General features: G+C 62.7%; 51 protein-coding genes and 2 pseudogenes (2 of these 53 running past the window's edge). 23 read left to right on the forward strand and 30 right to left on the reverse strand.

Translation table 11 applies throughout. The features are described 5' to 3' along the window. Together HU736_RS03305 and HU736_RS03310 are read right to left on the reverse strand one after the other, a co-directional pair. On the reverse strand, window positions 1-843 hold the 5' portion of the coding sequence (locus HU736_RS03305; protein ID WP_103437121.1) for a methyl-accepting chemotaxis protein. It extends 783 nt beyond the left edge of the window; only the first 843 of its 1,626 coding nucleotides appear in the window; its start codon is at window positions 841-843; its stop codon lies beyond the left edge, outside the window. A 233-nt stretch (window positions 844-1,076) separates the two neighbouring features. Further along, window positions 1,077-2,279, reverse strand: a complete 1,203-nt coding sequence (locus HU736_RS03310; protein ID WP_186698425.1) for an NAD(P)/FAD-dependent oxidoreductase — start codon at window positions 2,277-2,279, stop codon at window positions 1,077-1,079. 197 nt (window positions 2,280-2,476) lie between these two features. On the opposite strand from HU736_RS03310, the gene HU736_RS03315 reads away from it, so the two are divergent. Next, window positions 2,477-3,019: an RrF2 family transcriptional regulator gene (locus HU736_RS03315; protein WP_186698422.1), complete on the forward strand. Its 543-nt coding sequence runs from the start codon at window positions 2,477-2,479 to the stop codon at window positions 3,017-3,019. Between the two features lie 9 nt (window positions 3,020-3,028). Here the strand turns inward: HU736_RS03315 and HU736_RS03320 are convergent, their stop codons facing one another. Together HU736_RS03320 and argC are read right to left on the reverse strand one after the other, a co-directional pair. Further along, window positions 3,029-3,715, reverse strand: a complete 687-nt coding sequence (locus HU736_RS03320; RefSeq protein WP_186698420.1) for a GNAT family N-acetyltransferase — start codon at window positions 3,713-3,715, stop codon at window positions 3,029-3,031. A 78-nt stretch (window positions 3,716-3,793) separates the two neighbouring features. After that, on the reverse strand, window positions 3,794-4,735 hold the full coding sequence (argC, locus tag HU736_RS03325) for an N-acetyl-gamma-glutamyl-phosphate reductase (RefSeq protein ID WP_186698418.1): 942 nt from the start codon (window positions 4,733-4,735) through the stop codon (window positions 3,794-3,796). Window positions 4,736-4,874: 139 nt separating this feature from the next. Between argC and HU736_RS03330 the strand changes: the two genes are divergently transcribed. Next, entirely contained in the window at window positions 4,875-5,756 is an 882-nt protein-coding gene (locus HU736_RS03330; RefSeq protein WP_103437126.1) for a LysR family transcriptional regulator, read from the forward strand. Between the two features lie 410 nt (window positions 5,757-6,166). On the opposite strand, the gene HU736_RS03335 is transcribed toward HU736_RS03330, so the two are convergent. The 3 genes and pseudogenes from HU736_RS03335 to pmrG form a co-directional block, all read right to left on the reverse strand. Continuing rightward, the gene (locus tag HU736_RS03335; RefSeq protein ID WP_101318893.1) at window positions 6,167-6,841 is read right to left on the reverse strand and encodes a response regulator transcription factor; all 675 of its coding nucleotides are present in this window, start codon (window positions 6,839-6,841) and stop codon (window positions 6,167-6,169) included. Continuing rightward, window positions 6,838-7,104, reverse strand: a pseudogene (locus tag HU736_RS21730) (hypothetical protein); the annotation flags it as partial. The pseudogene HU736_RS21730 and the gene HU736_RS03335, both read right to left, overlap by 4 nt. Before the next feature lie 114 nt (window positions 7,105-7,218). After that, window positions 7,219-7,779: a lipopolysaccharide core heptose(II)-phosphate phosphatase PmrG gene (pmrG, locus tag HU736_RS03345; RefSeq protein ID WP_367615279.1), complete on the reverse strand. Its 561-nt coding sequence runs from the start codon at window positions 7,777-7,779 to the stop codon at window positions 7,219-7,221. 176 nt (window positions 7,780-7,955) lie between these two features. On the opposite strand from pmrG, the gene HU736_RS03350 reads away from it, so the two are divergent. Then, complete coding sequence (locus HU736_RS03350) at window positions 7,956-8,891, forward strand: 5'-nucleotidase (RefSeq protein ID WP_186698414.1); 936 nt, start codon at window positions 7,956-7,958, stop codon at window positions 8,889-8,891. Window positions 8,892-8,894: 3 nt separating this feature from the next. Here the strand turns inward: HU736_RS03350 and HU736_RS03355 are convergent, their stop codons facing one another. From HU736_RS03355 to HU736_RS03365, 3 genes are all read right to left on the reverse strand, one after another. Beyond that, window positions 8,895-9,545 (reverse strand): TIGR04211 family SH3 domain-containing protein, encoded by a 651-nt coding sequence (locus HU736_RS03355; RefSeq protein ID WP_103437129.1) that lies wholly within the window; start codon window positions 9,543-9,545, stop codon window positions 8,895-8,897. 223 nt (window positions 9,546-9,768) lie between these two features. Next, window positions 9,769-11,142: a nucleotide 5'-monophosphate nucleosidase PpnN gene (ppnN, locus tag HU736_RS03360; protein ID WP_103437130.1), complete on the reverse strand. Its 1,374-nt coding sequence runs from the start codon at window positions 11,140-11,142 to the stop codon at window positions 9,769-9,771. Window positions 11,143-11,242: 100 nt separating this feature from the next. After that, window positions 11,243-12,304: a YeiH family protein gene (locus HU736_RS03365; protein ID WP_186698412.1), complete on the reverse strand. Its 1,062-nt coding sequence runs from the start codon at window positions 12,302-12,304 to the stop codon at window positions 11,243-11,245. Window positions 12,305-12,419: 115 nt separating this feature from the next. Between HU736_RS03365 and HU736_RS03370 the strand changes: the two genes are divergently transcribed. Then, entirely contained in the window at window positions 12,420-13,337 is a 918-nt protein-coding gene (locus HU736_RS03370; protein ID WP_186698410.1) for a LysR substrate-binding domain-containing protein, read from the forward strand. Here HU736_RS03370 and HU736_RS03375 read toward each other — a convergent pair. Further along, window positions 13,331-17,167, reverse strand: coding sequence for a bifunctional nitrate reductase/sulfite reductase flavoprotein subunit alpha (locus HU736_RS03375; protein WP_186698407.1), 3,837 nt, complete (start codon window positions 17,165-17,167; stop codon window positions 13,331-13,333). The two genes, HU736_RS03370 and HU736_RS03375, sit on opposite strands and share 7 nt — an antisense overlap. 378 nt (window positions 17,168-17,545) lie before the next feature. Then, entirely contained in the window at window positions 17,546-19,168 is a 1,623-nt protein-coding gene (locus HU736_RS03380; protein WP_225912965.1) for a PAS domain-containing sensor histidine kinase, read from the reverse strand. A 282-nt stretch (window positions 19,169-19,450) separates the two neighbouring features. Here HU736_RS03380 and HU736_RS03385 point away from each other — a divergent pair, with 282 nt between their 5' ends. From HU736_RS03385 to HU736_RS03395, 3 genes and pseudogenes are all read left to right on the forward strand, one after another. Next, window positions 19,451-19,675, forward strand: a complete 225-nt coding sequence (locus tag HU736_RS03385) for a DUF2188 domain-containing protein (RefSeq protein ID WP_186698403.1) — start codon at window positions 19,451-19,453, stop codon at window positions 19,673-19,675. Then, the gene (locus tag HU736_RS03390) at window positions 19,675-20,091 is read left to right on the forward strand and encodes an HhH-GDP family DNA glycosylase (protein WP_186698401.1); all 417 of its coding nucleotides are present in this window, start codon (window positions 19,675-19,677) and stop codon (window positions 20,089-20,091) included. The genes HU736_RS03385 and HU736_RS03390 overlap by 1 nt, the downstream gene beginning before the upstream one ends. Before the next feature lie 131 nt (window positions 20,092-20,222). After that, window positions 20,223-20,417, forward strand: a pseudogene (locus HU736_RS03395) (ATP-binding protein); the annotation flags it as partial. Here HU736_RS03395 and HU736_RS03400 read toward each other — a convergent pair. Further along, a complete protein-coding gene (locus HU736_RS03400) occupies window positions 20,385-21,077 on the reverse strand; it encodes a DUF421 domain-containing protein (RefSeq protein ID WP_186698398.1) in 693 nt (230 codons plus the stop codon). The pseudogene HU736_RS03395 and the gene HU736_RS03400 sit on opposite strands and share 33 nt — an antisense overlap. Before the next feature lie 230 nt (window positions 21,078-21,307). Here HU736_RS03400 and HU736_RS03405 point away from each other — a divergent pair, with 230 nt between their 5' ends. Continuing rightward, window positions 21,308-21,595 carry a DUF6555 family protein gene (locus tag HU736_RS03405; RefSeq protein ID WP_186698395.1) on the forward strand — a complete coding sequence of 96 codons (288 nt, stop codon included), beginning with the start codon at window positions 21,308-21,310 and terminating at the stop codon, window positions 21,593-21,595. After that, window positions 21,592-21,984, forward strand: coding sequence for a response regulator (locus HU736_RS03410; protein ID WP_103437140.1), 393 nt, complete (start codon window positions 21,592-21,594; stop codon window positions 21,982-21,984). Before HU736_RS03405 ends, HU736_RS03410 begins: the two co-directional genes overlap by 4 nt. A 51-nt stretch (window positions 21,985-22,035) precedes the next feature. On the opposite strand, the gene HU736_RS03415 is transcribed toward HU736_RS03410, so the two are convergent. From HU736_RS03415 to HU736_RS03440, 6 genes are all read right to left on the reverse strand, one after another. Continuing rightward, window positions 22,036-22,830, reverse strand: a complete 795-nt coding sequence (locus HU736_RS03415) for an OBAP family protein (protein WP_186698393.1) — start codon at window positions 22,828-22,830, stop codon at window positions 22,036-22,038. A gap of 75 nt (window positions 22,831-22,905) precedes the next feature. Further along, window positions 22,906-23,085, reverse strand: coding sequence for a hypothetical protein (locus HU736_RS03420; RefSeq protein ID WP_181107198.1), 180 nt, complete (start codon window positions 23,083-23,085; stop codon window positions 22,906-22,908). A gap of 68 nt (window positions 23,086-23,153) precedes the next feature. Further along, window positions 23,154-24,548 (reverse strand): LLM class flavin-dependent oxidoreductase, encoded by a 1,395-nt coding sequence (locus HU736_RS03425; protein WP_186698390.1) that lies wholly within the window; start codon window positions 24,546-24,548, stop codon window positions 23,154-23,156. A 92-nt stretch (window positions 24,549-24,640) separates the two neighbouring features. After that, complete coding sequence (locus HU736_RS03430) at window positions 24,641-25,237, reverse strand: TetR/AcrR family transcriptional regulator (RefSeq protein WP_186698388.1); 597 nt, start codon at window positions 25,235-25,237, stop codon at window positions 24,641-24,643. Window positions 25,238-25,249: 12 nt separating this feature from the next. Continuing rightward, a complete protein-coding gene (locus HU736_RS03435; protein ID WP_186698386.1) occupies window positions 25,250-26,098 on the reverse strand; it encodes a 3-hydroxybutyryl-CoA dehydrogenase in 849 nt (282 codons plus the stop codon). Window positions 26,099-26,109: 11 nt separating this feature from the next. Then, a complete protein-coding gene (locus HU736_RS03440) occupies window positions 26,110-27,294 on the reverse strand; it encodes an acetyl-CoA C-acyltransferase family protein (protein WP_186698384.1) in 1,185 nt (394 codons plus the stop codon). A 169-nt stretch (window positions 27,295-27,463) separates the two neighbouring features. On the opposite strand from HU736_RS03440, the gene HU736_RS03445 reads away from it, so the two are divergent. Beyond that, complete coding sequence (locus tag HU736_RS03445) at window positions 27,464-28,477, forward strand: AraC family transcriptional regulator (protein WP_186698382.1); 1,014 nt, start codon at window positions 27,464-27,466, stop codon at window positions 28,475-28,477. 7 nt (window positions 28,478-28,484) lie between these two features. Here the strand turns inward: HU736_RS03445 and HU736_RS03450 are convergent, their stop codons facing one another. Continuing rightward, complete coding sequence (locus tag HU736_RS03450; protein WP_103437148.1) at window positions 28,485-28,922, reverse strand: carboxymuconolactone decarboxylase family protein; 438 nt, start codon at window positions 28,920-28,922, stop codon at window positions 28,485-28,487. A gap of 213 nt (window positions 28,923-29,135) precedes the next feature. On the opposite strand from HU736_RS03450, the gene HU736_RS03455 reads away from it, so the two are divergent. Continuing rightward, window positions 29,136-29,594 (forward strand): nucleoside deaminase, encoded by a 459-nt coding sequence (locus HU736_RS03455; protein ID WP_103437149.1) that lies wholly within the window; start codon window positions 29,136-29,138, stop codon window positions 29,592-29,594. Beyond that, a complete protein-coding gene (locus HU736_RS03460; protein ID WP_186698380.1) occupies window positions 29,591-30,787 on the forward strand; it encodes a CynX/NimT family MFS transporter in 1,197 nt (398 codons plus the stop codon). Before HU736_RS03455 ends, HU736_RS03460 begins: the two co-directional genes overlap by 4 nt. On the opposite strand, the gene pdxR is transcribed toward HU736_RS03460, so the two are convergent. The 6 genes from pdxR to HU736_RS03490 form a co-directional block, all read right to left on the reverse strand. Next, window positions 30,780-32,213, reverse strand: a complete 1,434-nt coding sequence (gene pdxR, locus HU736_RS03465) for a MocR-like pyridoxine biosynthesis transcription factor PdxR (RefSeq protein ID WP_186698378.1) — start codon at window positions 32,211-32,213, stop codon at window positions 30,780-30,782. The two genes, HU736_RS03460 and pdxR, sit on opposite strands and share 8 nt — an antisense overlap. Before the next feature lie 41 nt (window positions 32,214-32,254). Continuing rightward, a complete protein-coding gene (locus HU736_RS03470) occupies window positions 32,255-33,037 on the reverse strand; it encodes an EAL domain-containing protein (protein ID WP_181003796.1) in 783 nt (260 codons plus the stop codon). 244 nt (window positions 33,038-33,281) lie between these two features. Beyond that, window positions 33,282-34,508 carry a glycolate oxidase subunit GlcF gene (glcF, locus tag HU736_RS03475; RefSeq protein WP_186698376.1) on the reverse strand — a complete coding sequence of 409 codons (1,227 nt, stop codon included), beginning with the start codon at window positions 34,506-34,508 and terminating at the stop codon, window positions 33,282-33,284. A gap of 9 nt (window positions 34,509-34,517) precedes the next feature. Beyond that, window positions 34,518-35,570, reverse strand: a complete 1,053-nt coding sequence (glcE, locus tag HU736_RS03480) for a glycolate oxidase subunit GlcE (RefSeq protein ID WP_186698374.1) — start codon at window positions 35,568-35,570, stop codon at window positions 34,518-34,520. Further along, a complete protein-coding gene (gene glcD / locus HU736_RS03485) occupies window positions 35,570-37,069 on the reverse strand; it encodes a glycolate oxidase subunit GlcD (protein ID WP_186698372.1) in 1,500 nt (499 codons plus the stop codon). Before glcD ends, glcE begins: the two co-directional genes overlap by 1 nt. A gap of 24 nt (window positions 37,070-37,093) precedes the next feature. Further along, window positions 37,094-38,326: a M20/M25/M40 family metallo-hydrolase gene (locus tag HU736_RS03490; protein WP_186698370.1), complete on the reverse strand. Its 1,233-nt coding sequence runs from the start codon at window positions 38,324-38,326 to the stop codon at window positions 37,094-37,096. 102 nt (window positions 38,327-38,428) lie between these two features. Here HU736_RS03490 and HU736_RS03495 point away from each other — a divergent pair, with 102 nt between their 5' ends. Continuing rightward, window positions 38,429-39,328: a LysR family transcriptional regulator gene (locus HU736_RS03495; protein ID WP_186698535.1), complete on the forward strand. Its 900-nt coding sequence runs from the start codon at window positions 38,429-38,431 to the stop codon at window positions 39,326-39,328. Between the two features lie 28 nt (window positions 39,329-39,356). Here HU736_RS03495 and HU736_RS03500 read toward each other — a convergent pair whose 3' ends face one another. After that, window positions 39,357-40,373: a zinc-binding alcohol dehydrogenase family protein gene (locus tag HU736_RS03500; RefSeq protein WP_186698368.1), complete on the reverse strand. Its 1,017-nt coding sequence runs from the start codon at window positions 40,371-40,373 to the stop codon at window positions 39,357-39,359. Between the two features lie 190 nt (window positions 40,374-40,563). After that, window positions 40,564-40,866, reverse strand: coding sequence for a DUF2388 domain-containing protein (locus tag HU736_RS03505; protein ID WP_101318955.1), 303 nt, complete (start codon window positions 40,864-40,866; stop codon window positions 40,564-40,566). A 167-nt stretch (window positions 40,867-41,033) separates the two neighbouring features. Between HU736_RS03505 and HU736_RS03510 the strand changes: the two genes are divergently transcribed. Further along, entirely contained in the window at window positions 41,034-41,663 is a 630-nt protein-coding gene (locus HU736_RS03510; RefSeq protein ID WP_186698366.1) for a glutathione S-transferase family protein, read from the forward strand. A gap of 45 nt (window positions 41,664-41,708) precedes the next feature. Here HU736_RS03510 and HU736_RS03515 read toward each other — a convergent pair whose 3' ends face one another. Beyond that, the gene (locus HU736_RS03515) at window positions 41,709-43,823 is read right to left on the reverse strand and encodes a TonB-dependent receptor family protein (RefSeq protein ID WP_186698364.1); all 2,115 of its coding nucleotides are present in this window, start codon (window positions 43,821-43,823) and stop codon (window positions 41,709-41,711) included. Between the two features lie 480 nt (window positions 43,824-44,303). On the opposite strand from HU736_RS03515, the gene HU736_RS03520 reads away from it, so the two are divergent. The 8 genes from HU736_RS03520 to HU736_RS03555 are packed head-to-tail and all read left to right on the forward strand — an operon-like array spanning window position 44,304 to window position 55,327. Continuing rightward, window positions 44,304-46,403 (forward strand): TonB-dependent receptor family protein, encoded by a 2,100-nt coding sequence (locus HU736_RS03520; protein WP_225912966.1) that lies wholly within the window; start codon window positions 44,304-44,306, stop codon window positions 46,401-46,403. After that, entirely contained in the window at window positions 46,403-48,124 is a 1,722-nt protein-coding gene (locus HU736_RS03525; RefSeq protein WP_225912967.1) for an ABC transporter substrate-binding protein, read from the forward strand. The genes HU736_RS03520 and HU736_RS03525 overlap by 1 nt, the downstream gene beginning before the upstream one ends. After that, window positions 48,121-49,053: an ABC transporter permease gene (locus tag HU736_RS03530; RefSeq protein ID WP_186698362.1), complete on the forward strand. Its 933-nt coding sequence runs from the start codon at window positions 48,121-48,123 to the stop codon at window positions 49,051-49,053. The genes HU736_RS03525 and HU736_RS03530 overlap by 4 nt, the downstream gene beginning before the upstream one ends. Before the next feature lie 19 nt (window positions 49,054-49,072). Next, window positions 49,073-50,329 (forward strand): acyl-CoA dehydrogenase family protein, encoded by a 1,257-nt coding sequence (locus tag HU736_RS03535; protein WP_186698359.1) that lies wholly within the window; start codon window positions 49,073-49,075, stop codon window positions 50,327-50,329. A 14-nt stretch (window positions 50,330-50,343) separates the two neighbouring features. Next, window positions 50,344-51,723 carry an LLM class flavin-dependent oxidoreductase gene (locus HU736_RS03540; protein ID WP_186698357.1) on the forward strand — a complete coding sequence of 460 codons (1,380 nt, stop codon included), beginning with the start codon at window positions 50,344-50,346 and terminating at the stop codon, window positions 51,721-51,723. 13 nt (window positions 51,724-51,736) lie between these two features. Beyond that, complete coding sequence (locus HU736_RS03545; protein ID WP_186698355.1) at window positions 51,737-52,792, forward strand: NADP(H)-dependent aldo-keto reductase; 1,056 nt, start codon at window positions 51,737-51,739, stop codon at window positions 52,790-52,792. Between the two features lie 13 nt (window positions 52,793-52,805). Further along, window positions 52,806-53,678, forward strand: coding sequence for an ABC transporter permease (locus HU736_RS03550; protein WP_186698353.1), 873 nt, complete (start codon window positions 52,806-52,808; stop codon window positions 53,676-53,678). Next, window positions 53,675-55,327 (forward strand): dipeptide ABC transporter ATP-binding protein, encoded by a 1,653-nt coding sequence (locus HU736_RS03555; protein ID WP_103437165.1) that lies wholly within the window; start codon window positions 53,675-53,677, stop codon window positions 55,325-55,327. The genes HU736_RS03550 and HU736_RS03555 overlap by 4 nt, the downstream gene beginning before the upstream one ends. A 3-nt stretch (window positions 55,328-55,330) precedes the next feature. On the opposite strand, the gene HU736_RS03560 is transcribed toward HU736_RS03555, so the two are convergent. After that, a complete protein-coding gene (locus HU736_RS03560) occupies window positions 55,331-55,942 on the reverse strand; it encodes a cell wall hydrolase (protein WP_186698351.1) in 612 nt (203 codons plus the stop codon). 179 nt (window positions 55,943-56,121) lie between these two features. Between HU736_RS03560 and HU736_RS03565 the strand changes: the two genes are divergently transcribed. Next, a protein-coding gene (locus tag HU736_RS03565) for a S8 family serine peptidase (RefSeq protein ID WP_186698349.1) crosses the window boundary here: on the forward strand, window positions 56,122-56,659 show its start. The gene runs 1,406 nt beyond the window's last position; only the first 538 of its 1,944 coding nucleotides appear in the window; its start codon is at window positions 56,122-56,124; its stop codon lies off the right edge, out of view.

The raw sequence follows: 56,659 nt of genomic DNA on the forward strand, positions 1-56,659 counted from the left end.
GTGCAGCTCTTCGGAGGCCGAGGCCAACTGGTCGGATGAGGCAGAGATCTTGCGCAGGGTATCGCGCAGGCTGCTCTGCATCCGCGCCAGGGCAGCGAGCAGCAGGGCTGGCTCGTCCTGGCCTTGTACACGGATGTCCTGGGTAAGATCGTTGGTGGCGACGCGTTCTGCCACTGCGACGGCATCAGCCAAGGGCACGACGATGCTGCGGGTGAGCAGGATCGCGATGGCCACCAGTGCACCGAGGATGATCAACAGCGACACGACGATCACCGAAAACGCCTCGTCGGCCACATCGCTGCTGCGCTGGGAGGCCGCTTCGGCGCCATTGCTGTTGTAATCGAGCAGAGCGCCCAAGGCTTTCATCATCACATCGGCGGACTGCGCCATGGCGCCAGTCAATAAAGCATTGGCCTCGTCAGCCTTGCCAGCCACTATCAAGCCGAGTACCTGCTTCTGCTGATCCAGATACTGGCGTTCGGCGGCGGTGAAGGTATTGAACAGGGCGCGATCATCAGCAGCGACGATGGTTGCTTCATAGGCCTTGATACCGCTGGCCAGCTGCTGGTTGATGCTGTCGATCAGGGCCATGCTGCTTTGGCGGGCACTTGCCTGTGTTTCCAGTGCGGTGCGCAAGGTAATGGCGCGGGCGCGGCCCAGATTGGTGCCGACGTCGCTCAAGGCAACCATGGCCGGGATCCAGGTATTGCGGATCTCATCGGTAGACCTGTCCATCTGGCGGGTTTCGTACAGTGAGAGTAAGCCCATGACCAATACCAGCACGCCCAGCAGGGTAAACACACTGGCGGCGCGAGTGCCGATCTTCATATTCCGTAATTGCATGGGAAGCTCCTTGACGATGGCTGGCAGGCGTCAAGAGCTGGTTCGGCGAAGCCGCGTCACCTGATAGGCGCCGGGCTCTCGATGCGCTGCGAAAGGGTGAGGTTGTTCCTCGATCGTGCTGATTGTTTTTTTCGATGATGCCACAGTGCCACTATTATTGACCAGTCATTCAATGTAACTACAACTTACGACAGTTCCGTCATTTTCTGACGAAACTGTCAGTTTTAATGCGCTCAGACGATAGCAATCGCGGGGTCGGCGGCAGCCAGCGCCGTGGCCCTGTCTGCGGCTGGCGGGTAGATCCATTGTGTGTTGATTTGCCGTTTGACTGCCTTACCTTCCTCACCTTGCAGTTTCAGCTCACGCTCCCAACCTTCGCTGAAGGTCGCGCCCCACGCGCCGAGGTCGAGGCAGGTGACGTATTTGGGCTGGCGATAGACCACGGGCGTCAGCGCGAGCAGATCAGCTGCGGCGTTGTTACCGGCATGGCGGCCCATCGGAATGGCGTGCTGGCAGGTCATCAGCGCATGGTTGCCGAGGTCGTCGACGGCCGCCCAGGCGACGTCGCCGGTGGCATAGATGTGTGCCTGACCTTTGACCTTGAGATGCTCGTCTACTCGCAGCCGGCCCTGGCCGTCGCGCTCGCCGGGGATTTGTGCGGTCAACGGGCTGGCCTGCACGCCGACGGTCCAGATCACCGTCTTGCTGGCGATGTAGTCGCCGTTATCCAGCGTGACGCCGCCACTGTCGACTGCCACCACCGAGGTGCCGGGCAACCATTCCACGCCGGCTTGCTTGCAGGCGGCGACGATTGAGGGAGTGATCCCGGCGCCTAGTGCCGCGCCGATCTGTGCGCTGCGGTCGACCACCACTACGCGCAAGCGGGTATCGGCGCCGAGAATGGCCCGCAAACGCTCGGGCATTTCGGTGGCCGTTTCGATGCCGGTGAAACCGCCGCCACACACCACCACAGTGTTGCGCGCAGGGGATCCCGGCAGCGCGGCGAGCGCGTGCAGATGCTGTTCAAGGCGCACGGCCGATTCCAGTTGGTCGACATCAAAGGTGTGCTCGGCCAGGCCGGCAATGTTCGGGCGCGCCACCTGGCTGCCGGCGGCGAGGATCAGGCGACGATAGCTGATCCGTTGGTTGTTGCCAGCGCCGTCTTCATAGCTGACCTGGCGTCCATCCGGGTCGATCGCCAGGGCGTGACCCTCGATGAACTTCACCCCAACCGCATCGAACAAGGCGGTCAGAGGCGCCTGCAGGGTATGTGCTTGGGCCTCGTAAAGGCGTGGGCGGATGCGCATCTGCGGCTGTGGGGCGAGGACGCTGATGCTCAACTCGCCGCGTTGCGCCTGGTCGAGCAAGCGCGCAGCGCTGAGTGCGCTCCACACGCCAGCGAAGCCTGCGCCGATGATCAGGATGTCGGTTTTCATGGGATTGCTCCGGGTGATTGAGAGGGACGAAACACCATCGAGCACAATCCTGTTGCCGCTCGAATAACTACGACTCTATTGGTCGTAGTTATAAATCTCAAGCGTTTTGTTGATTGCGATCAGCGTCGAACCAGCCGGTCTTTGCCTGCAGGCGGCCACAGGCGTACCATTTACGACTAATCCAGTCGGAGATCGATATGTCGCTTTACAGCGCCGGGGTTGAATACGGCATCCATTGCCTGCTGCTGTTGCTCGATGAGCAGGGCGAGAGCCGCGAAGCCAGCGTGCGTGATCTGGCCGAGCTGCAGGGGGTGCCTCAGGAATACCTGGCCAAGGTCTTCACCAAGCTGGCTCGCGCCGGCCTGGTGGCGGCCACCGAAGGCGTGCGCGGCGGGTTTCGCCTGGCGCGGCCGGCGGCCGAGATCAGCGTGTTGGACATCGCCACTGCGATTGACGGGGCGAAGAAGATTTTCGATTGCCGCGAAATCCGCGAGCGCTGCGCGCTGTTCGAGGGTTCGCCACCGGCCTGGGCGACCGAAGGCACCTGCGCAATCCACGCGGTGATGATCAGCGCGCAGAAACGCATGGAAGAGACCCTGGCCCAGCAGAGCATCCTTGATCTGGGGCAGCGCTTCGGGCGCAAGGCGCCGGCGCAGTTTGGCGAACAGCTCAACGACTGGATGAGCGATCGCCGCGAGGGCAAGGGCAGCGCCGGCGATATCCCTGTGACCGAGGTTTGAGCGGGGCGGTCAATGCACCGCTTGGCGCTGCCTGACGCAGGCCTGGGCCTGTAGCGCCAGTTCGTCAAGGCGCTCATCGCGGCGCTGTTCGGCTTCGATCATGGCGTCTTCGCCTTGCTGCTTGAGTAGGTAGGCATGGATCTGGCGCACTTCCAGCGTTTCATAGATCGGGGCGATATCCAGAGTGCCGATCAGCGCGCCGCTGGCGTGGCCGGTGCTGCTCATCAGCACTTGCGGGCCACGTGCCGCGACCACCTGCATGCCCATTTCTTCAAACCAGGGCACCAGCCCTGCAAAGGCATTCAGTTCGACACAGCTGTAGCGTGACTGCAGGTCAGCCAGCAGGGCGCGAGCGATACCCTGGCGACGGTGGCTGGGCAGCACCACAATGAACGCCAGCGAGCAGGCCTGCGGGTTGTCCTGAGCGGGCAGAGCGAGCGCGAAACCCAGTAGTTGATCAGGCGCGTCGGCATCCAGCGCGAGCAACAACTGCACGGCCAGCCCATGTGTGCCGTCCATGGCTTGCAGGTACTGATGCACCTCAAGGCCTACACCGTATTGATAGAGCGGGTAGAGGGGATTGTCACTGCTGATGGCGACACTACTCAGCTCGCCGACATGGTCGATCACCAGCTGGCGGATCTGGTTCTGGAAGGATTCGGGCGGCACGCTGTCGAGGCGGCTGAGAATGAACATTGCAGGCAAAGCTCCGGCTGGCAAAAACACCCCGCGTCAACGGCAACGCGGGGTGACAGTCTACCCGGTTTTGCCGGTTCAGCTGTGCTCGGCGAGCGCCGCCAGCATCAGGTCAAGGTTTTGTACCGCCGCGCCCGAGGCGCCTTTGCCCAGGTTGTCGAATACCGCAGTGAGCACAACCTGGCCGTGCTCCGGGTTGGCGAACAGCGCCAGGCGCAGATCATTGCTGTCATTGAGCGCCTCTGGGTCCAGTGCTACAGCCGGCCCATGCTGGTGCAATGGCATCAACTGGACGTGACGGGCGCCTTGATAATGCTCCTGCAGGCAAGCTTGCAGATGCTCGGCATTCACCCCGGCAGGCAACAGCCGCAATTGCAGCGGGATACTTAGCACGATGCCCTGGCGATAATCGCCATAGCCTGGAAGAAACACCGGCCGCGCGCTGAGCCCAGCATGCTGCTGGATCTCCGGCACATGCTTGTGGGCCAGATCAAGGCCATACAGCTGCAGCGTAGGAATGCGCTCTGCGCGTGGCTGTTCATGGCGCTCGACCGCGGCCCGGCCGCCGCCGGAGTAGCCTGAGATGGCATGTACCGTCAGTGGATAGTCGGTGGGCAGCAGCCCGGCCTCGATCAGTGGCCGCAACAGGGCAATGGCCCCGGTTGGATAGCAGCCAGGGTTGCTCACGCGCTTGGCCTGGGCGATGCGCTCAGGCTGCTGCGCATCCAGTTCCGGCAGGCCATAGACCCAGCCTGCAGCTGTGCGGTGGGCGGAGCTGGCGTCGATGACCCGCACCGCAGGGTTGCTGATCGCCGCTACCGCTTCAATGGCAGCGGCATCTGGCAGGCACAGCAGGGCAATATCGGCGCTGTTGATCGCCTCAGCGCGGCGCTGCGGATCCTTGCGCTCGGCTTCGGCCAGGGTCAGTAGGCGCAAATCATTTCGCCCGTGCAGGCGGGCGTGGATCTGCAGGCCGGTGGTACCTTGGTCGCCGTCGATAAAGACCAGGGGAGTGCGCATGGGGCGATGTCCGTGTAATAAGGAAGATGGCCTATGCTCGCTCACGACTGGACGAATGGAAATTTGCATTTCATGATGGTCATGTTCAGAAATCCTGAATCAGGGAGCGCTTACGTGTCAGTCCATTTGCATCCAGCCCATGCGTGAAATCAGCCTCGACCGTTTGCGCACTCTGGTGGTGATTGCCGACCTTGGCTCGTTCGCTGAAGCTGCTCGCCAGCTCAACCTGGCGCCGCCGACCATCAGCCTGCACGTCGCCGAGTTGGAGGCGCGGGTAGGGGCGCCGCTGCTCAGCCGGACCCGTGGTCAGGTGCGCCCGACGGCCATCGGCGAGACGCTGCTGGTGCGGTCGCGAAAGCTGCTGGCAGACGCCGAACTGGCACTGGAGGAGGTGCGTCGACAGGTGCAGGGCTTGACTGGACGGGTGCGGCTGGGCGCGTCGACTGGCGCCATCGCCCATCTGTTGCCGCAGGCGCTGGAGATGCTGCGGGTCGAGCATCCGGGGATTGATGTGCAGGTGCAGGTGTTGACTTCGCAGGCTTCGTTGGCGGGGCTGCGCGAGGGGCGGTTGGATATTGCTTTGGTGGCACTGCCGCAGGTGGCTGGCAAAGGCGTGCAGATTACGCCTTGGCGGCGGGATCCGATCATGGCCTATGTGCCCAGTGAATGGCGCCCGCCTGCGCGGGTGACGCCGGCGTGGCTGGCTCAGCGGGCGTTGATTCTCAACGACAGCAGTACTCAGTTGTCGCGGGTGATTGCGCAGTGGTTTGGGGCGGCGGGGTTGTTTCCTGAGCCGCGCATCGAGCTGAATTTCAATGATGCGATCAAGAGCTTGGTCGGCGCTGGGTATGGTGCGACGCTGTTGCCGCAGGAGGGCGAGGTGGCGGCGCTGGATCCGCGGGTGAGTCGGCGGCCGTTGCGGCCGGGGTTGTGGCGGCAGTTGGGGATTGCTTGCAGGGTTGGTGAGATGGAGCTTGCTACTGGGTATGTGCTGGCGGCGTTGGAGGGGTTGCGGCAGTGATTTTAGTCGAGCATTTGGCGGTGATTGACGGAATTGGGGTTTTATCCGGTTGATATGTTGGACGTTCTGGCCCCTTTCGCCTTCACGGCGAGTCCCTTTTGGTCTTGGCCAAAAGGAACCAAAAGCCGCTCGCTCCCACATACGGCCCCTGCGCTGCGCTCCGGGGTTCCCTCACTCCGGCATTGCTCCCGGGAGGACCGCGCTGTACGGGCCATCCTGGCCCGCAGCGCTTGACGGCCATCCATGGCCGTCACCTCCCTCCGCAATGCCTGCGTTCGGCCTTCTGAGGTCGCTGGTAGATCAAAATCAAGATCAAGATCAACAGCAGATCAAGATCAACGGCATGCTTTGCTGCGCTGGCGCAGAGCAGAGTAGGGTCGTGGTGGCTTCTGGGGCTGCTTTGCAGCCCCTCAATACTTCTCGCAGAGTTGGTAACCCAGCCCATGCACCGTGTGCAGTAACGGGCTGTCGAATTGTTTGTCGATGATGCTGCGCAGGATATGGATGTTGCTGCGCAGGTTGTCGCCCTGCGGGGCGTCACGGCCCCAGATGGTTTCTTCGAGCTCGCTGCGCCGGACCAGGTTGGGGCTCTTTTGCATGAGCACCTCAAGCAGTTTGCGGCTGGTTGGCTTGAGCTTGAGCACCGTGCCGGCTCGGGTTACCTCGAGGGTGTCCAGGTCGAACTGCAGGTCGGCTACTACCAGCTTGCGACTGGCGCGCTGCTGGCGTCGAGCGACCACTGACTGCACCCGGGCCAGCACTTCGGACATGGCGAACGGCTTGACGATGTAATCGTCTGCACCGACCTTGAACCCGGTCAGGCGATCACTCAGCTCATCGCGTGCGCTGAGCATGACAATCGCCACCTGCGAGCGCGAATGCTCACGCAGGCTGTGGCAGATCTGATTGCCGTCGATGCCCGGCAACATGATGTCGAGGATGATGGCGTCAAAGTTGTTCGACGCCGCCAGATGCAGGCCGGTCAGGCCGTCCAGCGCGCCGGTGACCTCGTGGCCCCTGAGCTGGAGAAACTCGACCAGATTGTCGTGAATATCGCGGTGGTCCTCGATAACCAGAATTCTCATTGCTGTCCCTTGTGTTTGAAGCGCATCAACCGCGTGTCGATAACTCTTGAAGCCATATGCCAACCGCTCAGAGCTGGCAAACGTGCAGGCCTCGGCGTCGGAGTCAGTGCAGGCCAGCCCTGCAAGGCTGGCCGGCCATAGCAGCACAGGGCCGTCAGCCAGGTCGTCAACCAGACAAAGATCCCGGCCCAGAGCATATATGACATGAAGTGCCAACCTTGCAGCACCCGTGTGGTGCCATAGATCAAACCTAGCAAGACAATGATCGACTGATCGAGGCTGGTCAGGTCGAACAGCACAAAGACCAGCGCCGCCAGCAACAGTGGCAGGCCCAGATTGATCAGATAGAAACGGGTGCGTGGTGACGGCTGCATGGCTCAACTACCTCTCTTGGCAATCAACCTGGGCCATTGCTCGGCGTTGGTCTGGCCGAGAATGTGGGGTTTGCCGTGGCCGTCGACAGCCACGAACAGCGCGCTGGCATAGGCGCTGGAACGCTGCCCGCCAGGCACATGCAGTTGCCGCTCGAGCTGATCGATGCAGCCACTGCGGGTAACGAGGGCCAGATTCTGGCCCGGCTGCTTGTGGCTCAGCGCGACATCGGCGAAGTGGCCATCACAGTCATTGAGCCACTGCTGCGTGGCGAGCGGTTTGTCGAAGATCAATTGCGCCGTTTGCCGCGTGCGCAGCTCCGTGCTGCTGAGCAATGCGGTGTTGGCCAGGCCCAGCCTCTGCAGGCCTTCACCGACGCCGCCAGCTGCCTGGCTGCCGGCCACCGTGATACCTGTTGGGTCGTTCAAGCAGACATTGCTGGAGCGGTCACAGCGCTCGGCATGGCGGATAAGGACCAGCACCGAGCCCTCGGCCCAGGCCATGCGCGGTAGGCGCCGGGCGCAACCGGCTGAACCGGAGTACTGCTTGAAGACCGCTTGTTGCACGTTCGATGCTCCCGACATTCTCAATGGTGGCAATTTAGGGGTCCGGCTGTTGGGGTCGGGTGAAGCAAATGTGAAAAATACCTTCAACTGGCGGCGCTGCCGAAATCTCTTGCAAAGCAGCGTGGGCAACGCCACCGTCAGGCTTTCACTGGGCGTAAAAGGGGCAAGGATCGGCAATGGCTTATGAAGTGGACGATCGCCTGGTCATCGGCGTGGCATCGAGCGCGGTGTTTGACTTGAGTGAATCAGACGCGGTATTTCGCCGCGAAGGCGAGGCGCAGTACCGCGACTATCAGCAGCAGCACCTGCACGCGCCGCTGGCGCGGGGGATTGCGTACCCGTTCATCAAGCGCTTGCTGGCGCTCAATGACCTGTGTGATGACCCGCAGGATCCGCTGGTTGAGGTGGTCTTGCTGTCACAGAACGATCCGGATACCGGCCTGCGCGTGATGAAGACCATCGAGCACTACGGCCTGAACATGACCCGGGCGATCTTCATGCAGGGGCGCTCGCCTTATGAGTACATCCCTGCGCTGAACATCGCCCTGTTCTTGTCGGCCGACAAGGCTCACGTTGATGCGGCGATCAAGGCGGGTTATCCGGCCGGGCAGGTGCTCGATTCACAGTTCGACGATGACGAGGACGATGATGGCCTGCGCATTGCGTTCGACTTCGACGGGGTGCTGGCAGGTGACGAGTCGGAGACGGTGATGCAGCGCGATGGCCTGACCGGCTTTCATGCCCATGAGGTCAGCAACGTGACCCAGCCGCACAACCCCGGGCCGTTGAAGGAGTTCTTTGTACGCATTTCCAGCATCCAGGCCGCCGAAGAGCGTTACAAGCTGGCGCATCCCGGTTACGAGAACCGCCTGCGCGTATCGATTGTCACCGCGCGCAATGCGCCTTCCCATGAACGCGCGCTCAATACCCTGAAGAGCTGGGGGGTGATGGCCAACGACGCGTTCTTTCTTGGCGGTATCGAGAAGCGCCGGGTGCTGCAGGTGCTCAAGCCGCATATCTTCTTCGATGACCAGTCTGGCCATCTCAACAGTACGCGCACTGTTGCGCCGTCAGTGCACGTACCGTTCGGCATTACCAACCAGCCGCTGTGAACCTCAGAACCAGCGGTCGTTGCGTTTGCGACCGCGGGTCAGTGCCGGCAGGATCAGCCCCAACAGCAGGCCGGCACCGGCAATGCTGCCGCCGTAAACCATATAGCGCATCATCACCTGCTTGTTCTCGTCCCCCAGTTGCGCCTGGGCATCGCGCAGGGCGGACTGGGCTTGGTCGAGTTGCTGGGTCAGGTCTTTGTTGCGTACTTCCAGTTCGTCAGCCAGCGTCTTGCGCGAGTCTAGGGTCTCCTGCATGCCCTGCACGCGGGCCTTCCAGCTGTCGTCGATGGTTTTCAGCTGCTCGGACAGTTGCGTGACCTTACCGTCCAGCTCTGGCAGGCGTTCGGCCTGACCCGGTACTGCCTGCAGGTCGCTGTTGAGGATCCACACCAGGTCGCCGTTCTGGCCGCGGATCTGGCTGTAGTTGCCCTGGGTGTCGACCAGGCTGACCTTCTCGCCAGCCTTGAGGCTGCCAACGATGCGGTGGCCATTGGTCGGGCCACTGCGCACATAGGTGCTCAGGCTGTCACTGACCCAGCGCGCATCGCTACTCGGCTGTTCGGCCTGAACCGGCGCGGCGAGGGCGATCAGGCAAGCGAGCAGGCTGCCACGCAGGGCAGGACGGACGGGCAGGGCGGGGCGGGAATCGGGCATGATTATCTTCGCTGCTACTGGACAAAAGTAGGCCCGATGACTGGGCCGATGAAAGGGTCGGTGACTTGACCGTCAGCCAAAGACCGTTTTTTTGTCAGCAGGTTCACCACCTGGCGTGGGAAATGTCAGCTAAGTGTTGCGGAATTGTTCAGGGCTGATGATGGCAGGCGTACTGGCCCGATTGCATGAAAATGCCATCGAGCCAGCTCGTTCAATCACGCTTTCAGGTCACGACCTGGTAACACGGCACATAGGCTGCGCCGCCAGGTAGCTTCATCCGGTGCTGGTCAACGAAAGCCTGCAGCAAGCGCCCCAGTGGGTCCAGCACAGCACTGTCACCGCGGATCTGATACGGGCCGTGTTGCTCGATCAGGCGGATGCCATTGTCCTTGACGTTGCCCGCGACAATCCCGGAAAACGCTCGGCGCAGGTTGGCCGCCAGTTCGTGCGGCGGCAGATCGCGGCGCAGTTCAAGGTTGGCCATATTGACGTGGGTCGGGTCGAACGGGCGCTGGAAGCCCTCTTCAATCTTCAGCAGCCAGTTGAAGTGGAAGGCATCGTTGCGCTCGCGGCGGAACTGCTTGACCGCCTTGAGCCCCTCGACCATCTGCCGCGCGACCTCGGCCGGATCATCGATGATGATCTGGTAATGCGCTTGCGCCGCTTCACCCAGGGTGGCGCCGACAAATGCATGCAACTGCTGCAGATAAGCTTCGGCGCTGCGCGGCCCGGTCAGTACCACCGGGAATGGCAGGCCTTCGTTGTCCGGGTGCATCAGGATGCCGAGGAGGTACAGGAACTCTTCGGCCGTGCCGGCGCCACCCGGGAAGATGATGATGCCGTGACCAACCCGGACGAAGGCTTCCAGGCGCTTCTCGATGTCGGGCAGGATCACCAGCTCGTTGACGATCGGGTTCGGCGCCTCGGCGGCGATGATGCCCGGCTCGGTCAGGCCCAGATAGCGGCTGCCGTGCATACGCTGTTTGGCGTGGGCGATGGTGGCGCCCTTCATCGGCCCCTTCATCACGCCCGGGCCGCAGCCGGTGCAGATATCCAGCTTGCGCAGGCCCAGCTCGTGGCCGACCTTCTTGGTGTACTGGTATTCCTCGCTGCTGATCGAGTGGCCGCCCCAGCACACGACCATCTTCGGCTCGACGCCCGGGCGCAAGGTGCGCGCGTTGCGCAGCAAGTGGAAGACGTAATCGGTGATGCCCTGGGAGCTTTCCAGGTCGATGCGCTGGCTGGCCAGTTCGCTCTCGGTGTAGACGATGTCGCGCAGGGCGCTGAACAGCATTTCGCGTGTGCTGGCGATCATCTCGCCATCGACGAAGGCATCGGCCGGGGCGTTCAGCAGTTCGAGGCGCACGCCGCGGTCCTGCTGATGGATGCGTACTTCGAAGTCCTTGTAGGCTTCGAGAATGGTCTTGGCGTTGTCGACATGGGCGCCGGTGTTGAGGATCGCCAGGGCGCATTGACGGAACAGGGTGTAAAGGCTGCCGCTACCGGCTTCGCTCAGTTGCTGAACTTCACGTTGCGACAGCGTTTCGAGGCTGCCTTTGGGGCTGACGGATGCATTGATTACATTGCGTTGGGGCATCTAAGTCTTTCCTGTGCATGTAAAACTCCTACTTGGACACCACCATACCGACAAATGTGCGCCGCAACGAGAGGGCTGTTGAAAATCCCTCGTTAGCTGCTCAGCCGAACAGCCGTTGCACGGCCAAGGTGATGCCCAGGCCGCCGCATACCAGCCACAGATTGAGAATCGCCCCGGTCGCCAGTGCCCGTGGACCGGCCTGACGAATCTGGCTGAATTTGCTCTCCATGCCCAAGGCGGTCATGGCCATGGTCAAGGCGAAGGTATCGAACTGATTGACCGCGCTCACGACGCTGGTGGGCAGCACCTGCAGCGAGTTGACCAGCACCAGTGCGAGGAAGCCAAAGGCGAACCACGGCACGTTGATCCTGCCGTTGCCCTGCGCCTGGCCAGCCTGGCGCGAGCGGCTGATCCACAGGCCCACCACTAGCAACACCGGTACCAGCAGCATGACCCGGGTCATCTTGACGATGGTGGCGATATGCGTGGCTTCCGGGCTGACGTTGCTCGCCGCGCCGACCACCTGGGCTACCTCATGCAGGGTGCCGCCAAAAAACAGACCAACGCCGAGCGTGTCCAGGCCCAGCCAGCCGCTGTTGACCAGCACTGGGTAGAGCAGCATCGACAGCGTGCCGAACAGCACCACGCTGCCAACCGCCATGGCGCTCTTGTGCGGCTGCGAGCGCAAGGCCGATTCAAACGCCAGCACTGCGGCTGCACCGCAGATGGCGCTGCCGGCGGCGGTCAGCAGAGCGGTGTCGCGGTCCAGCTTGAATAGCTTGATGCCGACCCACAGGCCGAGCAGCAAGGTGCTCACCACGATTGCCAGCGACACGGTCAGGCCTGACCAGCCGACCTGGGCGATCTCCTGCAGACTGACCCGTAGGCCGAACAAGGCCACGGCGATGCGTAGCAGATTGCGTGCACTGAAGTTGATACCGCTGGCCCAGCCGGCGGGTATGCCCTGGCGCAGCAAGTTGCCGTACAACGCGCCGGCAAGGATGCCGACAATCAGCGGGCTGATGCCCAGGCTGGCAAAGGCGGGCAGTGCTGCCAATTGCGTCACTGCCAGGGCGAACAGGGCGACAAACAAGATGCCGTTGAACCGCCCACGGGTGTCGTGAGTAGGCGTATGCGAGTGTGTAACGGGAGCCGTAGCCATCATGCATCCTCCGGTCGAGGTAGCGTTTAGATAGGTCCACGTTAATTCAGTTATAAGCTTATAAAAAATCGTGATTCAGGATGGAAAATATCCGCCTAGCTGATACTTTGTGCAGATGACCCCTGAACAGCTTATAACCTTCGCTACCGTTGCTGAACACGGCAACATCAGCCACGCGGCGCTGGCCCTGCACCTGTCGCAGCCTGCCGTATCCGGGCAGTTAAAGCTGCTGCAAGAAGAATTCGGCGAGCCGCTTTATCAGCGTGCCGGCCGTGGCGTGCGCCTGACTGCAGCAGGCGAGCAATTGCTCGGCCACGCGAAACGGCTGCGCGATACCTTCGTCCAGGCCAAAGCGCTGAAGGACGCGCTGCGCGGGCTGGAGCGCGGCACCTTGCGCATCGGCGCCAGCACGACCCCAGCGAGTTACCTGCTGCCGTACCTGATTGCCGATTTTCGCCAGCGCTATCCCCAGGTGCTGGTGACGACGATCAATGGCAATACCGCCGACATCGTCGCCTCGTTGGGATCGCTGGATATCGCCCTGATTGAAGGCCCGCCCGGTCCTGACTTGCCCGTGGGCACAGGGGTTACACCGTGGCACGATGACGAGATCGTCGCCATCGTGCCCAGCCAGCACCCGCTCGCCGCAGTTGAACACGGGCAGACCCTGCAAGCGTTGGGCGCCTATCCACTGGTGCTGCGCGAAAGCGGTTCGGGCGTACGCCAGTTGGTCGAGCGAGCATTTGCTCGCAGCGGGATGGCGATGCGGGTGGGCCTGGAGATAGCCGGTGTGGAAGGTGTCAAGGAAGCAGTGCGGGCGGGGATGGGCATTGGTTTTGTCTCGTCGATGTCGATGCGCCACGAGGACGCAGCGCTGCGGCGCCTGCGGGTTGCCCCGGAGGCGTTGACGCGGCGCTTCTCGATCCTGATGCCGCATGCCGACACGCCGTCGCGGGTGGCGGCGCGGTTTCTTGAGCTCTGTACTGCGCCCGCTTGCGAGCCGGGGCAGGGCGTTGGCCTGTCGAATCAGTAGACATCGCGCAGGTAGCGTCTCTGCTCGCTCAACTGGCGCCAGTAATCAGCGGCAGCGTCGGATTCCAGGCCACCATGACATTGCGCAACCTGGCGCAGGGCATAATCGACGTCCTTGGCCATGCGGCTGGCATCGCCACAGATATACAACTGCGCGCCTTCTTGCAGCCAGCGCCAGAGCTCGGCGCCTTGCTCCAGAATGCGGTCCTGAACATAGATTTTCTGCGCCTGGTCGCGGGAAAATGCCAGGCTCAAATGGGTGAGCAGGCCATCGCGCTGCATGGCTTGCAGCTCTTCGCGGTAATAAAAATCACTGGCCGCGTGCTGCTCGCCGAAGAACAACCAGTTGCGGCCTGGATCACCCCGCGCCTGGCGCTCCTGCAAAAAGCCCCGGAATGGCGCCACGCCAGTGCCCGGGCCGATCATGATCATCGGCACCGAGCCATCCACCGGTGGGCGAAAGTGCTTCGATTGCTGGAGGAAAACCGGCACCTCGGCGTATTCTGCGCGGTCGGCAAGAAAGGTCGAAGACACGCCCTTGCGCTTGCCGTAGCGCACGGCTGCAACCGTGAGATCGACTGCACAGGGATTGACCTTGGGGCTGGAGGCGATCGAGTACAGGCGCGGTTGCAGGCGTTTGAATGTGCCAAGCAACTCGCTGGCGCCGCAGTCGATCGGGTAGGCATGGAGCACGTCTGCCAGCTGGCGGCCCCACAGCCACTCATTCAGCTCCGCTTTGCGCTCGCTGCTGAGCAACTGCTTGAGTTCCGGGTTACCGCTGCGTTCGGCGATCAATGCCAGCGCCTCGCGGCTGGGGCGGGCGATTTCGAAGTGTTCGCTCAGTGCCTGGCCTAACGGAACGTCACCAAGCTTGTCGAGGCTGACCGGCGTGTCCGCAGCCAGGCCGGTCAGCTCGAGCACTTCGCCGACAAGTTCCGGGCAGTTGCGTGGCCACACGCCCAGTGCGTCTCCCGCCTCATAGACCAGGCCTGAATCTTCCAGGGCGAAGGAAAACAAGCGGGTGTCCTTGCTCGCACCCGGCTGATTCAAGCGAACATTGCTCAACAGGCGTGAGGCATAAGGCTTGGCTTTGCTAGGCGTCGCGCTGGCTGCTGGGTCCTCAATCAGCGCTGTCGGCGCAATATCGAGTGCCTGCTGCAACTGCGACAACCAGTTCTCGGCCTGTGCTTCGTAATCGCTATCGCAGTCGACTCGCTCAATCAGGCAGGTCGCGCCCAAGGCTTGCAGGCGATGATCGAGCTGCTTGCCGTGGTTGCAGAATTGGTCGTAACTGCTGTCACCAAGTGCCAACACGGCATACCGCAGTGACTCCAGCGGTACCTGCTGAGCATTCAATGCACTCCAGAAGCGCTCGCCGTTGTCGGGGGGGTCGCCGTCACCAAAGGTGCTGCTGATCAAGGCAAGGGTCTGCGTGCTGGCCAGCTTGCTCGCGGGAAAGTCCGCCATCGCACACAGCTGCACGTTGACCCCTGCGTCGCGCAAGCGCTTGGCGTAGCGCTCAGCCAGGGCTTCGGCATTGCCGGTCTGCGAAGCCCACAGCAGCGTCACGCGGCCTGGCAAGGCAGCGTCTTCCTCGGCCCCCATGGTGAGGTCTTCGTGAGCAGGGCTGGCGGTGAGTGCGGGAGCGCTCGCCGTATCCAGCCACTGGTGGTCGATCAGCTCGACCCGTTGCAGCGCAACCGCACAGCACTTGAATTCGGGTTGCAGCGAAATCGGGTCGACAGCGTCGTTGGTCACGGCATTGATCGCCAGGTTGTCGCCAAACACATCGTTCCAGTGAAAAGGTGCAAAGCAATTACCCGGCAGGATCCGTTCGGTGATCACCGCTGGCAATACGGCGCGACCGCGTCGCGAGCGTATTTCCACGGCGTCTTTGGCCTTGATGCCAAGCATGGCGGCATCCTGCGGGTGGATCTCGATAAACGGCCCAGGATTGAGCTTGTTCAGCGTGGCCAACTTGCCGGTCTTGGTCAGGGTGTGCCATTGGTGCTGCACGCGTCCGGTGTTGAGCAGCAATGGGAAGGGTTGGTCGGGCATTTCAGCGGGTGGCAGATGCGGGCGCGGCAGAAACACGGCCTTGCCATGCTCGGTCGGAAAGACGATGGCAGGTCTGCTGCCGTCTTCTGCCAGTGCAAGCGACTGGCTGACGCCGTCGTTGAGGTAGCGGACCGGATTGCGCGTCTGGCCAGCGTCCGCAGCGCACGGCCACTGCAGCGGTTGTTCGCGTAGGCGGGCGTAGGTCGCCCCACGAATGTCATAGCCGCTCTTGGGGTTCCAGGCGCGCTTGATCTCTTCAAATATCTCGGCTGCGCTGCTGTAGCTGAAGGCATCGGCAAAACCCATCTCGCAAGCCACCCTGGCAATGATCTGCCAGTCGGGCAGGGTTTCACCGGGTGCCTGCACGGCTTGCTGCATCAGGGTCAGGTTGCGTTCGGAGTTGATCATTACCCCTTCGGCCTCAGCCCATAGCGCGCCGGGAAGGAGGATATCGGCGTAGCGATTGGTCTCGGTGTCGAGGAAGGCGTCCTGAGTGATCACCAGCTCAGCCTGTTGCAAGCCATCGATGACCTGCTGGCGGTTGGGCACCGATGCCACCGGGTTGGTGCAGATGATCCAGCAGGCCTTGATCTGGCCACTGCGCATATGCTCGAACATCGCCACAGTGCCGCCGCCCACGTCCTGCCGCAGGCTGCCGCGCGGGATCGCCCATAGGTCTTCGATGAACTGCCGGTCGGCCTCGACCAGCACCGAGCGCTGGCCGGGCAGGCCGGGGCCCATGTAACCCATCTCGCGCCCCCCCATGGCATTCGGTTGCCCGGTCAGGGAGAACGGCCCGCTGCCCGGGCGGCAGATGGCGCCGGTGGCCAGATGCAGGTTGCACAGCGCGTTGGTGTTCCAGGTGCCGTGGGTGCTCTGGTTGAGGCCCATGGTCCAGCAGCTCATCCATTCGCCGGCTTCACCGATCCAGGCTGCAGCCTGATGAAGGTCGGCCTCAGGGATACCCGTGATGCGCGCGACCTGGTCCGGCGGGTAATCTTCGAGAAACGCCGGCATGGCCTCCCAGCCCGCAGTGAACGCGGCGATGAACGCCGGATCGGTGTGGCCGTTTTTCACCAGCAGGTGCAGCAGGCCGTTGAGCAGGGCCAGGTCGGTGCCGGGCTTGATTTGTAAAAACAACCCGGCTTTGTCTGCCGTGGCAGTGCGGCGAGGGTCGACGACGATCAGCCTGGCTCCGGCCTTGACCCGATCCATCATGCGCAGGAACAGAACTGGATGGCAGTCAGCCATGTTGGCGCCGATCACGAAAAACAGCTCGGCCTTGTCGAAGTCCTGATACGAGCCCGGCGGCCCGTCCGCGCCCAGCGATAACTTGTAGCCGCTGCCGGCGCTGGCCATGCACAGGCGCGAGTTGGACTCCAGGTTGCTGGTGCGGACAAAACCCTTGGCCAGCTTGTTGACCAGATACTGCGCCTCCAGCGACATCTGCCCGGAGACATAGAACGCCAGTGCATCGGGGCCGTGCTGTTCGAGGATGGCGCGCAGGCGCCGGGCGGTCTCGCTGATGGCGGTGTCCATGGCGATCCGCACCGGGTCCTGATTGCGCTGCTGGCGCAGGTAGGCGTTTTCCATCCGGCCAGAATCAGCGATGGCCTGGCCACAGGTGGTGCCCTTGGTGCAGAGCCTGCCGAAGTTGCTCGGATGCGCCTTGTCGCCGCTGACCTTGACCACGCGGTTGTGCTCGACCTGCATGACGATGCCGCAGCCTACGCCACAGTAGGGACACACGCTGCGTACAGTTTTGCTTGCCATCTTCGCCCCTTGAATCTCTGCCCGCCGCAGCGGTTCAGAAACAAAAAAAGCGCCATGAGACACTCCGTCGAAACGGGGTCTACACGGCGCCTTTGTCGTATTAGGTGCAGTCTTCGTTGACTACGCAGGTGAGCTAGCAAACAGCGGGCCATAACCTGCCCGACACCGCCCCGACCCGCGCTGGCGGGCAACTCTATTGGACGCTGTTCACTTACGTTGCACTCAGAATTTGCACGGGAGGGTAGGGCGCACCAGTTCAGCGCACAGCGCTGGCATGGCTCGTTCACCGATGCAACGCGCGGTTCAGGGCCTTGATCAGGTCGCGTTGTCTTCTACCAGCAGCACCTGGGCGTCGTTTACTGCCAATGGCACTGCCATCTATTGTTGCGAAGGGGGCGGCGGGGTTACTACGGGCAGCGCGATCCTCATCGTCGTGCCCTTCCCCAGCTCGCTCTCGACGCTGACCTGGCCACCGGACTGATTGACGAAACCATACACTTGGGACAGCCCCAGGCCAGTGCCTTTGCCGACGGCTTTGGTGGTGAAGAAAGGTTCGAACAACCTTTCAAGGTTGGCCGCATCGATGCCCTGCCCTTGGTCAGTAACGCTGATGATCACAGTCGGCGCACTGGCTGGCGAAGAAAGCGCAGGTGCGGCACTCACCGCCAGCGTTATGTCGCCCGCGCCCTGCATTGCATCGCTGGCATTGATTACCAGGTTGACCAGCGCCGTCTCGAATTGATTTGGATCGGTGTTGACGTAGTGGTCTTGCTCTGGAAGTGACAGCTCGATACGGATGTTTGTCCCGACCATGCTGCGCAGCATCTCGGCAATTTGCTGCACGCGCTGCGCCGCCAGAAAGGTTTCCGGCTTCAATGTCTGGCGGCGGGCGAAGGCCAGCAATTGCCCGGTGAGTTTGGTCGCTCGGTCTGTAGTTTCCAGGATCAGATCAATGAAACGGTGTTGCTTGTCGCCCGCTCCGGGATTGCGCCGCAGCAGCTCTGCCGCGTTGCGGATGATGGTGAGAATGTTGTTGAAGTCATGGGCCACGGCACCGGTTAGCTGGCCGATGGCTTCAAGCTTCTGCATCTGCCACAGTTGCGCCTCGGCGGCGAGCAGGTCGCGTGAGCGCGCTTGCACCTCAACTTCCAGCAGTTCGTTGAAGTTACGCAGTTGGTCTTCTGCGTCATGCCGGTCATGCACGTCGATGGAAGTGCCGTACCAGCGCAGGATCTGCCCTGAATGCGGCTCTCGATAGGGCGTAGCGCGGACCATGAACCAGCGGTAGGTGCCGTTTTGCCCGCAGAGGCGATGTTCGGTCCTGAAGTCCTGCCCGCTCGCCCGGGCCAGTGCGAAATCTTGCACTGTTTTGCCAACGTCCTCAGGGTGAAGACCAGCATGCGTCATCAGCCCGTTACCCGCCCCATCGACGGCCGCGCCGAAATATTCCTGCCAGCGGTTGTTGACGAACACCAGACTGCCTTGTGCATCACATACCCACGCCAGCTGCGGCATGGTGTTGGCCAGAATCTCGAAGGCCGCTTCGCTCTCATCGAGCCGTGCCTGGGTGCGGTGGCGCTCGGTCAGGTCGCTGGCTGCACCAAACCACTCGATGAGCTCGCCGGACTGGTCAAAAATAGGCACCGCTCTGGAATGGGTCCATCCAAAACTGCCGTCGGCGAGCAACACTCGATGCTCCAGTTCGAACACGGATTGAGTGCGGATCGCTTGCTCGACCGCCGCCAACACCTGGATGCGGTCTTCGTCTGGAATGTATTTCTCGATCCAGCTCCGGCATGGCTCAGCGGTCTCTTCGAAAAAGCCCTGACCGGTCAACTCATGCATCTGAGTCCAGTCGGGACTCATGCGGTAGATGGTGGTACCGGTGGCCCTGACCAGTGCGCGGAAGCGCAACTCGCTGTCATGCACGGTGCTGCTGCTTCCTGTTGCGGACAGCGGCGGCCTGGCGCGTTCAGTTCGAAGTGTTGGTCGATGTTCCATGAGCTGTCCCTGAGCTGGAAGTTGCCATGCAGACCCGGTCGGATCGCGCGTGATTACGCAGGAGAGGGCATGCTTGCTCGTGGAGTTCAGTGTAAATGGCCATGGTGCGATATGCGGCGCGCATCTGGGCAGGGGTATTCGCGATCCGTACCGCGATTGTTGTGTCGCTGAACCAGGCAGGCAATGGAACTGAACGATGGCAAATTCGGCCGGTTCAAAGTGCTGTCAGCGGATTGCCGGCACTCAGGTGGCAGCCCGCATCATCCAGCAGGAGTATCAACCATGGACACCTATCACCTGACACCCACTGCCGATGGCTGGGAATTGAAAAAGACCGGCGCCGAACGCGCCACCGAACGCAGTGCAACCAAAGCCGCCTTGGTCGCCCAACTGGGTGAACTGTTTGCCAGCAAGACTGCGTCCGTCAAGATTCACAAGGCTGACGGCACCCTTGAAGAAGAGCGCACCTACCCGCGTTCAGCCGATCCGCGGCGCAGCGAGGGGTGATGGAAGTCAGCGCCTCAAGCCTGGGCATCGATCTGAGCCACGACTCTGCCGGCTGGTACAAGTGGCTGCTGGCGTGCTTTCTCGTTGGTAAACGGATTCGTTCGTCGGTGGCACTTGCGGCGTATCACGCGCTGGTGGTGGGCATTGGTCTGGACACTCCGGCAAAACTGGCGAGTTGCCCTCACCGTACTTTGGTGAGGCAGCTCGGCAGTGCTGGTTACGCTCGCTACGATGAATCCAACGCCAGGCGCCTGCATGCACTTGGCGGTCGCCTGCAAAGTGAGATGGCTAACTATTTGGACCTTAACGTCAAAGTGGATGCAGCTCGCCTGAGTCAATGGTTGCTCAGCTTCGACGGTATCGGTCCCAAGACGCTGGAAATATTCATGCGGGAGTTGCACAGCGCGCAACGGTGAATCAATTACATATTCCGGGGTATGCCGCGAGCGGAATGGCGCTGCACGAGGAGGCCTACGATTGTCGTCCTAGAGAATCAATGACGCGCGCTTTGGCCTCGGGGGTAGGGCGCGCACGGCATTTGATCAAGGATCACTCGCGTAATTCCCAGTCCGGCGGTTACGGGCTGGGGCTGAGCATCGCCAAGCGCATCGCAGAAAATCAACAGGGCAGCCTGCTCTTGAGCAACCGCCAGGGCGGCGGGCTTTGCGTGCGTATTTTCATTGCCCAGCGCAAGGCCGACACGCGCCCATCAACGGTTGCGCACGGTAGTCAGGGCGGGTGACCACACGCCATGCCCGCAGCGCGTGCATGAGCGCTGTTCGGCGCTGTCGTGGAATACGCTGAGGCCGCAGCTTACACAGCAGTACAGCCCGGGGCCGGGTGGTACCTTGTACTCCGGGCGATGCTCATCAGGCAGGACCGACAGGCCGGGCCGGGTTTCTTCGGCGGTGTAGAAATACAAACTGACATCGCCGTCCGTTTCCAGAAGTCCAAGCCTGACCTGGCCCAGATGTTCGACGCCTTGCTGGCGCAACTCCATGAACAATTCTTTGGACGAGATATTCAAGTTGCGCAGTGAGTGGATCTCATAGATGCCGTCTTTCACTACAGTAATGGGTACACCATCGATCCAGGCTTCACAGGTTTTACTACGCGTCATGATGTAGATGGTTACGCGATAGAGCAGTAGCAGTGTCACAAATACCAGCGCAACGGGCAGTAGTGGCACATCTTCATAAAAAGTGACGTCACCCGCAGCGGAACCCAAGGTCAGAATCACCACCAGCTCAAAACGCGAGAGTTGCTTGATCCCACGCCGGCCACTGAACTTGAGGAAGAAGAACACCGCTAGAAACGCGGCCAGTACGCGGCAGGCGACCTCCAGCAGAAACGTCCAGGGCAGGTCGCCCAGCAGCATGCGTTGCAACTCGAACGGCTCCATCCATGACCTCGATTTCGATTGGCTTCGCTAGGATTGACCGCGGCTGGCATGGCGCAGTTCATCAAGCGCCAGGGCTGCCCCTATGAAACGAATTGGGCTTATTATTTGTACAATATATTTATTATGTACAAGAAAAGCCCCGCGCGCGCTGGAGAATGTAAGCGAAACTGTAAATTAGTGAATTTTCAGAATTGCCAGGCAGTCCTAAATACTTAGGGGAGGACTGCACAATGTTGGGTCAAAAGTTATACATCGTTGAATACGCACTTCGCGGCGCCGAGCGTAACTTCGTTATCCGACTGGAGCGGATGGACAATGCCTTGGCGTGGCACTGGGCGGGGTGTGATGCCGGGATTGCGGTCATCCCGCGCTTCGGTCAGCACAATATAAAACATGTCAGCCGGCCCATGGCTGAACGCTACGGATTGGAGAACGTGCGCTGGCGGCTCGCAGGGGCAGGCCCGGCAGTTGCTCTCGAACAGCCGTCGGCGAGCCGCGAGGTCGAGGAACCCCATTGAAATTCACGTCCGAAGGTGCGGTGCTGGCCGGCAAGTCGATACTGGTGATCGAGGATGAGCCCCTGCTGCAGGAGTTGATGTGCGCAATCCTCAGCGAACTGGGTGCGCAATGTTCGGCGTTTGCCAACGCCGAGGATGGCCTGATGGTATTGCTCAAGCGTCAGGATCAATACTCGCTGGTGATTGTCGACCACTCCTTGCCGGGTGATATCAAAGGGCTGGAATTGGCAGCGATGGTGCGCCAGCGCTGGCCCGCCACGCCTGTTCTGGTTACCTCCGGGCATGCCCTTCGGAGTAGCGATCTGGGCGCTGACCAGCGTTTTTTGATGAAACCTTGGTCAGTCCAAGAGTTGAGCGCAGCGGTGTTCGCCGCGCTTGACGGCGATTAGCCACGCCTAAGTCAGGCGGGCCTCGGCCCGCCCAAGCAAGTGCTAGAGGCGCTACTGTGACGAGCGGCTGTTGCTGGCGGGCGGCGTCGCTTTGGCGGGGTGATGCAGATGCGCCCCGGTCGGATCTTCGAGCTGAATTACATTGCCATGCTGCCAGCCATCCGCTGCCGCATCAGCCGGCGGTATCTTGATGTCGGCGCGTTGCGCACGCGTCCTCGCGCTGTCGACTCCCAGGCGTTGATTGCGCTGTTCGACCATCTTCGGATCAGCCTGGCCGTCTGCAGTAAAGCCCATCATCAGTTGCGGCACGCCAACCGGCAGGGCCTTGTCCTGGTCGGTATGCCAGGTGTGCCAGGTCTTACCGTAGGTATGGGCGAGCCGCTGCATCAGCGCATGTTCTGCTACCTGCGGTATGCCCGGGGCAATCAACTGGCCGGATGAAACCTCAAAGCCGTGGCTGTGCCACATGGCTTTTTCCTTGGCTGGCAAACCGGCGAACAGCTTTTCATCGATGATGTATTCAACGCCCATGATCTTCGCCTGCTTGGTATTGCCGTCGAAGATCACGCACTGGATCACGTCCTCGTTGAGGATAGAGCAGTAATGGTGGGCCTCCATTTGCACGTCGGGGTGGCCGTTGTAGAAGTGAAAGCCATCCAGGTAGGCGTTGATGGCTTCGATTGGCGGTTTAGCCTGCAGGGTAGCGGCACCTGCTTCGAGTAGCTGGGTCTTCGCTGACTCAGGCCGGCCTGGCGTCTCCACCGGCGAATGTGTATCGGCAGCCGAGCATGCCCAAAGGGCGCCGCAGGCGATGGAGAGTGATATCAGTTGGAGTGGCTGGCGCATATTCAAGCCCTGTGCAGAGTGTCCTCAAGGGACAACCCGCCGGCTTGAATACGACAGTGCCACTGACCAATGGCATTACGACTCGGCATTCTCGCGACGAGCGCGCTGGATGCGGCTGACCACGATCTGCACGACTACTGCAACCAGGCATAGCAGGCCGATGCGCCAGCTGCCCTCGACGGCGTAGTGCTCGGCTACCTTGCCAGCAAGGATGACGCTGAGAAAGATGGCGACAGGCAGGATCAATTTGTTCATTGCAAAAACCACAGATGATTCAACGAGCCGCCATCCTACAGCTATGCGCACCATGCTCCTACTGCTGATCAGGCAAAACGGAACGACGCGCCATGGGCCGAAGCCGGCAGGTAGCTGGAGCGGTCATTGCGCAGGCGTGAACGCAAGGTGCCGCTTTGTGGCTGGGTGCGGTACAGGCCACGTTTCTGCAAGGCCGGGATCACCAGTTCGACGAAGTCTTCCAGGCTGCCCGGGCTGATCAGCGGGTTGATCATGTAGCCGCTGGTGCCGGAGATTGCTGCGTGCTCCTCGATGCGCTGCGCTACCTGCTCAGGCGTGCCGACCAGGATCAGGTCGGTGCCTCGGGTGACGCTGGCAAAGCGCTCTTTCACATCGCCAGCGGTCAGCGGCTTGCCGCTGCCGTCAGGGCGCATCATGTACGAGGTCAGGCCTTCGGTGTGGGTCGCCAGGGGTTCGTTGTCGGCGTAGCGGCTGATGTCGATGCCCGTGTCGCCGGCGTAGCTGACCAGTTGCGCTTGCAGGTGGTAGTTGCTCTGCAGTTGCTCGTATTTGCGCTGCGCCTCGATTTCGGTTTTGGCGGTGACGATCCGCAGCACCGTCAGCGACTTTACATCGTCGGCATGGCGACCACGGGCCTGCGCCTGGGCCCATATTTCATCCAGACCCTGACGGATTTCCAGCGGGTTGGACTTGGCGATGAAGATCAGCTCGGCGTGTTTGGCGGCAAACTCGCGCCCGCGCCCGGACCAGCCGGCCTGGATAAGCAGCGGTGTGCGCTGGGGTGACGGTGAGCTGAGGTGCGGGCCGGCGACGCGGTAGTGTTCGCCAATATGGTTGATCGGCCGCACGCGTTCACCCTGGGCATAGAGTTGGCGGGACTTGTCGGCGACCACCGCGTCCTGCGCCCAGCTGCCTTCCCACAGCTTGTAGACCACATCGAGGAATTCTTCGGCACGCTCGTAGCGGTCATTATGCTTGATCATCTGTTCCAGGCCGAAGTTGCGCGCGGCGCTGTTCAGGTAGGAGGTGACGATGTTCCAGCCGACCCGGCCATTGCTCAGGTGATCCAGCGTGCTGAAGCGCCGGGCATGGGTGAAGGGATGTTCGTAGCTGGTGCTGACGGTGACCCCGAAGGCTAGGTTTTCAGTCACTGCAGCCAATGCCGGGATGATCATCAGCGGATCATTGGCAGGCGCTTCGACGGCCCACTTGAGGGCAGCGTCGGCTGTGCCGCCATAGCCATCGTAGAAGCCCAGCACATCGGCAAAGAACAGCATGTCGAGGTTGGCCTGATCGGCGATTCGCGCCAGGTTCGACCAGTAGCTCAGCGAGTTGATGCTCAGGCGTTCGTCGGCCGGGTGGGTCCACAGGCTCGGCGCACCGCCACAGCCGACACTGGCTTGTTCATACAGGGCAAACAGCAAAGGTTTGGGATCAGCTCCCGGGTGCGGCGAAGTGCTCAAGTTGCGGCTCCAGTCCAACAGAATTAGTTAGATTGAAGCGCACTAAAAAATCTAAATAAACGACTTATTGGGAATATAAGACTCTGTTGCGGCTATATGACCGCATCTTTGAGGGTGCGCTCGATACCGCCCAGCAGCAGGCTCTGCATCAAGCGCAGGCCCTCATCCTCGGCCAACCCGCGGCCCTGTAGCCAGCCAGGCAGTTGATTGAGCAGTGCGCCGAGCGCTTGCCCGGTGGCCGTCAGCGCCGGACCACTGAGGCGTGTCTGTGGTGCCACCAACTTCAGCAAGCCCGCCTGATAACGCAGGCGAACCAGCGCCAGCCGCGCCTGCTGCTCATCGCTCAGGCAACACAGATCGCGTTCGACCAGGCGGAACTGCAAGCCGCGCTCAGCGTGCAGTTGCCAGTGCGCTGCGATCACCGCAGGCAGCGCCGGCTTGCCTCGGGCCAAGGCCTTGCGGCCCTGGTCGAGGGTCGCCTGCAGCTCCTCGTACAACTCTTCGATCAGGTCATAGAGCAAATCCTGCTTGCTCGGAAAATGGTGATACAGCGAGCCTGCAGTCAGGCCGACATGCGCCGCCAGCTCACGCATGCTGACCTGGCCAAAGCCCTTGGCGGCGAACAGTGCCATGGCCTTGTCGCGACGCTCGTCAAAATTGCTGCAGCGCAGGGCGGCATTGGCCGACATGGCGGGCGCTCCTCAGTAGGTGAAGAAGCCGCGACCGCTTTTGCGGCCGAGGTAACCGGCCGCGACCATTTCCCGCAGCAGCGGAGCAGGGCGGTACTTGCTGTCGTTGAAGCCATCGACGAATGCCTCCATTATCGCCAGCACTGTGTCCAGGCCGATCAGGTCAGCCAACGCCAGCGGGCCGATTGGCTGGTTGCAGCCCAGGCGCATACCGGTGTCGATGTCTTCAGCGCTGGCCAGGCCTTCCTGGCGCACGAAGATGGCTTCGTTGATCATCGGCAGCAGGATACGGTTGACCACAAAGCCCGGACGGTTGCCAGCTGTGATCGGCGTCTTGCCGAGCTTTTCGGTCACCACCAAGGCCTGGGCGTAGGTGCTGTCGTCTGTCTGCAAACCACGGATGATTTCCACCAGCGCCATCATTGGCACCGGGTTGAAGAAGTGCACGCCGATAAAGCGCTCGGGGTGCTCGATGCCGGCGGCCAGCTGGGTTACCGACAGCGATGAGGTGTTGGTCGCGATCAGGCAATCGCTACTGACGTTGGCCGCGGCCTGTTGCAGGATGCGCTGCTTCAACTCAAGGTTTTCGGTCGCAGCCTCGATCAACAGCTGCACATCGCGCAGGTCTGCATAATCGGTGCTGGTGCGAATCCGGCCCTTTGCTGCTGCGGCCTTGTCGGCCTCGAGCGTGCCCTTGCTGACCTGGCGTTCGAGGTTCTTGTTCAAGGTCGCCATACCGCGCTCCAGCGCAGCATCGCTGACGTCGATCAGCAGCACCTGATAGCCCGCCACTGCGCACACCTGGGCAATGCCGTTACCCATGGTCCCGGCGCCGATCACTGCAATCCGTTCAATGCTCACAACGCCGCTCCTTATACGCGTTCAAAGACAACAGCGATGCCTTGGCCGCCGCCGATGCACATGGTCGCCAGGGCATAGCGGCCCTGCACCCGCTGCAGTTCATGGATGGCCTTGGTAGCAATGATTGCGCCGGTGGCGCCGACGGGGTGACCGAGCGAGATGCCCGAGCCGTTCGGGTTGACCTTTTCAGGGTCGAAGTCCAGCGCGCGAGCCACTGCGCAGGCTTGCGCGGCAAACGCCTCGTTGGACTCGATCACATCCAGGTCATTGACCGTCAGGCCGGCCTTTTGCAGCGCTTTTTGCGTAGCCGGAATCGGTCCCAGGCCCATCAGTGCCGGCTCGACGCCGGCATGGGCGTAGGCTACCAACCGCGCCAGCGGCTTGAGGCCCAGCCGGCGTACCGCTTCACCGGTGGCCAGCACCAGGCCGGCGGCGCCGTCGTTGATACCGCTGGCATTGCCTGCAGTGACCGTACCATCCTTCTTGAACACAGTCTTCATCGCAGCCAGCTGCTCGGCGCTTACATCGCTGCGCACATGCTCGTCGACGGCGAACTGCACTGGGCCTTTGCGGGTTTTCAGTTCCAGCGGCACGATCTGGCTGTCAAAACGGCCTTCGGCAATCGCCCGGGCGGCGCGTTGCTGGCTGGTCAGCGCCAGCTCGTCCTGCATCTGCCGGGTGATGCCGTGCTTGGCCGCGACGTTCTCGGCGGTGATGCCCATGTGGAAATGCTCGAACGGGTCCTGCAGCACACCGACCAGATAATCGATGCCTTGCAGATCACCCATGCGTGCGCCCCAGCGCGCCTGTGGCAGCAGGTACGGCGCGCGGCTCATCGACTCGGCGCCGGCCGCCAGGGCGATATCGGTGTCGCCCAGCAGCAAGCTTTGCGCGGCCGAGACGATCGCCTGCAGGCCCGAACCGCACAGGCGGTTGACGTTGAAGGCTGGGGTTTCCTTGGGAATGCCGGCATTCATCGCCGCCACCCGGCCCAGATAGGCGTCGCGGGCTTCGGTGGGGATGACGTTGCCCATCACTACATGACCAATCTGCTCGGCAGCCACGCCGGAGCGCTCGATGGCGGCACGGGCCAGCGCCGTGGCGAGGTCGGCCAGCGGCAGGTCCTTGAGGGCACCGCCAAAGCCTCCGATGGCGGAACGGACGGCACTGACGACGTAGATTTCTGTACTGCTCATGGCGGGCTCCAGTTGCGAAGGCGTAGCGGGACGGGGCCAGGCTCTGCGAGAATGGCCGCCATCTGTGGATGGCCCGAGTCTAGGCAATGCCTGCCTCGCGGCCTATGTCGGATCTGCTCATTCAACCTGGCGTTTTTTGCCACTCAGCATAGACAAGCGAACCCCAGCCATGCGCGATAGCGATTCGGTCGCGGTGTATTTTCTCCAGGCCATGCTGCATGCCCTGGCTGATCAGCCGCAGTTGCGCGATGCACAGTTGCGCGCCGTGGGCATAGCCCCTGAGCTGCTTGAAGACCCGGAGGCACGGGTGCCGGCCAAGACCTTTGCCCAGCTTTGGTTAAGTTTGATCCAGGTGCTGGACGACGAATTTTTCCGCCTCGACAGCCATGGCATGCCGCTGGGCAGCTTTGCCTTGATCTGCCGTGGGTTGATTCAGGAGCCCAGCCTGGACAAGGCACTGCGTCAGTGCCTGGGCAATTTCGGCCTGTTTCTGCGCGACCTGCGTGGCTCGATCAGCGTGCGTGGCTCGCGCACAGTGATCAGCGTGCAGTCGAGCATTGCCGATCCGCTGACCCGGGGGTATGCCGAGGAAACCTATCTGGTGCTGGTGGTCGGTCTGCTGTGCTGGTTGGGCGGTCGCCGGTTGCAGATCGAACGCACCGAGCTGGCCATTGCACGCCCGCCACTGGAAGATGACACGCTGCTGTGGGGCGCTGACCTGCGCCTGGGCAGTGGCTGTACCGAGGTGGAGTTCAACAGTGCCGACCTGCGCCTGCCCGTAGTGCAGGACCTGGCCGCCCTGAAGAGTTTTTTGCGCACTGCGCCGCAAGGGCTGGTCATTCGCTTTCGCAATCAGAACGGCCTGGTGGCGAAGGTTTATCGCCACCTCAAGGCCCGCGATTATGGCGAGTGGCCGACGCTGGTCGGCCTGGCAGAGCAGCAGGGTTTGAGCGCCAGCAGCTTTCGCCGGCAGTTGCAGCGCGAAGGGCGCTCATACCAGCAGATCAAGGACGAAGTACGTCGGGCGATGGCCTTCGAACGCCTGCGCGAAGGCCGCTTGAGCATTGCCGAAATCGCCGAGCAGACCGGTTTCCAGGAGCCCAGCGCGTTTCACCGGGCCTTCAGGAAATGGACCGGGCACAGTCCTGGTAGCTATCGCTCGCAGCTGCTCGGACGCGAGTAACCGCGGCTTAGGCCGGGATCATTGCGAACCCTACGCCGAAACGATTCCAGGCGTTGATGGTGGCAATTGCCAGCGTCAGGTTGACCACTTCCGCAGGCTCGAAATGCTCCTGCAGCGCTTGATACTGGTCTTGCGGCGCACCGTGTTCAGGCAACTTGGTCAGGCTCTCGACCCAGGCCAGTGCCGCCCGTTCGCGAGGGGTGAAGTAGTGGGTTTCCTGCCAGACCAGCAAGGTTTGTAAACGGGCCTCGGTTTCGCCGGCCTTGCGCGCATCATTGCTGTGCAGGTTGACGCAGTAGGCGCAGCCGTTGATCTGCGATGCGCGCAGGCGGATCAGCTCGAGCAGCGAGGTTTCCAGGCCACTGTTGGCCAGCGCCTGCTCCAGGCTGAGCATGGCTTTGTAGGCTTCGGGCGCGTGTTTGGCCCATTCAAGGCGACTGTGCATGGTTTGGCTCCGGTAGGTGCTAGAGGCCGCCGGCTGGCGGGCTGTTGCGCAAAGCTTAGCGCCGGGCAGCGTGGCGCCCGATAGCCAATCCCCGGCTTTGCCAGGAGGCCAATGGCGCTATTCAGGTGGCCACTGACAGGCATCCAATCTCTTCATTTCAGCCTTGACCCTGGAGTCGGGATAATCAGCGCATCGCTTACCGGAGATTCATTCATGTCCAACCCAAGCCATATGCGCGAAGCGCTGGATCTGGCCCGAGAGAATATTCAGGCCGGCGGCCGTCCGTTCGGGGCTGTGCTGGTCTATCAAGGTCGGGTAGTGGCGCGTGCCGTCAATGAGATCCACAGCAGCCAGGACCCAACTGCCCATGCCGAAATGCAGGCCATCCGCCAGGCGTCGCAGGTGCTCGGCACAGCGCGCCTGGACGGGGCCGAGATCTATGCCAGCGGTCACCCGTGCCCGATGTGTCTGGCGGCCATGCACCTGTGCGGCATCGAGCGCGCATGGTTTGCCTACGACAACGACGAGGGCGCTGCCTTCGGCCTGTCGACCGCTGCCGTATACGCTGAAATGGCCAAGCCGGCGCAACAGCAAAGCCTGCCTTTGCGGCCACTCAAGCCGCAGGGCGAGGCTGGCCTGTATCAACAATGGCAGCAGGCCCAGCAGGTATGAGAGGTGCATTGAACCTGCTGCTGATCATGCTCCTGGCGCTTAATCTGCGGCCGATCCTGACCAGTATCGGGCCGTTGCTTGAAGCGATGCGCGCCAGTACCGGCCTTGGCTATCAGCAAGCGGCGCTGCTGACTGCGTTGCCGGTGCTGTGCATGGGCCTGGTGCCCTTGACCCAGCCCTGGCTGCGACGCTGGCTGAGTGAGCATGGCGGCATGCTATTCGGCTTGGGCGCCATCGCTGCGGCATGCCTGTGGCGTTTGCAGGTGGCCAGCGCGTGGGCGCTGATCGTCAGTGCTTTGCTGGCCGGGATCGGCGTGGCGCTGGTGCAAGGCATGATGCCGGGGTTGGTCAACCGCTGGTTCCCGCAGCGGCTGGCAGCGAGCATGGGCCTTTATTCAGCGGCGTTGATGACCGGCGGCGGCCTGGCGGCGGTGCTTGGCCCGCACATCAGCGAGTACTTTCAGCGCTGGCAGGTCGGCCTCGGCATCTGGGCAGTGCCGGCGCTGCTGGCAATGCTTGCCTGGGGTGTGTTGCGTCCACGCCAGGCGCCTGCACAGGCATCGGGCGCGGCGCGCGGGCACTGGTTCGGCAATCGCCGGGCGTGGTTGCTCGCACTGTACTTCGGCCTGATCAACGGCGGTTACACGAGCATGGTGGCGTGGCTGCCGGCCTATCATCTGGAGCACGGCGGCACCGCTCAGGGCGGGGGTGACCTGGTCGGTTTGATGACCGTGTTCCAGGTCATCGGCGCGCTGGGGATGCCATTGCTGTTGCGCCATTTGATGGATCGCCGGCCTGGCCTGTGGCTGGCGTTGCTGGTGCAACTGTGCGGCTTCAGCGGGCTGCTGCTGGCACCCAACAGCGCGATGGGCTTGTGGGTCGGCTTGATCGGTTTTGGTCTGGGCTCATGTTTCAGCCTGAGCCTGACCTTGACTCTGGAGCATGTGAAAACCCCAGCAGAGGCGGGTAGCCTGGCGGCTTTCGTGCAAGGTATCGGCTTTATCATTACCGGCATCGTGCCGTACATCACCGGCTGGCTGCGCGATGTCACCGGCGACTTTCAGGCCTCCTGGACCTTGCTCACGCTGACGGTAGTGGCCATGTTGCTGGTCACCGCTCGGTTCGTCCCGCAGGGCTACGCTGGCGCGATGGCCCGGCCAGTACGTGATGCCGAGGTGCAGCCGCTCAGCTGATCTGGCGCAGGGTATCGGCGACCCGGTCCAGCGCCGGGTCGATATCCAGTAGCTCGATGGCGCCGAAGCCCAGTAGCAGGCCAGGGCGTACGGGCACCTCGCTGAAGAACGGCGCCAGCGAATACAGGCCGACCTCGACCTTGCGCACCAGCTTGATCAGCAACTCGACATCGACAGTGGGGCTGGCCATCGCGCTCATGTGGAAGCCAGCATTGGCCGGCACCGCACTGAACCATGGCGCCAGGTCCCCCTGCAAACGCTGCAGGATCCGCCCGCGGCGGGCGCTGTAGATTTCGTGGCAACGGCGGATGTGCTTGCTCAGGTAGCCCTCGTTGATAAACCGCGCCAGTGCCCACTGTTGCAGGGCCGGGCTGTGCAGATCGCTCAGGTGCTTGGCCACGCAGGCGGCGCGCAGTACTGCGGGCGGCAGCACCGCATAGCCGAGGCGCAATTCCGGCAGCAAGGTCTTGGAAAAGGTCCCGACATACGCCACCAGGCCGTGCCGGTCGAGCCGCTGCAGGGCGTCGCTGGTTGGTCCCTGATAGCGGAACTCACAGTCATAGTCGTCTTCGATGATCAGCGCGCCCAGCTCAGCGGCCCTGTCCAGCAAGGCCTGGCGGCGTGCTTCGCTCATCGGCATGCCCAGCGGAAATTGATGCGATGGCGTCACATAAATCAGCCGGGTGCCAGGCTCGATCTGTTCAACACACAGGCCTTGCTCATCCACCGGCACCGATTGCAGTTGAGCGCCCAAAGCGAGAAACAGCTGGCGCGCCGGTGAATAGCCGGGGTCTTCCATGGCCACTCGACAGCCCGGCTCGAGCAGCACCCGGGCGATCAGGTCCAGCGCTTGCTGGGCACCGTTGCAGACCAGGATGTCCGCCGCACTGCAATGCACGCCGCGGGCGTAGGCAATATGATGGGCGATGGCTTCGCGCAGCTCCGCCAGGCCCTGGGCATGGAATTGCCGTTCGGGGTGGCGCTGGCTGCGCCGCAGGGCGTACTGCATGCAGCTGCGCCATTGGTCGAACGGGAACTGTGCCTTGGACGAAGCGCCCCCGATGAAGTCATAGCGCGACGGGCTGTTCAAACCGGGCCTGGCGAGCACCGTCGCGCGTTGCTGCCAGCGTTGCAGCGACGCGCTGGCCGCCAGTTCGACCACCGTCGTAGGAGTTGCCTGAGGCGCGCGCCGCTGGCTGATGAATGTGCCGCGGCCAACCACGGCGCTGAGCAAGTTGTCGTAGGTTAGGCGCGAATACGCCTCGGCAACGGTCTTGCGCGACACGCCCAATTGCTCTGCCAGCAGGCGCGTTGGCGGCAGTTGGCTACCCGCCGCGAGGTGGCCACTGTCGATACCGGCGCGCAGCTGCTGATAGAGCTGATCGGCAAGGCCTTTGCCCCCTTCGAGGCGAATGTGCAGTTCCATGGAGCATTCCCGAGCGCGTCTGAATGCTCAGGATACCTGCTCTAGCAGACAGTTTCGCGCCCAGGCCAGTGCACGTCCGGCAGCGTCTCGAAGCCAGGGCGGGCGAACAGATAGCCCTGGAACAGATTGACGCCCAGGCTGCGCAGTGTCAGGTACTCCTCGACGCGCTCGATACCTTCAGCGATCACCGTGATGTCGAGCTTGCGGCAGATACCGACGATGCCTTCGACAATCGCGCAGCGTGCGCGGCTCTGGTGAATATCGCGGATCAGTTCCATGTCGATCTTGATGATGTCTGGTTGAAACTCTGCCAGCAGACCCAGCCCCGAATAGCCAGCCCCGAAGTCGTCGATCGCGGTCTTGAAGCCAAGCTTCTGGTACTCGAGCACAATGCCGCGCAGGTGCTGCTTGTCGACCATGCTTTCGTTTTCAGTGAACTCGAAGATGATCCGATTGGCAGGGAAGTTGAAGCGCTGAGCAGCATCGAGCGTGGCACGGATACACGCGGCTGGCTGATACACCGCGTTGGGCAGGAAGTTGATGCTCAGGTAGGTCGGCAGCGCGAGCTTGGCGGCCAGCTCCACCGCCTTGACCCGGCACGACTGGTCGAACTTGTAGCGATTGGCCTGAGTGACCTGGTCGAGGATGCTCTTGGCACCGCTGCCATCGGTGCCGCGGACCAAGGACTCGTAGGCGAATACGGCCGAACTTGACGCGTCGATGATCGGCTGGAAGGCCATGCTGATGGCAAACGGCAGCGGTTCGCTGTCACGACAGTGACGGCACCCAGGGGAAGGGGTTTCGCCGGTGCTGGAAATGTTCATTGCGGGTGCCTCTTGATGGCTGGGTATCAACATCTCGCCAGAGGCGGAAATGGCTTGAACGTACGGGCCTCTTCCTGAGGTAGACAGCTCGGGTATACGGTATGACTGCATTAATGTGCACATGGTATGCAAAAACAGTGGGCGCGCGGGGCGAATACCGACGTATGGCACTTTGGTATTACGGCTGCAGGGTACGTTTCAGAGCGTTTTTGCGCCACTCTTGAGAACAGATCAAGCGAGTTCATCAGCCCTGCGCGGTCAACGCTTGCTCGACGATTTCGATCCAGTGCCGCACAGGCGTGCGGCCCGCGCCGTCGAGATGGGTCTGACAGCCGATATTGGCAGTGGCGATGATCTGCGGTTTGCCGCTTTCCAGCGCGTCCAGGCGATTATCGCGTAGTTGCCGGGCCAACTCGGGCTGGGTCAGCGAGTAGGTACCTGCCGAGCCACAGCACAGGTGCCCGTCCGGCACGCGGGTGAGACTGAAGCCCAGCCGTGTCAACACGGCTTCCACCGCACCGCCGAGTTTGAGCGCATGTTGCAGCGTGCAGGGGCAGTGGAACGCCAGCCGTTGTTCGTGGCACAGGCCGAGCTGCTCCAGCGGCTCGTCGCGCAGAACCTCCACCAGGTCACGGGCGAGGGCGCTGATGCGGGCGGCTTTGCCGGCGTACAGCGGGTCGTGGGCAAGCAAATGGCCGTACTCATGGATAAACGCGCCGCAGCCGCTGGCGGTCTGCACAATGGCTTCAGCTCCGGCCTCAACCGCCGGCCACCAGGCATCAATGTTGTTCCGGGCGCGTTGCAAACCCTGTTCTTGGGCGTTCAAGTGATACTCCACCGAGCCGCAACAGCCCGCCGCCGGGCTTGGCTCGACACTGATGCCGAGGCGATCGAGCACGCGTGCGGTGGCGCTGTTGGTGTTGGGAGAAAATGCTGCTTGTACGCAGCCTTCAAGCAAGAGCACGCGGCGATTGTGCCGTGGCGCCGGGCGCAGGCCTGGCGCTGTCACGCTTGCAGGCAACTTGGTTTTTAGACCCGCCGGTAGCAGCGGGCGCAGTACCTGGCCGCTGCGAGTCAGCGCCTGGAACAGGGTTGGGCGTGGCACCACGGCGCGCAGCGCCCCACGCAGCAGGCGTTGACCGAGCGGGCGGGGTACCTGTGCCTCGACCACGGCGCGGCCGATGTCCAGCAGGTCGTGGTATTGCACGCCTGAGGGGCAAGTACTTTCGCAGTTGCGGCAGGTCAGGCAGCGGTCCAAATGCAGTTGGGTGCTGGTGGTGGCCGGCGCGCCTTCCAGCACTTGCTTGATCAGGTAGATCCGCCCACGTGGCCCATCCAGTTCGTCGCCCAGGAGTTGGTAGGTGGGGCAGGTGGCGGTGCAGAAACCACAGTGCACGCAGGAGCGCAGAATGCGCTCGGCTTCTGCGCCGCGTGCCAGGCCTTGGGCTGCTTCGCTCAGATTGGTCTGCATGATCTGCCCTCACAAGTCTGCATACATACGCCCGGGATTGAAGATGCCCTGGGGGTCGAGCTGCTGTTTGAGTGTTCGGTGGTAGCGCAGCAGCGCTGCGGGCAATGGGGTAAAGCTGTCAGCAACCGCCGAATAGCCCGTGGCGTGCCCTCCGAGGGCAGCGGCCTGGCTGCGGATCTGCGCAGCGGGTGCTGTGGACTTCAGCCAGCGTTGGGCGCCGCTCCAGTCGATCAGCTCGCGCCCAGGCAGGCCGGTGGTGCCTGAGGCAATTGGCAGCGACAGGCGCCAGAGCGGCTGCGAATCGGCAAAAAACGCCAGCCGCTGCTCGCGCAGATCGTCCCAGAAGCGGCTATCGATCAGCTCGCCGCCGAGGCGCTGAAATGCCGACTGTACCGACCCTTCGCCACCCTCCAGGCGCAGGCAGAGTGCCTCGCCGTCATGGCAGGCTGCGCTGATCGGCAGCGGCTGTTGACCCCATTCAGCGAGCGCACTGAGTGCCAGATGCGCAGGCATGTGCAAGCGCAGGCTGAGGCATTGGCGCGGTCGCGGCAGCACTTTGAGCGAGACTTCGGTGAGCAGCCCAAGGCAGCCGAAGCTGCCGGTGAGCAGGCGTGACAGGTCGTAGCCGGCAACGTTCTTCATCACTTCGCCGCCGAACCGCAGCAACTTGCCGTGGCCGGTGATGACGCGGCTGCCGAGAACATGGTCGCGCGCCGCCCCCGCCCAGGGCCTGCGTGGGCCGGAAAGACCCGCAGCAACCGTGCCGCCCACTGTTGCTGCCGGCCCCAGATGCGGCGGTTCCCAGGGCAGGATCTGCCCAGCTTCAGCCAATACGGCTTCGATTTCAGCCAGTGGCGTCCCGGCGCGCGCGGTCAGGACCAGCTCGGTAGGGTCGTAGCTGATGATGCCGCTATGGCCGCGGGTGTCGATGAGCTTGCCTGCAACGTGGTTGCCGAGCATGGCCTTGCTGTTGCTACCCTGGATACGCAGTGGCGTATTAGAAGCCAGCGCCTGCTTGACCTGATCAAGCAGGTCCTGGCTCAGATCACCGGCAAGGCTCATCAGAAGCGCTCCAGGTCAGGGAAGGGCAGTTGGCCATGGTGTACATGCAGGGCGCCAAATTCGGCGCAGCGCTGCAGGGTCGGAATGTTCTTGCCGGGGTTGAGCAGCCCCCGCGAGTCAAACGCTGCCTTGACCGCGTGAAACAGGGTGATTTCGTCGCTGTTGAACTGCACGCACATCTGATTGATCTTTTCCCGGCCGACGCCATGCTCGCCGGTAATGCTGCCACCCACCGCCACGCACAGCTCGAGGATCTTGCCGCCGATGGCTTCAGCCCGCTCCAGCTCGCCCGGCACATTGGCATCAAACAGGATCAGTGGGTGCATATTGCCATCGCCGGCATGAAACACATTGGCCACGCGCAACCCATATTCTGCGGACAACTCAGCGATCGCACTGAGCACCCGCGCCAGCTGGCGGCGGGGGATCGTGCCGTCCATGCAGTAGTAGTCCGGTGAAATCCGCCCCACGGCAGGAAAGGCGTTCTTGCGCCCGGCCCAGAAACGCACCCGCTGCGCCTCGTCGCAGGCCAGTTGCACCTGGCTCGCCCCAGCCTGCTCCAGCACGGCCTGCACCCGCGCGCAGTCAGCCGTTACATCGGCTTCGACGCCATTCAGTTCACACAGCAGGATCGCCGCTGCGTCCACCGGGTAGCCGGCATGGATGAAGTCTTCAGCGGCGCGGATAGCCAGGTTGTCCATCATCTCCAGGCCCGCGGGGATGATCCCCGCTCCGATGATTTCGGCAACCGCGCGGCCAGCGTCCTCGACGCTGTTGAAGCTGGCCAACAGCACCCGCGCCACCTGCGGCTTGGCCAGCAATTTGACGGTGACTTCGGTGACAATGCCGAGCATGCCTTCGGAGCCGGTAAACAGCGCCAGCAGGTCAAAGCCCGGGCTGTCCAGGGCATCACTGCCCAGACTCAGGTGCTCGCCTTCGATGGTGAGGATGTCGACTTTGAGCAGGTTGTGCACGGTAAGGCCGTATTTCAGGCAATGCACACCGCCGGCGTTTTCAGCCACGTTGCCGCCAATCGAACAGGCGATCTGCGACGACGGATCAGGTGCGTAGTAGAGGCCGTACGGCGCTGCAGCCTGAGAGATGGCCAGGTTGCGCACGCCAGGTTGCACCCTGGCATAACGCCCCTGCGGGTTGACCTCAAGGATCTGGTTGAAGCGCGCCATCACCAGCAGGATGCCTTTGCTCAACGGCAAGGCGCCGCCGGACAAACCAGTGCCTGCGCCGCGCGCAACCACCGGCACCCCGCGCTGGTGGCAGACCTTGAGCAGCGTCTGCACCTGCTCCAGTCGCACTGGCAGTACCACCAGCAATGGAAGTGTGCGATAGGCCGAGAGGCCATCGCACTCATACGGTCTGAGGTCCTCGTTGCGGTGCAGAATCTCCAGGTCGGGCAGGGCGCTGCGCAGCGCCCCCAGTACCTCGGCCTGGTCGATGGCCGGCAGCCGGCCATCGACGCGTTCATCGTAGAGAATGTTCATCACGCTCCCTCACGAGTGCAAGGCTTACTGCGCCAGCTTCCTGATCATCGCCACCGTCAGGTACAAGCGCGGTGCGACACTGGCCAGCTCGATGTACTCGTCATCGCCATGCAGCCCGGCACCGACCACGCCCATGGTTTCCAGCACTGCAGGCTTCGCGCTGCCCGGCACGTAGGCATACCCAGCGTCGGTGCCAAAGCGCATCGCAATTGGCTCAAGCGTGCGGTCGATCTGGCCATACAGCTGGCCGGCGGTTTTGGCCAGGGCACTGGAGCCTTCATTGCGCGCCAGGGGGGGGCGGCCTTTCTCGAGGGTGACGCTGGTCTGGGTGTCGCCGATCAGCTGCTTTTGTGCGATGCGTTTGGCATCGGCCGCGACGCGATCACTTTCGCTCAAGTCCGAATAGCGCATGTCGGCTTCGGCCGTGGCAAGGGCAGGAATGATGTTGGCCTTTTCGCCGGCTTTTGCCAGGGTCCAGTTGACCGTGGTGCCTTTGTTGGCATCGCCCAGGTCCTTCAACTGGAGGATCTGATGGGACAATTCGGTCAGTGCGTTGCGGCCTTCTTCAGGTGCAGAACCAGCGTGCGAGGAGCGGCCTTTGACTTCGAGTTTGAGGCGGTTGATACCGTTGGTGGCGACAGTGACGGCGTCCTTGTCCGGCGGCTCGTAGGAGAATACGTAATCATGCTTGCGGGCCAGCTCGGCGATGATCTTTCTGGAGCCGGCGGAGCCCATTTCTTCATCTGGATTGAACAGTACGGTTAGCGTCCGGTAGCCTTTGAATTGCTGGTCCTGCAGCAGCTTGAGCGCGTGCAGGATCATCGCCACGCCGCCTTTGGCATCGGCAACACCGGGTCCGTAGGCGCGTTCGCCTTCGATACGGAACGGCCGCTTGGCCACCGTGCCGGGGCCGAACACGGTGTCGTAGTGGACCATCAGCATGAAGTCTTTGCTGCCGGTGCCCTTGAAGGTACCGACGATGTTGTCGCCAACAGAAGGTGTGGCGGGATGGGTTTCAACCTGGGCACCGAGCGCCTTGAGGCGCTTGACCAGTTCAGCGCTGACCTGGCTCAGGCCTGCTTCGGTGCCGGTACCGGTGTCGACCGAGACCAGGCTTTTGAGGGTGTCGAGGTAATGTGCTTGCTCTGCTTGGGCTTGCTTGAGCAGGTCCTGTGGGGTCGGTTCGGCGGCAATGGCCTGGGAGCAGGCCAGGCACAGGGCGAGGGCGGCGGCAAAGGGTGGGCGGGGCATCGGCATTGGTGGTCTCTTTTTATTGGCTTGAACTGTCAGCCTAGACCCTCAGCGCTCTACGGCAAGGCTTTGGCTTGAATCAGTGAGGATTGGCGGTTGATCAAGAAACTGGTGCGCATGGACGATCTGCAGGTATTCGTCACCACCGTCGAGGCCGGCAGCTTCTCGGCGGCGGCGCGGCAACTGGATATTTCGCCGGCCTTGGCCAGCGGTGCGGTGCAGCGCCTGGAGCGCAGCCTGGGTATCCGTTTGTTCGTGCGTTCGACGCGCAAACTGCGCCTGTCCGACGATGGCCAGCGCTACCTGCCGCATGCCCGTCAGGTGCTGGAAGCACTCAGCGAGGGTGAGTTGGCACTGGCTGACGGGCGCGAGGAAATTGCCGGGCCGCTGCGCCTGTCGATGCCTTCCGATCTGGGCCGTAACCTGCTGTTGCCTTGGCTGGATGAGTTTCAGGCGGCGCACCCACGGATCGAACTGCAGCTAAGGCTGAGCGACCAGGTCGCGGACTTTTTCAGTGACCGGCTGGATGCGGGGATTCGTTATGGGCAGTTGGCCGACTCCAGCCTGGTGGCGCTGCCGCTGGCGGCGAACAACCGGCGCATCCTCTGCGCAGCACCTGCCTACCTCGCCCGGCATGGTGCGCCGCGCACCCCAGAAGATCTCACCCAGCACAACTGCCTGCGCTACATGATGGGCGATCTGACCCATGAACGCTGGAACTTTCATACCGAGCACGGCGTCAAGGCGGTGATGGTCGCCGGCGATCGCACCAGTGATGATGCCGATGTGGTGCGGCGCTGGGCGGTGGCGGGGCTGGGTGTGGTGTTCAAGTCGCAGCTGGATGTGCGCGCCGACCTCGAGGCCGGGCGGTTGGTCGAGCTGTTCCCGCGGGCCTGGGGGCAGCCGACGCCGTTACACCTAGTGTGTGCCCACCGGCAGTCATTGACGCCGGTGGTGCAGCAATTGCGCGCATTCCTGTTACAGCGGCTGCAGGCTCTGGGCGATTGACCCAGGTACAGCCGCTGGCTGAGCAAGCCTAGGCGTCGAACCCTGCAAGAACGATCTTGCCCTTGGCCTTGCCGCTCTCGATCAAGGCGTGAGCCCGGCGCAGGTTCTGTGCATTGATCGCACCGAAGTGCTCACCCAACGTGGTGCGCAACACCCCTTCGTCAACCAGTGCCGCAACCCGATCCAGCAATTGGTGCTGCTTGATCATGTCGGCGGTCTGGTACAGCGAGCGGGTGAACATCAGCTCCCAGTGCAGCGACAACGATTTGCGCTTGAGCGGCACGACGTCAAGGGTTGCCGGGTCATCGATCAACGCCAGCCGACCTTGTGGACGCAGGACTTCGATCAGCTGAGCGAAGTGGCGGTCGGTATGGGTCAAGCTGATGACCATGTCGACCTGGCCATCGCCGATCTGGGCAATCTGTGTGGGCAGCGGCTGGCTGTGATCGACCACATGATGCGCGCCCAAGTCCTTGACCCATTGCTGGGTTTCGGCACGTGAGGCAGTGCCGATCACGGTCAGGTCGGTCAGTTTGCGGGCCAGTTGGGTAAGAATCGAGCCCACCCCACCGCCAGCACCGACGATCAGCAGGGTCTGCCCCTGGCCGCCACCTTCGGCAACGCCCAGGCGGTCGAACAACAGCTCCCAGGCGGTAATCGACGTCAGCGGCAGCGCTGCGGCACTGGCGGCGTCGAGGCTGCGCGGTTTGTGCCCGACAATGCGCTCATCCACCAAGTGAAACTGGCTGTAGCTGCCGGGTCGGTCGATGGCGCCGGCGTAGAAGACCTCATCGCCTGGCAGGAACAAGCTGACGTCGCTGCCGACCTCCCGGACGATACCCACGGCGTCCCAACCGAGTACTTTCGGCTGTGCGGTGCTGCCGCTGCCGGCGCGGACCTTGGTATCGACCGGGTTGACCGAGATGGCCTGCACTTCGACCAGCAGATCGCGGGGCCCAGGGGTGGGCTGCTCAAGCTCGGTGTCGAACAATGCCGCAGGATCGCTGATCGGCAGGCCGTGCTGGGTAAAGACAATGGCTTTCATGGAGGCTGTTCCGCTGAGTGGTGAGGAGTTGCAGCAACCATAGCGGCTGTCTGTGGGGGCACCAAGGCGTGGCGCGCCGAGACTGTTTCGTCAATTTATTGAAAATGACGGAGGATTATCAAAGCCGCACAGCAAAAGACCACGCTACGCGGGGCGTAGACGTGGTCCGGTTAGATAGCGGGGTCAGCAATCAGTTGTCTTGCGACAGGATCGCCTGAGCCAGCTCTTCGTCACTGACCTGCAGGCCAGGGTTGCTTTGACGCGCCTGCTCCAGCGCCGATTCAACGTAAGCGCCACGGATGGCACCGCCGCTGGCCACGAATGCCGACAGCTCGTCACGCGCCGGGATGATCCGTTTGTCATCCTTGAAGGTCGAGTACAGGGAAGCGGATACACCCGCCGATGTAGCGATATCACGGCCATCGACACGGGCCATCGCCGAGCCAACAGGCAGCAGAACCAACAGCGAAGAAACAACAATCAAACGACGCATGGCGAAACCTCCAGAAGGGTGAAGCCTAGGGGAATGTCTGCATGATAATAAGAGCGGCAATGACTGAAACTAGTTCAATTGGCTGCGTGCGCGCAGTGGTCGGCGTACCCGAGCCATGCTCTACTGCTGGACGAGCTGTCTCACTCAACCCAAGCTGAAGGTCGACCATGTCTGAATACACGCTGCACTGCTTTGGTGAATCCGGCAACGCCTACAAGGTTGCGCTGATGCTTGAATTGACCGGTTGCGATTGGCAAGCGGTGCCGGTCGACTTCTTCAATGGCCAGACCCGAGATGAAGACTGGCGCAGTCAGGTCAATCAACAGGGCGAAGTGCCGGTGCTCGAACACCGCGGCAAGACCCTGACCCAGTCGGCACTGATTCTTGAATACCTGGTCGAGCAGACGGGTAAATTCGGCTGGCAGAGTGACGATGAGCGCCGTGAGATCTGGCGCTGGATGTTGTTTGATAACCACAAATTCACCAGCTATTACGCAACCCTGCGTTTTCTTTACGGTTTGAAAAAGACAGGTGAAACCGAAGTCACGACGTTCTTCCGCGATCGGGCAAAAGCGGCCTATCGCGTGGTCGACCAGCACCTGAGCACCACGCCCTATATGGTCGGCGGGCGCTTGACCATCGCTGACCTATCGCTGGCCGGCTACGTGTACATGCCTGAAGATACCGGCATGCAGCTGAGTGATTTCCCTCATATCGAAGAATGGAAACAGCGGATCCAGGCCATGCCCGGCTTCAAGTTGCCCTATGAACTGATGCCGCGCGCCTCGAACCTCTGAGCCGTCGGCGTTGCTCCGCTTGCGCGGGGCAACGCCGGCTTGCCGTCAGTAGCGCAGCTCGAGCCCAACATAGGCGCCGATGCCGTCGCCCGGCCAGAACGACGCCGAATCCTGCCCGCGCGCGTTGTAGACGGGGGTAATGGCCGAAACATAAGCTTTGTTGGCCAGGTTTTTCACGTCCAGCGAGACCTTCCAATTGCCCTTGGGCGCCTCGTAACCCACTTTCGCGCCCCAGATCGTGTACGAAGGCGCATACAGTGTATTGGCGTAGTCCACTGCCGTGCGCGATGCCGACTGCACGTTGACGCCGCTGTACCAGCCGCTGTGGTGCTGGTATTGCAACTCGCCTTGATAGACATGCTTGGGGATGCCAGGGAGCTGGTTGTCGCCGAAGGTATCGTCGTTGCGGTAGTAGAAGTCGTTCAGGGTGTAAACCTGGCGCAGGCGCACCTGATCGCCTTGCGGGTTTTGCCACAGGCGGGTGTTCAGGCCTGCTTCGATGCCCTGGTGAATGGTCGGCGTGGCATTGAATGCGCCGGTGACCGCCGCCGCGCCGTTGCTGGCGGGGATGATCTGCACGTTGAGCAACTCGTTGTGAATCCACGAGCGGTACAGCGCCAGGCTGCCGTCGAAGATCCCGTGCGAGCCTTTGATGCCGACCTCGAATGTGTTGCCTTTCTGTTCAACCAGCGGGCGAATGTACGGCAGGGTCGGGCCGGAGCCTGAGTATTCCCAGGATGCCGGCGGGTCGATACTGCGGCTGAGGTTGGTGAATACCTGCAGGTTGGGGCTGAACTCATAGCGCAAACCGACCCGCGGGGCGACGCTCCAGTTGTCGTAGTCGACATGCTGCGGGAAGTCGGTGCGGTTGGGGTTTACCGCGTAGTCGATGTCGGCCTTGCGTCGCACGTTGACGAACGACACACCGCTGGTCAGCCACAGGCCATCGACCAGGTTGAGGTCATTGCCCAGGGCGATCACCCGGTCGAACGAATCCTGATAATCGACTTTCTTCAAGCTGACCTTATCGTCATTGGCCGAATTGACCCCGCCGCGCAGGTGCTGGGTTGAGGTGAAGGCAACGCTGCTGCGGCTTTCATGGCCGAACAAGGTGTCGATGCGGTCATAGCCGAGGAGCAGGCCGAGGTCGTGCCAGTCCCAATAGCTGGGGTTGGTCGGGCTGCGCGGGTTATTGGTGTGGCGGTAGTCGTGGTAGGACAAACCGACGGTCAGCCGGGCATCGTCATCGAAGGTGTAGGTGGTCTTGCTGCCCAGCCAGATGCTGCCGGGGCGGCGCGCACCGGCACCGCTGCTTTCGGCGGTCGCACTGGCCCGGCGTGGGTTGTGCTTGGCTGCGGCGAGGGTCGTCGCGCTCGGGTCATTGTGGAATTCGTCGCGGTAACGCAGCAATACCCGCGTTTCAAGTTTGGGGCTGAAGCGGTAGCCGGCATTGGCAACCATGCCTGAACTGCGCGACAGGCTGTAGTCGCGGTAGCCGTCGTTGCGGTAGTTGTCGGCTTGCAGGTAGTAATCCAGGTCGCCCTCGACCCCGCCATAACTGATGCTCTGCTTCTGGTAACCATAGCTGCCGGCCTCGCCACGCAGGCGCAGGCCGGGCGCGGTATAGCCACTGTGATTGACGAAGTTGACCGCGCCGCCGAGGGTCAAGGCACCGTACTGGAAGGCGTTGGCGCCGCGCAGGATCTCGGTGTAATTGACACCCGCGGCGTTGAGGAACTCATACGGCGTACCGCCCGGACCGGTCAGCGGCAGGCCATCGAAGAGGAACTTGATGCCTTCCCGAAAGTAGCCCGGCGAGGTGTTTGCGCCCGAGCCTCGAATGGAGATCTTGGCCGCATCGTTGCCGCCGGTGGACTGCACGAATACCCCCGGCTGATAGCCAAGCGTGTCCTGCAGGTTGCCGGTGCGGCCTTTTGCGACTTCTTCGCTGTCGACCACGCTGGTGCCACCAGGGACCTCTGCCAGTTGGCTGCTGGCCGCTTGCGCAGCAGTCTGCTTTGCCCCTTGGACGGTGACGGTACCCAGGGTCCGTTCGGTCTCTGCGGCATACAATGGGCTGGCCAGGGTGGCGCTAAGGGCTGTGGCCAGGGTGGCGTGGCGGACGGCCACACGCAGTTGATTGGGTTGCAGCACAGGCATTGGGGTAATCCTTGAAGTTCATTAGTTAGTTGCCTCGGCGTTCTATGGGCATAGTCAGGCCTGTCACAAATTGCAGAGCAGGTTTTATGCCAGCTTGGGGAAAGACACTGCGCGGCGGCGCGCGCCGCCACACTGTCTTCGATGCGTGAGTAAAAAGCACCTTAATTGTTGCTCGGCTGTCGGCATTCAAACACTTAAGGTTATATGTTAATTACTCGAATTAAGGACTGAAATTGTCTTTGCAAAATTGCTCTGATGGCCGTGCTTGAGCGCTTATTGGAAAGATATCCGCAACTGTTGGCTGAGCAACAGGGTGGCAACAGTTTGTGCTGGAGCACAACTAGGCAAGGCGCCTGAAGGCCAGTAAACAGGTAGTTTAATAGCTGGCACGACACCTGCAATACTCACTTTACAAGCATTCAACGGTGGCCCTCGAAACAGCGAGGTGCGGCGGTGATATATATAAAGGGAGTATCAGCATTGCGTGCGAAAGTTCGACTTACCGGTCACCCGCTGGGCAACGCCGCCAGTGTGGCAGTGCTGATGGCGCTGCTCACCCCCTCGGTATTTGCTGCCGGGGAGTCCACCCTCGGCACAGTTACTGTCACCGGCGCCGCAGCCAGTGGCGCTCAGAAGGATCAGAAGCGCCTGCAGAAGGTTGCCGGCAATACTGCAGTGATCGACAACCGTCAGGTCGAGCAGGGCCGTGCTGCCAATGCCGAAGACGTTCTCGCCCTGCAGCCGGGGGTGTTCGCCCAAGGCACCAGCGGCACCGCCGCGAACAAGATTTCGATCCGCGGTTCCGGGCTCAATACCTTCTATCAAGGCTACGTGCTGGGCACCAAGTTTCTTTTCGACGGCCTGCCGATCACCGGTCCCGGCGGCACTCAAGAAGACTTCCTCGACATGCAGGGCATCGACCACACCGAGGTCTTATATGGCGGCAACGCCTCTGAGTACGCAGCGCTGTCGCTGGGCGGTGCGATCAATTTCGTCAGCAAGACCGGGCGCACCGACCCGGGTAATTACGCCCGCTTCGAGGTGGGCAGCTACGGCTACCGCAAGCAACAGCTGAGCACCGGTGGCGTTGTCGGCGACAGCGACTATTACATCAACGTGCTGCACAACGAGCGCGACGGCTATCAGGACCAGGCCAACAACGAAGGCCGCGGCCTGGCTGCCAACTTCGGTCACGTATTCAGCCCAAAGCTGGAAACCCGGCTGTTCGTCAAATACCGCGAGGAGCAACTCACCAACGGCAACACGCTGACCCGCCAACAGCTCAAGCACGACCCGCGCAGCAATAGCGCCCCGACCGGACGGCGCAAGGACGGCACCACCTTCATCGGCAACAAGACCACCTACACCTTCGACGATGGCAACAAACTCGAAGTCGGCGCTTCATACAACAACTACCCCTTGCTCAACGGCTGGCGCTACTCGCCCACGCCCCAGGACTGGCGCTCCAAGGACATCAACCTGACCCTGCGCTATTTCCGTACCGGCGACCGCCTGTTCGGCCTGCCCAGCGACAGCAGCGTCATCTTCAGCAACACCCGGGCTTCGCTGGCTGACGTCAAGTCGCACAATCGCAGCACCGGCGCGAAAATCCAGGAGACCAACTACACCGGCTCGCGGGACACGGTGCTGACGTTCGGCAACGAGCTGCAATTGACCGATGCTCTGTGGCTGTCCTCCGGCTTGTCGTTCGTCAATATCCGCCGCAAGGCCGAGATCGAAGGCACCACGCTGACCACGGCCAACACCAGCAACCTGCCGACCCGCGTTGAATATGTCGAAAATGATCTGGCGCCGCGGCTCGGCCTGCGCTATCAGATCAACCCCGAATTCCAGCTGTTCGGCAATGTCAGCCGCAGCATCGACCCGCCGGTGACCTGGCAGTTGGGCAGTACTGGCAACCCGTTCCTCTATGATGTGCGGCCACAAAAAGCCACCACCTTCGAAGTTGGTGTGCGCGGCAGTCATGGCATCTTCGATGGCAGCCTGACCCTGTACCGCTCGTGGGTACAGGATGAGCTGCTGACCGTGGTGGTGCGCCAGGCCAGCGCCACCCAGGACCAACTGACGGCGACCTCGAACGCCAGCCCGACGATTCACCAAGGCATCGAAGCCGGCCTCAATGCGCTGCTCTGGACCGGTGCCAGCGGCGATACCCTCGACCTGCGCCAGGCCTACACCCTCAACGACTTCAAGTACCGCGACGACGACACCTTCGGCGGCAACGAACTGCCAAGCCTGCCGCGCCAGGTGTACCAGGCTGAACTGGCCTACCGCCAGGCCAGCGGTTTCTACGCCTCGCTCAACCTGCGCGCAGCCTCCAGCTATTACATCGATTACGCCAACACCTGGCAGGCGCCGTCGTACCTGCTGTGGGGGGCCAAGGTCGGCTTCCAGGCGCCGAGCCGCAAGTGGGAAGTGTTTGCTGACCTGCGCAACCTCACCGACCAGCGCTACGCCAGTGCGGCCAACACCGCCTACAACGCCAACGGCCGCGACTCTGCCAATTTTTATCCGGGTGATGCGTTCTCAGTCACCACCGGCGTAGCGGTGCGCTTCTGATGCCGGCTGCCCAAAGGCACATGCTGACGCCGATGCTGCTGGCCAGCGCGCTGCTGTTCGGCGGCTGCTCGCCACCCGCGCCGCCGCACACGGCAAGCAGCCTCAAAGGCGAGGCGGTGACGGCCGTCAACGGCATCATGCGCTACCCGGCGAGTGATTTTGTCGAGCAGCGTGAGGGCCTGCGCGGTGGCACCTTGCGCGTGTCTGCCGCAACCGATTCGGGCAGCTTCGACATCCACGGCTTGTCCCACGGCAACATGCAGTGGTTGGGGCGGATCCTGTTCGATTGCCTGGTCTATCAGGCCGAAGACGGCACGCTGACGCCCTGGCTGGCGAAAGCCTGGGATATCAGTGCCGATGGGCTGACCTATACCTTTCACTTGCGCGATGACGTCACCTTCAGCGACGGCGCGCGGTTCGATGCCGAGACAGTGCGGCTGAACCTTGAGCACATGCGTGACCCGGCGACCAAGTCGCCGCTGGCGGCCGCTTATATTGCGCCTTACCTCAAAGGCCGGGTGATCGACGATTTCACCTTCGAGGCGACCCTGCGCGAGCCTTACGCGCCGTTCCTCGACGTGCTCTCGCAGGCATGGCTGGGCATGATTTCGCCGAAGCAGATCCTGGAGGCACCTCGTAGCATCGCGACACGGCCGATCGGCAGCGGGCCGTTCGTGCTCGACAGCTACGTGCGTGACCAAGGCGCGATGTTCAGCCGTCGCGCTGGCTATGATTGGTCGCCGCCGGCCATCAAGCATCAGGGCGAGGCTTATCTGGATCGGCTCGAACTGAGCTATGTGCCCGAGGCGATGATCCGCTACACCGCACTGGAAGCCGGCGACAGCGACATGGCCCTCGACGCACCGCCGCAGAACGCCGCTGCGATCCGCGCCAACCCGCAATTGACCCTGCGCAGCCGGATCCGCAAAGGCAATCCTGCGCGCAGCATCACCTTCAATGTCGAGCGGGTGCCGTTTGACGACGTGCGGGTGCGCCAGGCCATGGCCAAAGCCATCGACCGCGACGGCCTGGCATGGATATCGGGCTTTGGCGAGTTTCTCGCCAAGGGCGACTATCTCGCCGTGAATACCCCAGGCTATGACCCGGTCGCGCAGGACGCACTGGCGTTCGACCCGGCCACAGCCAATCGCCTGCTGGATGCGGCCGGCTGGACCGAGCGCGCTGCCGACGGCGTACGCATGCGCAACGGCCAGCGCCTGCAAGCGACCTTGCTCACCTATGACAACCCGGCGTTTCCGGCCAACGTTGCAGTGGCGGTACAAGCCGATCTGCGCAAGATCGGCTTTGCCATGGCCATCGAAGTACTGCCGCTGACGCGGGTCATGCAGCTGCGCTACGCCGGGGAGTTCGATGCCATCGGTGGCGGCTACTGGCACACCAATACGGCTGACGGCCTGTACATCCTCTATCACAGCAATGCCATTCCCAGCGCGCGTTTGATTGGTCAGAACGTTGGCCATTTTCGTGATGCGCAACTGGACCAATACCTGGGCGAGGCGCGCCGCAGCACCGACCCGCAGCGGCGTCGCGAGCTCTATCGGCTGGCCCAGCAACGGCTCGGCGAGACCGTGCCAGCAGTGCCGTCGGTAGAAAGCCAGATGCTGCTGGCCTACCGCAAGGCCGTCGGCGGCGTGCTGTTCGACGGCTCACACAATGTCCCTCTGTTCACCAGCGTGTGGCTGGCCAAGGAGCAACCATGAAGTTAGTGGCGACGGTACTGCGCCGCCTGCGCGATGGTGTGATTGTGCTGTGGGCGGCGGCCAGCCTCACTTTTCTGGGCATGCAGCACAGTGGCGGTGATACCGCGCTGGCGATTGTCGGCGGCCCGGATGCGATGCCCAGCGCCGAGCTGTTGGCCCAGGTGCGCGCCGAGTACGGCCTTGATCAGCCGCTGTGGCGGCAGTACCTGAGCTACCTGGGACGCCTTGCTCAGGGTGATCTTGGCGAGTCGTACCGCTTGCGTATCTCGGTAGTGCAGGCGATCGGCGAGCAACTCGGGGCGACCTTGGCCCTGGCCAGCACTGCAGCGTTGCTGGCGGTAGCGCTGGCCCTGGCGTCGGCGCTGCTCACCGCCAACCGCGGACGGCGCTTGCGAGCGCTGGTATCGGGGGGCGAGTTGGTGCTCTCGGCGGTGCCCAATTTCGTCATCGGGACGGTGCTGCTGCTCGCCTTTAGTTTCTATTTCCACTTGCTGCCGCCGTCCGGCTCGGCCGGCTGGCAGTCGCTGCTGCTGCCCAGTCTGGCGCTGGGTCTGCCCATCGCTGCGCTGCTGGCGCAGGTGCTGCGCCAGTCACTGGAACAGGTGCTCGAGCAACCCTTCATCACTCAGGCACGCGCCCGCGGCATGTCCGATACCGGCGTGCGCCTGCGCCATGCCTTGCGTCACGCGCTGGTGCCGTTGGTGACGCTGGCCGGATATGTATTCGCCAGCCTGCTCGGCGGGGCGGTGGTGCTCGAGCTGCTGTTCGGCCGCCAGGGCATCGGCCGCTTGATGCTCGACGCGACTGCCAACAAGGACGTGCCGCTGGTGCTCGGCGTGACCTTGCTGGCTGCTGCCATCTACGTGCTGGTCAATCTGCTGGTGGACCTGTTGACCCAGGCCATCGACCCGCGCACTGCCCACCATTGAATCCGCGAAAGGAACCGTCATGAGTCATCCATCGAACACTGCAATCACCGATGCCGAACTGGACGCGCGGTTCGGCCCGATCTACACCCGCATCGCCGCCGGCGCTGTTGAACGCGAGCAGCAACGAGCTCTGGCCCATGAGCCAGTGGCCTGGTTGCGCGCAGCGGGGTTTGGCGCGCTCAGGGTCCCGCAAGTCCACAGCGGGCTGGGCGCCTCGCTGCCGCAGTTGCTGCGCCAGCTGGTGCGCCTGGGACAGGCTGATTCGAATCTGCCGCAGATCTTTCGAGCGCACTTTGGCTTCGTCGAAGGTCGCCTGTCGGCAGCCGATGCTGATTCGCAGCAGTACTGGTTTGCCCGCGTTGCGGCCGGTGAGCTGTGGGGTGCGGCCATGGCCGAGCGCACTGAAAGCACCAGCAACACGGTGCAACTGAGCGACAGCGGGGAGGGCGGCTATCGCCTCGATGGCGAAAAGTATTACTGCACCGGCACGCTCTACGCGGACTGGGTTGCAGCCGTGGCCAACCATGGCGACGACTTCGTCAGCCTGGCGGTGCCGACCCGCGCGGCCGGGGTTGAAGTGGTCGATGACTGGGACGGCTTCGGCCAGCGCCTGACCGGCAGCGGCACCACTCGCTTCAACCACGTTGCCGTCCCCGATCGGCACATTCTGCGTCGTTTTGCCAAGCGCGAACTGCGCGCCGAATCGTACCTGACGGCGTTCTACCAGGCCGTTCACCTGGCCACCCTGGCAGGCATCGCCCGGGCTGTCCTGGCGGATGCCGTGGGCTTTGTACAGGGCCGCACCCGCGCGTTCGGCTTGCCCGGCCAGTCGCGACCGGCTGACGACCCACTGGTGCAGCAAGTGGTCGGGCGCCTGTCGAGCCTGGCCTTCAGTGCCGAGACGCAGGTTGGCGCGGTTGGCCAGAGCCTGCAGGCTGCATTTGCAGCCGGCCAGCTCGGCGCAGTGCCGGAGCAGCTCTACACCGATGCCGAAGTGCACGCCTTCCAGGCGCAACAAATCGTTTTGCCGCAAGTACTTGAGGCGACCAGCTTGCTGTTCGAAGTCGGCGGCGCTTCGGCCACCAGCAACCAGCGCCGGCTCGACCGCCACTGGCGCAACGCGCGCACCCTGGCATCACACAATCCGGCGATCTATCGCGAGCAGGCGCTGGGCAACTACTACCTCAACGGCATCAGCCCGGCTGCCGCCTGGCGGGCCAAACAGTCGGCAGCCAGTGACGTGCAGCCTGCCTTCGATGAAGCCAGCGCTGTCTGAACAGGAGCAACCCCATGACGCAAGCAAAACAGATGAGCCTGGGCATGAACATTCTCGGCTTTGGCTCACACTCCGGCGCCTGGCGTCAGGGCGAGGCTGGGCTGAATGCCTACATCGACGTCGACTATTACCGCAACATCGCGCGCATCTCCGAACGTGGCTGCCTTGACGCGATCTTTCTCGCCGATGGCCCGGCATTGCCACCGGATGTCGCCAGCCAGCCGGGCGGGCGCCTGGAGCCGACCCTGCTGCTTACCGCCGTGGCAGCGGCCACCGAACATATTGGCGTCATCGCCACCTGTTCCAGTACCTACAACGAGCCGTTCAACCTGGCCCGGCGGATCGCCTCGCTGGATCACATCAGCGGCGGCCGTGCCGCCTGGAACGTGGTCACCAACGCCGGCGATGCCGCCGCGCAAAACTTCGGCCTCAGCGGTGCGCCGCTGCATGTCGACCGCTATGGCCGTGCCGAGGAATTCGTCGAGGTAACCCTCAAACTGTGGGACAGCTGGGAGGACGACGCGATCATTGGCGACCGCGCCACAGGCCGCTTTGCCGACCCGAGCAAAGTGCACACGGTGGACTTCAAGGGCGAGCACTTTCAGATCAAGGGCCCGCTCAACCTGCCACGCTCGCCGCAAGGCCGGCCAGTGCTGGTCCAGGCCGGTTCGTCCAAAGGCGGCAAAGCGCTTGGCTCACGTTATGCCGATGCGATCTTCACCACCCAGACCACCTTGCCCGACGGCCTGGCCTTTTATCGCGAGATGAAACAGCGGGCCAAAGCCTGGGGCCGCGACCCGCGGCACTTGAAGATCATGCCTGGGCTGTCGACGGTAATCGGCAGCACCGAAGCCGAGGCCCACGCGCGCTTCGACCAGCTCAATGCCTGGCACGGTGAGCACGGCTTGTTGCAGCAGGTGGCCGGGCGGATCGGCATTGATGCCCGCGAACTGGACCCGGACGCGCCGCTGCCCTGGACGCAAATCGGCGCTGTAGCGGACTTCGAGCGCGGCTCGCATGGGTTTCTCGAGGCGCAACTGAACTTGGCCCGGCGCGAGAACCTGACCATCCGCGAGCTGTCGCGGCGGATTCTGGTCGGCCACCGTTTGGCGGTGGGCACGCCCGAGCAGGTTGCCGACACTCTGGCCGAATGGTTCCTCGCTGGCGCCGGCGATGGCTTCAACATCATGCCGGACATGTTTCCGTCGGGCGCGCAGGTGTTCGTCGAAGAGGTAGTTCCGCTGCTGCAGAAGCGTGGTTTGTTCCGCCGCGAATACCAGGGCCGCACCTTGCGCGATCACCTCGGCTTGCCCAAGGCCGTCAATCAGTACACCCAGGCCAGCAGCGCAGAGCTATCGGCTGGCCTGAGCCCTTCGCCTTCCGTCATTTATTGAAAAGGATCACACCATGCAGTACCGCCGCCTGGGCCACACCGACCTCAACGTCAGCCTGCTCAGCCTTGGCTCGATGACCTGGGGCCACCAGAACACCGAGCAGGATGCCCACCAGCAACTGGACGCCGCCGTCGCCGCCGGGATCAATCTGATCGATACCGCCGAGATGTACCCAACGCCGACCCGGGCCGAAACCTGGACCACCACGGAGCGCTTCATCGGCAGTTGGCTTGCTGCACGCGGTAACCGCGACAAACTGGTGCTAGCAAGCAAGATTGCCGGGCCGTCGCGTGATCCTGCCGGGCAGACGCACATTCGTGACGGCCTCTCGCACCATGATCGGCGCAATATCGTTGCCGCGCTGGATGGCAGCCTCAAACGCCTGCGCACCGATTATCTGGACCTGTATCAGCTGCACTGGCCGGACCGCACCACCAACTTCTTCGGCGCGCGTGAATACCCCTACGTGGATGACCACCCAGACAGCGCCGCAATCGCTGAAACCTTGGCGGTGCTCGACGAACAGGTCAAAGCCGGCAAGGTCCGCCATATCGGCGTTTCCAACGAAACACCGTGGGGCGTGGCGCAGTTCCTGCGGCACAGCGAACAACGTGATTTGCCGCGCATTGCCAGCATCCAGAACCCGTATAGCTTGCTCAACCGCCTGTATGAGAACGGCTTGTCGGAGTTCAGCCACCGTGACGGCGTGAGCTTGCTGGCGTATTCACCGCTGGCGTTCGGCACGCTGACCGGCAAATACCTCGATGGCGCACACCCCGAAGGCGCGCGCCTCTCGTCGGTGTACCGCACCTTCAACCGCTACGACAGCAGTGAAGCCAACAGCGCCATCGCCAGCTATGTGCAGATCGCCGCCAAGCGAGGTTTGAGCCCAGCGCAGCTGGCGCTGGCCTTCGTCATCCGTCAGCCGTTCGTAGCCAGTGCCATTACTGGCCAGACCAGCCTGGCACAGTTGCACGACAACCTCGGTGCGCTGGAGCTGCAACTCGATGACGAACTGCTGGCCGAGATTCAGGCTGTGCATCGGCGTACGCCGAATCCGGCGCCTTGAGCCAGGAGGTTGCATGAACGCGATCATTCCCGCTGCCCAGGTGCAGACGCTGGCAACCAGTGCGCGACTGTCGCGCTGGCGCCCTGCGCGGCCAGGGTTGTGCCTGGCCTGGGCGACCATCGGCTTGCTGTTGCTGGCGGTGGCACTGCCGGGCTGGCTGGCGCCGGCCGATCCTTTGCTGGCTGATGCGCGCCTGGCCTATCAACCGCCCAGCAGCCAGTTTTGGCTGGGCACTGATGAGAATGGGCGGGATGTGCTCAGCCGGCTCATTCACGGTACGCGCGCCTCTTTGCTGATCGGTTTGACGGCGACCTTGCTCGGGCTGGGCCTGGGCACGTTGCTCGGATTGCTTGCCGGCCTCGCACCGCGCTGGCTGGATAACCTGCTTATGCGCGCGGTGGATGTGCTGCTGGCATTTCCCGACCTGCTGCTGGCGCTGGTGGTGATCACGCTGTTTGGCCAGGGCACGACCAACTTGATCATTGCCGTCGGCATCGCCGCAGTGCCGCGCTATGCCCGGCTGGTGCGCGCGCAGACCTTGAGCATCCGCCATGCCAGTTTCGTCGAGGCGGCACTGACCCTGGGTCGGCGGCCGCTGGCTGTGGTGTTTGCCCATGTCTTGCCCAATGCGGTGCAACCGGTCCTGATCCTCGCCTGCATCGGCCTTGGCGGGGCTATCACCGCCGCTGCCGCGCTGAGTTTTCTCGGTTTTGGCGCTCCGCCACCGGCACCCGAGTGGGGCGCAAGTATGGCAGTGGCACGCAATTTCATGGCCAACGCGCCCTGGCTGATGGCCTGGCCGGCGCTGGCAATTACCTTGACTGTGATTTCCATCAGCGCCATCGGCCGAGACTGGCTAGGGCGCAGTGAGGGCAAAGGCCTATGAGTGGTTTGAATACGGCGTCGGCACTGGTCGACATCCGCGACCTGCGAGTGAGCTTCAACGGTGTAGCGGTGGTACACGGAGTCGATCTGCAGGTGCGCGCCGGGCAGTGCGTGGCGTTGGTTGGCGAGTCGGGCTCGGGCAAGAGCGTCACTGCCCGCAGCCTGGTCGGCCTGGCGGGCCACGGTGCGCAGGTGCAGGCGCAACGGCTGGAGTTTGCCGGGCGCGACCTGCGTGTATTCGACCAGGCCGACTATCAACGCCTGCGCGGCGCGCAGATCGGTTTCATCATGCAGGACGCACTGGGTTCGCTCGACCCGTTGCGGCGGGTGGGTGGCGAAATCGAAGAGGCACTGCTGCTGCACTCTGACCTGGGCGCGGAGGCACGTCGTCTGCGGGTGCTGCAGTTGCTCGCCGAGGTCGGCGTGCCTGAGCCGCAGGTGCGCGCTCAGCAGTATTCGTGGCAGTTGTCGGGTGGCCTGCGTCAGCGCGCGTTGATCGCCTCGGCGATGGCCTGCCGGCCGCGCCTGCTGATCGCTGATGAGCCGACCACGGCGCTTGACGCGACCGTGCAGGCACAGATTCTGCGCCTGCTTGAACAACTGCGCGATGAGCAGAACAGCTTGTTGATAGTCAGCCATGATCTGGCGGTGGTGGCACGGTTGGCCGACTGGGTGGTGGTGATGCGCGGCGGACATGTAGTGGAGCAGGGCAGTGCCGAACAGATTCTGCAGGACCCGCAAGACCCTTACACCCAGCGCCTGCTCAGCGCCGCGCGTGCCGTCCATTTGCAGCGCCCAACCCAGCCTGCGCTGGCGTTGGTTGAGCCCAGTGCGAGCGGCATTGAACAGCCGGTATTGCTTGCTGCAAGCGGGCTGGGCAAATCCTTTGCCGGCCCCGACGGCAGCGTCCGCCAGGTGTTGAACGAGGTGTCGTTGCAGTTGCGCGCCGGGCAAACCCTGGGTGTGGTCGGCGAGTCCGGTTCTGGCAAAAGCACCCTGGGGCGCATCTTGCTCGGCCTGGAGCAACCCGACCAGGGCCGGGTCGAGTTCGCCGGTAGCGACTGGTTGGCGCTCGGCGCCGAGCAGAAGCGGCGGGCGCGGCAGGGCATCCAGGTAGTGTTTCAGGACCCGCTGGCTTCGTTCGACCCTCGCTACAGCGTACTGCGCGTACTCAGCGAAGCGCTGGCGCTGGCCGGGGTGCCGCGCTCCTTGCAGCGGGCCGAGGCGGTGGCGTTGTTGGAGCGTGTGCAGTTGCCTGCCAGCGTGCTTGAACGGCGCCCGCTGGAGCTGTCCGGGGGCCAGCGTCAGCGCATTGCCATTGCCCGTGCACTGGCGATGAAACCGCGCCTGTTGATCTGCGACGAACCGGTGTCGGCGCTGGACGTGTCGGTACAGGCACGCATCCTCGCCTTGCTGGCTGAACTCAAGGCCGAGCTGAACCTGGCCTGCCTGTTCATTTCCCATGATCTGGGTGTGGTCGAGCAGGTCAGCGATCATGTGCTGGTGATGCAAGCGGGCAGGGTGGTAGAGCAGGGTAGCGCCGCTCAGGTGTTGGGCCAGCCGCGCCATGCCTATACCCGGGCGCTGCTGGATGCGGTGCCGACGTTGCCACCTGCGCAGCCACTGTGGGTGCGCCGCCTCGCGGTATAGGGCTCAGCGCGCCAGTGCTGGGTTGGGCTTGTAAAAAAGGAACAGCCTGGTCTCGGCAGTCTTGCGGTAAGCCTTGGCCCAGGCTGGCCGCGCCGAGCGGTCGTGGAAATACAAGGCGCCATTGGTAGTGTCCTTGAGCTGCTGGTTGAGCGCCTTGCGGGCGATTTCCTTGGCAATGTCGTAGCGGTCCTTTTCCTCGACCTGGTCAGGGCGCCCGTCGCACCACCAGGAAAACTGGCAACTCTTGCTTTCGACCCCCTGCTTGACCACGCCGCAGATGGTGTCAGGGAAACCGTCCTGGCCGAGGCGATTGAGCACCACGCTGGCGACTGCGCTCATGTCCTTGGCATCGGCCTGTTTGGCCTCCCAGTAGATGGTGCGGGCCAGGCAGGTGATGCTGTCGTCCATCGGTGCCTGGCCATTGGGATCGACCGCCATGACCTCGCCTGAAGTCAGTACCTCGTTTTTTTTCGGCGGTGGTGCGTCGTTGACGACCTTTTTCTCGAGCGCTTCGGCCTTGTCTTCGGCGACCGCGGCTGTGGGTGCATCGGCGGCAAGGGTGGGACCTGCGAGCAGGGCCATGAACAAAGCAAAAATGATCGCTGACGCGCGCATGACGAGCCTCGCAGGTGGGTGCTGGAGGTCAGTCTAGCTGCCGCTGCGTTGGGCTGCCGCAACCTGGACTGCGGGCTGCAGAGGAACCGCTTCGTGCTGGGAGGCGGCGGGATACGGCGCAATCATTGTTGTTCGGCCGCCCGCAAAGGAGGCGGCTGCACTTGAAGGGAAGCCGCCTGATGAGCATCGATGTCGAAATCCTCTACTACCGAAACTTCAATTTCGATGGCAAGTTTCACTTGCGCTGTATTGGTCCAGACCTGCACAAGATCAAGCGTATTCGCTACGTGCTGCGCGTCATCAACGCGCGAGGGCCCAAGCGACTGGACTCCTTCAGCTCAAGCTCCCAGGTTGACAGCGGGCTGCTGGTTGACCATGGCTGTCCGGCCATTCTCGGCACCGATCTGAGGCACGGCCGCTTCGAGATAACCGCAAGCATCACCCTGACCGACGAGCAGATCATCCAGCTTGACCTGCCCTCCGATGCTGATGCCACCATCACTTGGCCAACGATGGTCATCGAGATCCAGCCCGAAGAAGCCGACCGGCGTATCCTGGATCGGGTCCCGCTGACGGGAGCCTCGTTACGCGTCAAACGTTCTGCAGCGCCGCCTGAAACTGGGCCCAGGCCTGTTTACGACCCACTGCTGGCCGGGTTCAGCGGACTGCCCGACGGCACTGCCGACAAGGCTCTGCCGGCGCTGCTGGTCAAGTTCG

The organism is Pseudomonas shirazensis, from assembly GCF_014268785.2.
Taxonomy (GTDB): domain Bacteria; phylum Pseudomonadota; class Gammaproteobacteria; order Pseudomonadales; family Pseudomonadaceae; genus Aquipseudomonas; species Aquipseudomonas shirazensis.

Excerpts from the sequence above, each read along its gene's own strand:
- HU736_RS03445 (WP_186698382.1), top strand. The coding sequence starts at position 27,464 with ATGCGCGATAGCGATTCGGTCGCGGTGTATTTTCTCCAGGCCATGCTG.
- HU736_RS03555 (WP_103437165.1), top strand. The coding sequence starts at position 53,675 with ATGAGTGGTTTGAATACGGCGTCGGCACTGGTCGACATCCGCGACCTG.
- HU736_RS03430 (WP_186698388.1), bottom strand. The coding sequence starts at position 25,237 with ATGTCGGCCAATGCCGCCCTGCGCTGCAGCAATTTTGACGAGCGTCGC.
- HU736_RS03545 (WP_186698355.1), top strand. The coding sequence starts at position 51,737 with ATGCAGTACCGCCGCCTGGGCCACACCGACCTCAACGTCAGCCTGCTC.
- HU736_RS03375 (WP_186698407.1), bottom strand. The coding sequence starts at position 17,167 with ATGGCAAGCAAAACTGTACGCAGCGTGTGTCCCTACTGTGGCGTAGGC.
- HU736_RS03490 (WP_186698370.1), bottom strand. The coding sequence starts at position 38,326 with ATGCCGATGCCCCGCCCACCCTTTGCCGCCGCCCTCGCCCTGTGCCTG.
- HU736_RS03400 (WP_186698398.1), bottom strand. The coding sequence starts at position 21,077 with ATGGAGCCGTTCGAGTTGCAACGCATGCTGCTGGGCGACCTGCCCTGG.
- argC (WP_186698418.1), bottom strand. The coding sequence starts at position 4,735 with ATGCGCACTCCCCTGGTCTTTATCGACGGCGACCAAGGTACCACCGGC.
- glcE (WP_186698374.1), bottom strand. The coding sequence starts at position 35,570 with ATGAGCCTTGCCGGTGATCTGAGCCAGGACCTGCTTGATCAGGTCAAG.
- HU736_RS03525 (WP_225912967.1), top strand. The coding sequence starts at position 46,403 with ATGCCGGCTGCCCAAAGGCACATGCTGACGCCGATGCTGCTGGCCAGC.
- HU736_RS03335 (WP_101318893.1), bottom strand. The coding sequence starts at position 6,841 with ATGAGAATTCTGGTTATCGAGGACCACCGCGATATTCACGACAATCTG.
- HU736_RS03420 (WP_181107198.1), bottom strand. The coding sequence starts at position 23,085 with ATGAACAAATTGATCCTGCCTGTCGCCATCTTTCTCAGCGTCATCCTT.
- HU736_RS03530 (WP_186698362.1), top strand. The coding sequence starts at position 48,121 with ATGAAGTTAGTGGCGACGGTACTGCGCCGCCTGCGCGATGGTGTGATT.
- HU736_RS03315 (WP_186698422.1), top strand. The coding sequence starts at position 2,477 with ATGTCGCTTTACAGCGCCGGGGTTGAATACGGCATCCATTGCCTGCTG.
- HU736_RS03515 (WP_186698364.1), bottom strand. The coding sequence starts at position 43,823 with ATGCCTGTGCTGCAACCCAATCAACTGCGTGTGGCCGTCCGCCACGCC.
- HU736_RS03540 (WP_186698357.1), top strand. The coding sequence starts at position 50,344 with ATGACGCAAGCAAAACAGATGAGCCTGGGCATGAACATTCTCGGCTTT.
- HU736_RS03330 (WP_103437126.1), top strand. The coding sequence starts at position 4,875 with ATGCGTGAAATCAGCCTCGACCGTTTGCGCACTCTGGTGGTGATTGCC.
- HU736_RS03365 (WP_186698412.1), bottom strand. The coding sequence starts at position 12,304 with ATGGCTACGGCTCCCGTTACACACTCGCATACGCCTACTCACGACACC.
- HU736_RS03510 (WP_186698366.1), top strand. The coding sequence starts at position 41,034 with ATGTCTGAATACACGCTGCACTGCTTTGGTGAATCCGGCAACGCCTAC.
- HU736_RS03550 (WP_186698353.1), top strand. The coding sequence starts at position 52,806 with ATGAACGCGATCATTCCCGCTGCCCAGGTGCAGACGCTGGCAACCAGT.
- HU736_RS03500 (WP_186698368.1), bottom strand. The coding sequence starts at position 40,373 with ATGAAAGCCATTGTCTTTACCCAGCACGGCCTGCCGATCAGCGATCCT.
- HU736_RS03535 (WP_186698359.1), top strand. The coding sequence starts at position 49,073 with ATGAGTCATCCATCGAACACTGCAATCACCGATGCCGAACTGGACGCG.
- HU736_RS03470 (WP_181003796.1), bottom strand. The coding sequence starts at position 33,037 with ATGAACATTTCCAGCACCGGCGAAACCCCTTCCCCTGGGTGCCGTCAC.
- HU736_RS03350 (WP_186698414.1), top strand. The coding sequence starts at position 7,956 with ATGGCTTATGAAGTGGACGATCGCCTGGTCATCGGCGTGGCATCGAGC.
- pdxR (WP_186698378.1), bottom strand. The coding sequence starts at position 32,213 with ATGGAACTGCACATTCGCCTCGAAGGGGGCAAAGGCCTTGCCGATCAG.
- HU736_RS03450 (WP_103437148.1), bottom strand. The coding sequence starts at position 28,922 with ATGCACAGTCGCCTTGAATGGGCCAAACACGCGCCCGAAGCCTACAAA.
- HU736_RS03455 (WP_103437149.1), top strand. The coding sequence starts at position 29,136 with ATGTCCAACCCAAGCCATATGCGCGAAGCGCTGGATCTGGCCCGAGAG.
- HU736_RS03355 (WP_103437129.1), bottom strand. The coding sequence starts at position 9,545 with ATGCCCGATTCCCGCCCCGCCCTGCCCGTCCGTCCTGCCCTGCGTGGC.
- HU736_RS03560 (WP_186698351.1), bottom strand. The coding sequence starts at position 55,942 with ATGCGCGCGTCAGCGATCATTTTTGCTTTGTTCATGGCCCTGCTCGCA.
- HU736_RS03460 (WP_186698380.1), top strand. The coding sequence starts at position 29,591 with ATGAGAGGTGCATTGAACCTGCTGCTGATCATGCTCCTGGCGCTTAAT.
- HU736_RS03310 (WP_186698425.1), bottom strand. The coding sequence starts at position 2,279 with ATGAAAACCGACATCCTGATCATCGGCGCAGGCTTCGCTGGCGTGTGG.
- glcF (WP_186698376.1), bottom strand. The coding sequence starts at position 34,508 with ATGCAGACCAATCTGAGCGAAGCAGCCCAAGGCCTGGCACGCGGCGCA.
- glcD (WP_186698372.1), bottom strand. The coding sequence starts at position 37,069 with ATGAACATTCTCTACGATGAACGCGTCGATGGCCGGCTGCCGGCCATC.
- HU736_RS03370 (WP_186698410.1), top strand. The coding sequence starts at position 12,420 with ATGACCCCTGAACAGCTTATAACCTTCGCTACCGTTGCTGAACACGGC.
- HU736_RS03415 (WP_186698393.1), bottom strand. The coding sequence starts at position 22,830 with ATGCGCCAGCCACTCCAACTGATATCACTCTCCATCGCCTGCGGCGCC.
- HU736_RS03405 (WP_186698395.1), top strand. The coding sequence starts at position 21,308 with ATGTTGGGTCAAAAGTTATACATCGTTGAATACGCACTTCGCGGCGCC.
- HU736_RS03390 (WP_186698401.1), top strand. The coding sequence starts at position 19,675 with ATGGAAGTCAGCGCCTCAAGCCTGGGCATCGATCTGAGCCACGACTCT.
- HU736_RS03440 (WP_186698384.1), bottom strand. The coding sequence starts at position 27,294 with ATGAGCAGTACAGAAATCTACGTCGTCAGTGCCGTCCGTTCCGCCATC.
- HU736_RS03385 (WP_186698403.1), top strand. The coding sequence starts at position 19,451 with ATGGACACCTATCACCTGACACCCACTGCCGATGGCTGGGAATTGAAA.
- HU736_RS03505 (WP_101318955.1), bottom strand. The coding sequence starts at position 40,866 with ATGCGTCGTTTGATTGTTGTTTCTTCGCTGTTGGTTCTGCTGCCTGTT.
- HU736_RS03380 (WP_225912965.1), bottom strand. The coding sequence starts at position 19,168 with ATGGAACATCGACCAACACTTCGAACTGAACGCGCCAGGCCGCCGCTG.
- ppnN (WP_103437130.1), bottom strand. The coding sequence starts at position 11,142 with ATGCCCCAACGCAATGTAATCAATGCATCCGTCAGCCCCAAAGGCAGC.
- HU736_RS03320 (WP_186698420.1), bottom strand. The coding sequence starts at position 3,715 with ATGTTCATTCTCAGCCGCCTCGACAGCGTGCCGCCCGAATCCTTCCAG.